Origin of the sequence: Novosphingobium sp. HII-3 (assembly GCF_002916655.1) — a bacterium.
GTDB classification, from domain to species: Bacteria; Pseudomonadota; Alphaproteobacteria; order Sphingomonadales; family Sphingomonadaceae; genus Novosphingobium; species Novosphingobium panipatense.
In genome coordinates this window covers 1-50967 of sequence record NZ_PPSM01000017.1, presented here as the reverse complement: position 1 = coordinate 50967, position 50967 = coordinate 1, and the positions used below count along the sequence as shown (strand labels likewise).

The following is a 50967-nucleotide window of genomic DNA, read 5'->3' as shown; positions in this document are numbered from 1 at the left end:
CCCCCGCCGCACTGGCGCCTGTGACCATCGACCTCACCGCAGCACCGCCCAGCCTCGCCCTCGCAACGGACACCGGCACCTCGCCAGACGACGGCGTGACCAGCGACGCGACCGTCGCGGTCGGCGGCCTCGAGCCGGGCGCCAGCTGGCAGTACAGCACCGACGGCGGAACGACATGGCAGGCAGGCACCGGCACCAGCTTCGAGCTGGCCCCGGGCACCTACCCCGCCGGCACCGTGCAGGTGCGCCAGACGGACATCGCCGGCAATATCAGCAGCACGGGTACCCTGCCGGCGGTGACCATCGACCTGCCGCTGGCGGTGGATGACAATGCGGCCCTGGACTTGGGTGCCGTGACGAGCGTGACCTACCCGACCGTCGCGGATACCGATGTGGAAGTCCTCGGGCTGCTGGAATCGGACGTGGGCGTGGACAACGCCCTTGCCATCACTGTGGCGGATGACAGGACAGCATCGGTCCGGATCGAAATCAGCCAGACCGCTCTGGTGGCCGTGGCGGACGCGTTCCGGGTGGACCTGATCGATGCGGCCGGGAATGTCGTGTATTCGGCGGTCACACCCAACTCCCCACTCGGTGACGTCGCCGGTCTGGAAGTGCTTGGCCTGACAGGGGACAACACGCTTGTCGCGATTGTAGAAGGGCTTCCGCCCGGCGATTACCGCGTGGTCGTGCGCAACGATGAGGGCGCGCTCGAGCAGTTGCTGGACCCGGACGGGAATGGGGTGTCTCTGGAAGAATTGGGCGCGGCCGGTGTCGTGCTCGGGCCAGAGAACGAGGAGCTCGTTCTCGACGCGGTGGCAGGTGCCCTGGGCCCGCTGGGCGGCGTGGCGCGCGGATTGCTGGAGCCGGTTCTCGACTCGACCACCGGCGCCGGTGTGGGCGGACTGGTGGGTGTGCTCACCACCCTGCTGAACAATCCGCTGATCAATTTGCCGGGCCTGCTCGACACCGTGCTTGGCGCGGTCGCGGATACCTTGTTGAGCAACACGCTCACGCTGCTGCAGGGAACCAGCGTCGCCGCGACCGTCACGGAGTACGAGTTCGCCAACGAGGCGGTCAGCGGCAACGTCCTGACCGGCAACGCGCAGGGCGGTGCGGACGATCTTGCAGGGGGCGCCGTGATCGTCAGCATCTCGGACGGTGATGGCACCACCATCGCTGTGCCGACGAGCGGAGTGGCGACGATCGTCGGCGATTTCGGTGTTCTGCAGATCGCTGCCGATGGCACCTACACCTACTCCACTATTGGCAACCCCGGCGCGGTAGGTGAGACCGATCGGTTCACGTATACGCTTTCGGACGGTGTCTCATCCAGCTCCGCAACCTTGGCAGTCGCGCTTGACGGTGCCCCCGTGCAGGTCGGAAACGATCTCGGCACAGCCACCGTGCAGTGGGCCAATGTGCAGGATCCGAACTTCTTCAATGCATCGGGCACGACGGTCTCGCTCCTCGGCACAGGAGGGTACACCAGCGGTTCCTTCGTGATCGGATCCAATACGGCGGTGAGCGGCACGGTCAGCCTTGACGTCACCGCCTCTGCGCTTGGAAACGGCACGCTCTTCGTGGAAAGGCAAAGCGGCACTGGATGGACACCGGTCGCGCAGCAGAGCTTTTCAACCCTGCTGACCGTTCTGGGCAACGACGCGACCATCGATCTTGGAACTCTGGGTCTCGGTGCCGGCACGTACCGCGTACGGGCGAGCCTGAATTCGGCGCTGGCAGTTGCCACGGTCACCAGTGATGTCGATGTGACGTACCTGAACCGCTTCGTTGCCGTGGGATCCACCCCCGCCACCGGGAACATCCTTGCCAATGACGAACCCGGGTCACTGCTGACCGAAGTGCAGGTTTATGATCCGGATCGCAGCGGGTTTGCCGATGTCGAGGACGGGCCACCTCTCCAGATCGACGGAATCTATGGAACTCTGAGCCTCTCTGCAAACGGCAGCTATACCTATACGCTGGATCCGGACCTGACCTATTCGAACGTGGCCCGGATCGAGACGTTCACCTATCGCCTCGTCCACCCCACCGAGGAGGTGGCGCAAGGAACGCTGCAGATCACGGTGCAGCCCTCGGGAGCCGGGGGCGCAGCGGCGGCCCCGACGTCAATGGCGGCGTTCAGCCTTGGCGCGGAGACCGTGCCACTCGACGATCTTCAGGCGTTCAGCGCTTCCGGAGAACCTGAGGGTGCCGCTCCCGCCCGGTACTTCGAATACGAGATCTTCGAAGGGCAGGGTTCCGTCGAAGAGGTGCTCGAGGGCTATCTCGCCCGTGCCGAGCCGGATGTCGCTGCTGCCGTTGATTCCGCCACAACGGCCGCAGCGGCGGCTGACGTCCGGACGGCGCCCGTGGATGATCCGCTTGGCTATCTGCAAATGTCCCCATCCACTAATCTGGATGAGCAATGGAGCAATCATAGCTTGATCTAGTCATCACATAGTATGAGAACCGGGTGGAGGTGAGGTGAACTCACCCGGTTCAAGAGGGAAGTGAAAATATCACTCCGTGAGGGTGCCAGGGGGATCATGAAAAGACGAAGCTCTACAAGTGGCAGAGCAATTCCTTTAGTTCGTTCATTAGTGATCATTGCCTTTGCCTGTGCCTGCAGTTCGGTGGGCGCGCAAACGGACGATAGCCGTTTGCTGACGCTTGAAGATGCAGTGAGGCAGGTTGTCGAATGGCATCCCGCCGTGACGGAAGCGGTCGGCCGGCTCAATGCACGGGAGCAGCAGATCGCAGTGGCTGAAGCCGGATACCTTCCGCAGATCGAAGGAGGGATCGGGACCGGCTACAACAACATCGGTGGAGCCCGCTGGCGGCCCCGAGCCAACCTTTCCGCATCGCAGATGATCTTTGATTTTGGCAAGGTATCCAGCACCGTTGCCCTGGCCGAGGCCGGGACGAAAGTCGGCAGGGCGCAACTTCTCTATGCAGTGGATAGCCTGGTTCGCGACACCAGCTACGCTATCATCGAGATACAGCGCAGCCGGGCGCTTCAATCCGTGGTCTTCGAACAGCTGGAGCGGATCCGCAGCATCAGCGGCCTGGTCGACCAGCGCTTCCAGAAAGGTGCGGCGACGCGGTCGGACGCGTTGCAGGCGCAGGCCCGCGTCCAGGCGGGCGAAGCAATCCTGCAGCAGATCGAAGCGGAGCAGCGCCGCTGGGTCAGCAATCTCGTTCACCTGCTCGGAGTTGAAGTGGCGCCCGCCGTCTCCTCCGAGGTGCCGCCTTGGCTCGAACGCTCATGCGAGCGAGGCGAGCCGGATTGGGCGCGCGTGCCTGCCCTCATGCAGGTGCAGGCGCAGCGGGACGAAGCGGAGGCGGAACTTGATCGGAATCGAGCGAACGCCCTGCCGACGGTTTCGCTGGGTGCGGGGACATCCACCGACATCAACGACCCGTTCTCCCGCCGCGCGGAGTACAACTTCGGCATAAATGTCTCCAGTTCGCTCTACAGTGGCGGGGCCAACAGTGCGCGGATCCGGGGCGCGAACTATGCGCTTGAAGCTGCGGATGCCGCCGAAGCGAACATCCGGAACGAAGTGAGCCGCCTGCTGTCGGAAGCGCAGCGGCAGATCGGAAGCTTCAACGATCTGGTGGTCACGCTGACCGGCCGCGAACGCAGCATGAGCCAGACGGGCGAACTGTACCGCCTCCAGTACTTCGAAATGGGTACGCGCACCCTGGTCGACCTGCTCAACGCCGAGCAGGAACTGCAGCAGGTCCGGCTGGATCTGGTGAACACGCGGCATGACCTGCGGCGGCTCAACGTGGACTGCCTGTTCAATGCCGGGGAGGAGCGGGAAGCGTTCAGGTTGACGGGGCTGGTCGTCGAGGGGGTAAGGCTGTGACCGATCAGGCAGAACAGGACACACGCCCATTCAGGGGCGAGGCATGGACAGAAGCGTTCCTTTACGTTGCCCGCCATTACAGGCTCTCGGTATCGGCGCAGAACGCCAGGATAGCGGGGCTCTGGGAAAGCGGAAAGGATCCTTCGGAGCGGATCAGGAGCATGGCCCGCGGGGCAGGGCTTCGTATCCGTTTCGCGGCTCAGGATGCGCTGACATCGACGGGTGACCGGTTCCCGCTGGTCGTGGAACTGCACAGTGGCGAGGTTGCTGTCGTCACCGCGGTCGACGAAGCGGGGGACGTTTCGCTCGTCATGGGTGGCGAGGGCGGTCTGCCGCATGTCCTTCCGCTGGAGGAGCTGAAACGCAGGTGCGCGCAGCTTGTCGTCGCCCGTCCCGCGCGATCGGCGCCCGATGCTCGCGTCGATACATACATCCGCCCCTACGAGGAGCACTGGCTGCGCCGTCTGCTGCTGAAGGACAGGCGATCCTACGGGCATGTCGTTGCGGCATCGCTCATCACCAACATCCTGGGGCTGGCGACAGTCCTGTTCTCGATGCAGGTGTATGACCGCGTCATTCCGGCTGCATCCTATCCCACGCTCTACATCCTGTTCCTCGGGGTCGTCATCGCAATAGGGTTCGACTTCCTGTTGCGCCGACTGCGCATGAGCATCATCGATACGCTTGGAAAGCGCGCGGACCTGCGCATTTCGGATCGCGTCTTCGGCCACGCGCTGCGGGTGCGTAACAGCGATCGCCCGCTGTCCACCGGGACGTTCATCGCGCAGCTGCGGGACCTGGAGCAAGTGCGCGAACTGCTCACCTCGACCACGATCGCAGCCATAGCGGATTTGCCTTTCTTCCTCCTGTTCCTGGTGCTTTTCTGGTTCATCGGCGGGGGGCTAGTGCTCGTTCCGATCGGAGCCCTGATCCTTCTCCTTCTTCCGGGGCTTCTCGCACAGCCGAAGCTGCGGGCCTACGCGAATGAAGCCATGCGCGAAGCGGCGCTGCGCAACGCGATGCTGGTGGAGTCCATCCAGCGCAACGCCGACATCAAGACGCTGCAGGCGGAGAGCCGTTTCCAGCAGCAATGGAACCACTTCAATTCCGTCACCGGAGAAGCGCAGCTGAAGTTGCGTGGACTCACGAACAGCCTGATGGCCTGGACGCAGAACGTACAGAACGCGGCCTATGCCACGATCATCTTCTTCGGCGCACCGCTGGTCATGGAGGGCGATCTCACCACCGGTGCGCTGGTCGCCGCATCGATACTGGGATCGCGCATGATGGCGCCCATGGCGCAGGTCACACAGGTCCTGAGCCGCTTGCAGCAGGCGCGCTTCGGGATGGAGAGCGTCGACAGGATCATGGAACTGCCGGTCGACAATCCGGACAATGAACACCGGATCGCCGTGCCCGCAATCGCCGGCAACTTCACCCTGCGCTCCGCCGTATTCCGCTACGGAGATCCGAATTCTCCGCCGGCTCTCACCGTGCGCGATCTTGCCATCAGGCCGGGTGAAAAGATCGCTTTGCTGGGTCGCAATGGGGCCGGGAAGTCAACGCTGCTGCAGGCCCTGTCGGGGCTGCTTCATCCGATATCGGGGGAAGTCCTGCTGGATGATCTGGCGCTCGCCCAGATCGATCCTGCCGACGTGCGGCGCGATGTGGGCCTTCTCACGCAGAACAGTCGCCTCTTTCATGGCACCATCCGCGACAATCTTGTTCTCGGCGCACCGCAGTCGACTTCGGAGGATATCCTCGAAGCTCTGCGGATGGTGGGCGCGGATGAGTTCATCCGGCGCATCCCGTCCGGCCTCGATTACGTCGTGCAGGAAGGAGGCGAGGGTCTGTCGGGCGGGCAGGTGCAGTCGCTGCTGCTGGCGCGGCTGCTGATCCGGCAACCGAGGGTCGTCCTTCTCGATGAGCCGACGGCGTCCATGGACGATGCCGCAGAGCGTCTCTTTCTCGCGCGTTTTCGCGAATACAGCCATGCGCGCACGGTCGTGGTGGCGACGCATCGTATGCGGGTCCTGGATCTCGTGGACCGGGTGATCGTGGTCCATAACGGCCTCATCACCCTGGACCAGAGCAAGGAAGATGCGCTGCTCACGATGCAGGGGAGGGCTGCGTGAACGCTTGGAGCAACACGGACGACTGGCTTTTCGAGGAAGAGAAGGATGATCGCTACAGGCTGGCCACCCGTCTCGTTTGGGTGGTTGCGGCGCTGTTTCTGGTTCTGCTGACCTGGGCGTGGTTCGCTGAACTCGACGAGGTGGCGACCGGCACCGGTCGGGTCGTGCCGACCAGCCGTGAACAGGTGATCCAGTCACTGGAAGGCGGCATCCTGGCGAAGTTGCTGGTGCGCCAGGACGATATCGTAAAGCCGGGGCAAGTCCTTGCCCAGCTCGATCCGACGCAGGCCGGCTCCACCGTGGAGGAGAGTGCGGCGAAATACCACGCCGCCCTCGCCGCGTCCGCCCGCCTTCAGGCGGAGGTCAATCAGACCCCGCTCACCTTTCCTGCGGAACTTGACGACTACGCAGACCTGAAGGCGGCGGAAACACGGTTGTATGAGACACGGCGGCGCAGTCTGGCCAGCTCCCTTTCGCTGATCGACGAGTCCCTTGGCCTCATCCGCAAGGAAGTGGCGATCGGTGAATCGCTCATCGAAGTGGGCGCCGCCAGCAGCGTGGAAGTCATTCGGCTCAAGCGCCAGCGTGCAGAACTGGAACTCAAGAAGGCGGATCTGCGATCGCAATACCTGGTTGAGGCGCGTCAGCAGCTGGCCAAGGCGAACGAGGAGGTGACGGCCTTGGCGCCCGTGGTGCGGGGGCGTGCCGACACGTTGAAGCGCCTCACGCTGCGATCGCCGGTGAGCGGTGTCGTGAAAAGCATCGAAGTATCGACCGTCGGCGGCGTCATACCCCCTAACGGCGAGATCATGCAGATCATACCGGTCGACGACCAGCTGCTGATCGAAGCGCGAATGTCCCCCCGCGACATCGCATTCATTCATCCCGGCCAGCGCGCTACCGTGAAGGTGACCGCCTACGATTACGCGATCTACGGCGGCCTTGAGGGCGAAGTCACCACCATCTCGCCCGACACGATCCAGGACGAAGTCAAGCCGGACATCTTCTACTACCGCGTCTTCATCCGGACCAGATCCGACGCGCTGGTGAACAAGGCGGGCAAGCGCTTTCCTATCGTGCCCGGCATGATGGCCACGGTGGATGTCCACACGGGGCAGAAAACGGTCCTGCAGTACCTTCTGAAGCCCTTCAACCGCGCGCGCGAAGCGCTGCGTGAGAGATGAGGGACCATTTTTCAGCGCTCCGCGCGGCGGCTGCACACATACGGCCGGTCGTCACGGACGCGGGCGCGCTGTTCGTGCTCTTCTTCTCGTGGACCGACGGTTCGCGGCAGGCAACGGTCATCACTTCGACCGCCGTTTCGCTTGACGACGCGTGGCAGCAGGGAATCGAATGTGTTGAGGCCAGCGGCGTCGAACCACGCTGGCTGCGGCTCGACTGGATCGACGCCTTCGAACCTTCTCACTGGGGGGCAGTTCGCCAGCAACTGAGCAGGATCAAGCGCAATTACTTTCGTCTGGGCCTCTCGCTGAGCCCGGACTTCAGGCACGCCTTCCTAGAAACCGAGCTTAACGCCAACGCCATGCTTTATGGCGGCGCGCAGAAAAGCAACGCGGTTCTCAACGAGAACAACTTCCGGATCTACGCCAGGAAACGGCATGGCCTGGAGCAAGTGGACTTCGGTGATCAGGCGCCGATCTGGCTCTTCACGACCAGCGGGCTCTTCGTCGATGAAGGCGGCGAACTGCATCGCATCCAGGGCGGCGGCGGGCTGGAGGCCGGGCGCCGTGTGGTCGAACGGCTGGATGCCCACCAGGTGCTGCGTCTCATCATTGCGGGCAGCACCTATCTTGCAATGCAGGTGCAGGAAGACGGCCGGTTCAACTATGGCTGGCACCCGTGCTTCGACAGGCCCATCCCGGCCTACAACAGCCTGCGTCACGCGAGTACGCTCTACGCGATGCTGGAGGCATGGAGCGTCACACGCGACGCGGTTCTCAAGGCTGCCATAGATCGCGCCCTGCGATGCCTGACTGAGACGCTGATCGCCCGCTTGCCCCTTCCGGACGGGTGTGAGGCCGCATTCCTCGTCGACACCGGAGCCGAGATCAAGCTGGGGGGCAATGCCGTTGCCGTCCTTGCGCTCTGCAAGCATGCCGAACTGACTGGGGACAGGCAGCATGTCCTCCTGATGGATGCGCTGGCAGAGGGCATCCTCTACATGCAGGACAAGGAGAGCGGCCGGTTCACGCATGTTCTCGCTTATCCCGGCCTCCAGGTGAAGCAGGACTTTCGGATAATCTACTATGATGGAGAAGCTGCTTTCAGCCTCATGCGGTTGTACGCCTTTTCCGGTAACGCGCGCTGGCTTGCGGCGGTCGAACGCGCCTTCGAGCACTTCCTTCGCGCGGAGCACTGGAAGGCGCACGATCACTGGCTGGGTTACTGTGTCGATGAGCTGACCCGCTATCGCCCGGAGGAACGCTACTACCGCGTCGGTCTCGACAACGTTCGGGATTATCTCGACTTCGTTGCCAATCGCGTCACGACCTTTCCAACCCTTCTGGAGCTGATGACGGCGGCGGAGAAGATGCTGTGCCGTCTGCAAGGGGACGCTCGCTGCAGGCAATTGCTCGATGATTTCGACGTGGCCTTGTTTTACAAGGCACTGCATCGGCGGGCGCGCCATCTGCTCAACGGTCATTTCTGGCCCGAACTGGCGATGTTCTATCGGAATCCCGCCCGGATCGTTGGCAGCTTCTTCATTCGCCATCATGCCTTTCGCGTGCGTATCGACGACGTGGAGCATTACCTCTCGGGCCTCGTGGCCTACCGCCAGCACTTGCTTGACGCCGCCGTTCGCGAGGGGGCTGCCCTGCTGGAGCAGAGCGGCCGTCACTGGCGAGCCGCCGATGTGGCACGGGCGACCGGCGGGATCTGGACGGTGCCGCCCGAAGCGGGATGGACGGCGCAGGGTCTCTGCATCTTTGGCCCAACGATGCGGCCCGGCGAAATGGTCGTGGCCGCCCCCGACACTACGGGCAAGGGCGTGAAGCCGCGGCAAATACGGGAACTCGCGTCTTCTCCCGCCGCCGTCATCACCCAGGACGCGGGCGACGCGAATAGCCTTGGCGCTCCGGTCCTGCAGGTCAAGGATACGGGCGATGCCATTCTCTCGCTCGGCCGCTACGCACGGGAGAGGATGAGCGGCAAGGTGGTGGCGGTGACCGGGACTGCCGGGAAGACGACGACGGTCGCCATGCTCGCACAGGCGCTGTCCGCCTTCGGAACGGTGGGGCAAACGCGGTTCAATGCCAACCTTCCTCATGGTGTCGCATGGAATCTCGCGTCAGTGCCCTGGGACGCGCCACATACGGTTCTCGAACTCGCCATCGGGCGCATGGAGCAGAACGCCCGCCTCGCATCTCCCGATATCGCGATCTTTACGAACATCCTTCCCGCGCATCTGGAGTATCACCGCGATCTCGCCACGATCGCTGCCCGCAAGAGCCGCATCTTCAGCGGCATGAAGCCCGGCGGCATAGCGATCCTGAACAGGGACATGGCCGAATGGCACCATGTTCAGCTGCAGGCGCGGTCGAGGGGGCTGGATGTCTTCAACTATGGGCGCTGTGCAGACGCTGACTTCCGCCTGATCGATTACGATCCGGCGGCACGCCGCGTCGTCGCCGACATTCGCGGATGCCCGGTGGAGTACACCCTCGGCGCCGGAGGGGAGCACATGGCGCTCAACAGTCTGGCAACCCTTTCGGCCGTCAGCCTCCTCGGGCGGGATATCAGCGCTGCCATCGCTGCGCTGCAAACATTCAAACCCGTCGCAGGGCGCGGCAGCGAAATGCGGCTGCAGCTGAATGGACGCAATATCCACCTGATCGACGAAACGTACAACGCCAGTCCGGGCTCCATGGAAGCCGCTTTCGCGCTGCTGGGCACCACGCCAACGAAGGGAAGACGGATTGCCGTGCTAGGAGAGATGCTGGAACTGGGGCCGGATGCTCCCGAGTACCACACGCAGCTTGCAGCCTCTTGCGTGAAGAACCGCATCGACGAAATCTACACCCTGGGTGACCTCTTCGATGGCTTCTGGAAGAATCTTCCCCCAGGCGCGCGAGGTGGTAGACCGAAATCTCTGGATGTTCTGAAGGCTATGTTGAACACGCAAATAGAAGAGGGTGATGTGATCTTGTTGAAAGGGTCGCATGCAACCCGGTTGTATGATGTCGCTAACTGGTTTGTAGAACGCGGTCAGCCTCGCACGGGATCATGCTGATTTGCCGTTATCTCTTTGTTAAGAATTGGAGCTGATTGTTTTTCTTTAAAAATATAGCGGGGAGTTGAACAGTCGGAACGCTAGATCACACGTGGCTGAACGCTTCGGGCCGGCGCATCGACGCGCCGGCAAGCGTTGCCCAAAGTCGGAGCGTCGCGGAAAGGGCGCTGGTGGAAGGTGCAAGGCAGCTCCTGCGCGCGCGACGAAAAATCGCGGCTCTCGAGCCCCGCAGCCTGTTTCGGGATACTGCCTGGGACATGATGCTAGAGCTGTTCATCAGCGGGGAGGAGGGCGGCATCCTCTTTGTCAAACAACTCATGATTGCCTCGGGCGAGTCCGCCGCCTCTGCGATGCGACGCATTGACAGGCTGGAGAGCGCAGGCTTTCTTGAGCGCATCCCCGACATGCTGGACCAGCGGCGCGTCATTGTTCAGCTTACCTCCAAGGGGCGGACGGCGATGCTTGCCATGCTCGATGAGGTCTTTGGTGCGCCACCCGCGGCGCCTGCGACACCGCGGCCATTCGTGCCCAGAGCAGCGGCTGCGGATGAGCCATTGGCCCCGCAGCGGTAAAACGCCGATGGCGCACCGGGAGCCTTGACGCACTGATACCCTTCGCGGCAACTCTGCCGTATGCGAAACGCCCGTAGAACACCCTCCCGCTCGCGCCTGCTGCCCGTGATGGCGGTCGTGGGTCTGCTTGCACTCGTCTGGTACTATTTCTCAGTTGCGCCCGGCAGGGATGCGAGCACCACCGGCGAAAGACTGGTGACGGCGCGGGGTGATCTCGCGGCGGATGAGAAGGCTACGATCGAGCTCTTCGAGAAGTCACGGGGATCGGTCGTCTTCATCTCCACCTCCCAACTTGTTCAGGATGCCTGGACCCGCAATATTTTTTCCACGCCTCAGGGTTCCGGTTCCGGCTTTATCTGGGATGACGCGGGACACGTGGTAACTAACTTCCATGTGATACAGGGCGCTTCGGGCGCGACGGTGCAACTGGCGGATGGGCGCAAGTACCAGGCGGCGCTGGTAGGCGTGAGCCCGCAGCATGATCTGGCACTGCTGCGCATCGGCGTCGGGCTGCGCCGCCCGCGTCCCGTACCGCTGGGCACGAGCGCAGACCTCAAGGTCGGCCAGAAGGTGTTCGCCATCGGCAATCCCTTCGGCCTCGACTGGACCTTCACCACGGGTATCATTTCAGCCCTGAACCGCACGCTTCCAAGCGAGAGCGGACCCGACATCCAGCAGCTCATACAGACCGATGCAGCTATCAACCCCGGAAACTCCGGGGGGCCGCTGCTGGACTCAAGCGGGCGTCTCATCGGGATCAACACGGCGATCTACAGTCCCTCGGGAGCGTCGGCCGGGATCGGTTTCGCTGTTCCGGTCGACACTGTCCGGCGCGTGATACCGCAGCTTGCCCGCAGCGGACGGTATGTGCGACCCTCGCTTGGCATTGAGGTGGATGAGCAGGTCAACGCACGGTTGAACGAGCGGACGGGTGCCAAGGGCGTCTTTGTGCTGGCGGTGCAATCCGGCTCCCCGGCAGCGGCGGCAGGCCTGTCCGGCATGGCGACCGGCCCGCAGGGCGTAACGCCGGGCGACATTATCACAGCCGTGGAAGGGCGGGAGGTTCCTACGGTGGGCGCGTTGCTGTCACGGCTCGATGACTTCAAGGTCGGCGATGTGGTCACGCTGACCGTCATGAAGCAGGAGCAGGAGCGGCAGGTGCGGGTCGAGTTGGGAGCGGACGGCAGCGCAAGCTGACGCGCTCCTATCGGCCGTCTTGTCTTGGCGGGAGGCCGCGAGTTACAGGGCGCCGGACGCCATCAGTCCGGGGAGGAATGGCAGAAGCTCTCGAGCCAGGAATCCCAATGGCCCGACGGTTTCGGCGCAGCGCCTGCCCGCTTCCCCATGGAGCCAGACGGACCAGGCGGCAGCACACAGGGGATCGCACCCACGCGCCAGTATGCCGCCGACCACACCGGCAAGCACATCGCCCGATCCGCCCGTGGCAAGACCCACGCCCCCGCCTCCGTAGAAGAGGAGCCTTCCGTCAGGATGCGCAATCCATGTGCTGGCGCCCTTCAATACGACGACACTGCCGAACTGCCGGGCAGCAGCAAGAGCCGCGCGGGCGCGATCATCCTCGATCTCCTCGGCGGTGAGGCCGAGCATGCCTGCCATCTCTCCGATGTGCGGTGTCAGCACTGCGGGAACATCGCGCGTCCTGAGCTTGTGTGCATGTTCGCCCAGCCTCAGCAGCGCAGCCGCGTCGATGACGACCCCGCCCTTGAAATCCGAGACGGACAGAAGGCCTTCCACCAGCCGGCAGGCCTGGTCTGCGCCGGACATGGCCGGACCGACGATGAGCGTGTCGCATCGCCCAAGCTGAGCCTCGAGGGAAGGGTCGGTGCCCTGCACCTCGCCCGCCTCATCCATCGGGAGAGCGACGACCGCTGCTTCGGGTATCAGCACGCCCAGCGGCAGAGCTGCGCCTTCGACCGTGGCGATGCGGACTTTGCCGGCACCCGCGCGCAAGGCGCCCTCTGCGGTCAGGCGTATTCCGCCCGGCACCGTAATGCTCCCGCCCACGACAAGGACGCGACCGCGCGCATTCTTATCCGTGTTGTTCTCCGGTTGCGGCAGTGGGTGTTCGCGAAGCCACCGGGCATCGATCACAGTCGGGCTTGGCGCCGTGTGCTCAGCCACGGGCAGCGACCATGTGATCGGGCTCCGCAGTGGCAGGCGTGCCTTCCTGCTCCATCGGAGCGACGATGTTGTAGTGAGTCAACGCCAGACGTCCGGCTTCCGGATCGAACCGGTACTGCGTGACAGAGCAGTTTGCGACATCGCCCTGCGCATCTACGGAGAGGATCTCCGCCTCGCTCATCTGCTCGATGATGTACCGCATGCACAGGACGACGACCTGGTGCGCCACGATCATCACGCGCTTGCCGGAATAATGAAGCGATACCGTGTCCAGCAGCGCTCGCAAACGGAAGATGACGTCCACCCAGCTCTCGCCGCCGGGCGGACGGTGATAGAACTTGCCCAACACCTGTCTGAAATGTGCCTGCTCAGGCTGCAATTCGCGGACGCCGGGAGTCGTCAGCCCGTCGAGAATGCCGAATTCCTTTTCGCGCAGGCGCTCGTCGATGCAGATCCGCAGGTCCGGGCTGCACCCACCGGCCGCGCGGAATGCCTCGGCTGTCTGTACCGCGCGGACATAGGGGCTGCACAGGATGACCTCGGGTCGCTCCCCCTCCTCGCCGGACGCGAACCAGCGACCGAGCGCTCCTGCCTGCTCATGGCCTAGATCGGAGAGCGGCACGTCGACGTCGCGATGGTCGAGTTCGATGCGGTGTAGGCCGCCCTCATGAGCCAGATCGCGTGCAACATTGCCTGCGCTCTGGCCATGACGGATCAGCCACAGCACGCTGGGCCAACGCGAGGCCCCTGATCGAGAGTCTGTCATGCCATGACAATGCGGCAGGAGGCAGGCTTGTTCCTGCCGCTATGCTCGCTTTGTCCTCGGCACGAAGCCGGCAGAGGGCGTCATTCGCCGCTCCCCGGCTCCGCCATCCGGCGGTGCATTTCGGCGAGCACCGGGGTTGGCGTGACGTGGCTCGCGGCGGCCTGTATCTTGTTCTTCCATCCCGACACGATGTGAGACTTGCCGGAGAACAGGGCGTCCCAGCCATCCTTTGCGACCTTCGCGGGATCATCCTTTTTGCTGGTGCCCACGTTCGTATCCAGCAGGTCGCCGCGTTCAAAAAACTCGGTTTCCGTGGGGCCAGGCATCAGGGTGGTCAGAGTGACACCTTCCACGCCCTTCAACTCGCCGCGCAGGCCATCGGTGAAGTTGTCGATGAAGGCCTTCGTGGCGTTGTAGACCGCCTGGTATGTGCCGGGCATCAGCCCCGCAATCGAGCCGGTGACAAGCACCTTGCCCGCGTTGCGCGCCACCATGTCCTTGAGCACGCGCTGGAGCAGGTACACCGTGCCTGTGACGTTCGTGTCGATCACGCGGCGCCAGTCGGCGACATCCTGCTCCAGAAAAGCATGACCAAGCCCGCGACCGGCATTGGCACACAGTACGTCTATGGTGGACCCCTGCGCGGCTTCCAGGAGACGGTCCACCCCCTCCATGGTGGACAGGTCACATTCCACGGAGCGGACCTGGGTGCCATGCGCCTCCAGATCGCGGGCGGCGGCCTCGATCAGCGGCTCGTCGGCCGCCACGAGCAGGTCATACCCATTCTGGGCGGCTATATGGGCTAGTTCGAAGCCGATTCCGGTGGAGGCTCCCGTAACGATAGCAAGTTGGCGCATGGCATTCTCCTCAGGTGGCGACGCGGTCCATGTCGGGCTTCAGAACGATTTTGGTGACCTCGTTCTGCTTGTCATGGAACATGCGGTACCCGTCGGGCCCCTGGCTCAGCGGCAGGCGGTGGCTGATGAGGAAGGTCGTGTCGATCTTGCCTTCCATGATGGCGTTCAGCAGGCCGGGCAGATAACGCTGCACGTGAGTCTGACCCGTCTTGAGTGTCAGGCCCTTTTCCATGAAGGCACCCAGCGGGAACTTGTCCACGAAGCCGCCATAAACGGCCGGCATGGAGACGCGCCCGCCCTTCCGACAGGCGATGATCGCCTGGCGGATGGAATGAGGGCGGTCCGTGCCGAGGAACAGAGACGCTTTGATCTGGTCGATGACGTTGTCGACGAAGAAGCCGTGTGCTTCGAGCCCGACAGCGTCGATGACCGCGTCCGGACCGATGCCGCCGGTCATCTCCATCAGCGCTTCGTAGGTTTTGGTTTCCTCGAAGTTGATCGTCTCGGCGCCGAACTTCTTCGCAAGTTCAAGGCGATGCGGGAAATGGTCGATGGCGATCACCCGCTCCGCGCCCATCAGGAAGGCGGATTGAACCGAGAAGAGGCCGACCGGCCCGCAGCCCCAGACGGCGACGGTGTCGCCGGGCTCGATCTCCGCATATTCGGCTGCCTGCCACCCGGTCGGAAGGATATCGGAGAGGAACAGCACCTTGTCGTCCTCCACGCCGTCCGGAACCACGATGGGCCCAACGTCGGAGAACGGTACGCGGACATACTCAGCCTGGCCGCCAGCATAGCCGCCGGTCATGTGGCTGTACCCGAACAGGCCGGACATCGGCTGTCCGTACAGTTCCTGAGCGATGTCCTGGTTATCGGCCGGGTTGCCGTTGTCGCAGGCGGAGTACTGCTGCTTTCCGCAATGATAGCAACTGCCGCAGGAGATTGTGAAGGGAACGACGACCCGCTGCCCCTTCTTCAAGGTCGATTCCGGTCCCGTCTCGACGACTTCGCCCATGAACTCGTGGCCAAGGATGTCTCCCGCCTTCATGGTCGGTATGTAGCCGTCATAAAGATGCAGGTCCGAGCCGCAAATGGCGGTGGACGTGACCTTGATGATGGCGTCACGGGGATTTACGATTTCGGGATCGTCAACTGTATCGACGCGTACGTCGTGCTTGCCGTGCCAGGCGAGAGCGCGCATCAGGCCATCTCCTCTTCGTGCTGCTTGCGGGTACGCGCGTTGGTGGCGATTTCGCCTGTTTCCATCAGCTGCTTGAAGCGCCGTAGGTCACGCCGGGCCTGGATGCCGGGCTCACGCTGCGAAAGTTTGGCGATAGCCTTGCCGACCAGCCCGGCGGGGGCATCGTACAGGATCGTCGCGGTCACGACCGTGCCGCGCAGGCCCGCGTCGCGAAATTCGATACGGCCGCTGTTCGAAATGTCGGACGCGTCCTTGGAGGCCCAGGCGATCGCTTCGTCGGGCAGGTCCTGCGTGATCGTCGCGTCCCATTCGACTTCCTTGCCGCCGGGGCCTTTGACCACCCAGTGGCTGGTCTGCTGATCGATCACATCGATCCGGACTATGTTGTCCATGATCTTCGGCAGGTTGGAGAAGTCTCGCCAGAAGCGGTAGAGTTCGGCTTTTGGCCTGTTGATCGTCACGGAGCGGGCAAGGAGGTCCCCGCCTCGCGCTTCCAGGCCCAGAGAGGCCGCATCCTGCGAGGAATGGCCGTCCTTCTTCGTAGAGAGCGGCGCGTCGTCGCCAGCATCAGTCATGATAGCTCCTGCTTTTGCGGGTGGTCGGTGGTTGCGGATGGATCAACGGGTAAGATCACCATCGCGCCGTTCTTCTTCCGGGTAATCCTCGGGGTGGACCTTGCTCACCAAAGGACGATCCTCCACCTTTTCGGGCGGCTGACTGCCCTCGGCTCGAGAATCGTGAAACTCGTCAGGGCGTGCATCGCCAAACGTGCCTCTGGGTGTCTTGGACGGCTTGGTCGGATCGGGTCCGCGATCGTCCTTGTCGAAACTGGTCATGATGAGCCTTCCATGTCTGCACGTCTGTCAAGCGCAGGAGTGAACCTGCGTTCCGCCCATCCCGGCAAAGACAACCTGCATCAAGCAAGCCTTGTTCCCGGGAAAGACGTGGTCCGAGCCGGTCGTACGGCGGCCGGTTGCCTGGCTCCGGTGCGCCGCAGCACCATGTTTACGGCGCTTTCGACGGGATGCCGTATCGGCAGGTTAAGGAACGGTAAGCGTTGGCAACCGAGCGGCGCCTTGCCCGTTTGAGAGGCGGTTTATGACCGCCCCATGGCCCACGGTTCCGCGCTTTGCTGACGCCCAGGAACCCCGTTCACGCGAGTATGCCGATGCCCCTGACAATAAACGGAACGGATCATGACTTCACCGGCGATCCGCGCACCACGCTTCTCGATTTTCTGCGCGACGGATGCGGTCTGACCGGCACCAAGAAGGGCTGTGACCACGGGCAATGCGGCGCCTGCACCGTGCTGGTGAACGGTCAGCGGATCAACAGCTGCCTCACCCTTGCCGTCATGCACGAGGGCGATGCGGTCACCACCATCGAGGGGTTCGGAACGCCCGAAGAGCTGCACCCGCTTCAGGAGGCGTTCGTAAGGCATGACGGATTCCAATGCGGCTACTGCACGCCGGGACAGATCTGTTCAGCGAAAGCCATGCTGGACGAGGCGGCGAACGGGTGGGCCAGTTTCGTCAGTGACGATATCACCGCCCCTGTTTCGCTGACACGCGACGAAATCCGCGAGCGCATGAGCGGCAATCTGTGCCGTTGCGGAGCCTATTCGAACATTGTCGACGCCATCGCTGAAGTTGTGGAGGCCGGACGATGAAAGGCTTCGACTACAGCCGGGCAGAGGCCGTCACGCACGCGGCGGAACAGGCCCGCGAAGGTGCCCGGTTGATCGCCGGCGGCACGAACCTGCTGGATCTGATGAAGCTGGAGATCGAGCGGCCGGACGCCCTGGTCGACATCAACCGCCTGGAACTTGGCGGGATCGAGCGGACGGAGGGCGGGCTGCGCATCGGCGCGCTCGTCTCCAACAGCGCATGCGCCGCCGATGAGCGGATCAGGCGTGACTATCCCATATTGGCCCGGGCGATCCTTGCCGGAGCAACCTTCCAGTTGCGCAACAAGGCCACCACTGGCGGCAACCTGTGCCAGCGGACCCGGTGCTACTACTTCTACAACAGGGACCAGCCCTGCAACAAGCGGGAGCCGGGAACCGGCTGCGGCGCCATCGGCGGGGTGAACCGGATACATGCGATACTGGGTGCCAGTGAGGCCTGCATCGCAACTTATCCCGGCGACATGGCAGTGGCCCTGGCGGCCCTCGATGCTTCGGTAGAAGTCTCCGGCAGGGATGGCAGCGCGCGGATGATACCGGTCCGCGCGTTTCACCGCTTGCCCGGCGACCATCCGGAACGCGATAACGTGCTGGAAGCGGGGGAGGTCATCACCGCCGTCGTTCTTCCCGAGCCTGTGGGTGGTACGCAGATCTACCGTAAGGTGCGCGACCGTTCGTCCTATGCTTTCGCACTGGTCTCCGTCGCCTGCGTGATTGCCATGGAGGAGGGCCGGATCGGCAGGGCCTCCCTTGCCTTCGGGGGCCTGGCGCACAAGCCCTGGCACGACCCGGGGGTGGAGGAGCTGCTCGTCGGCAACGAACCTTCGGATGCCTTGTTCGACAAAGCCGCCGATGTTCTGCTCGCCGAAGCGAAGGGGCAGGGCGCCAACGATTTCAAGATACCCATGACGCGCCGTGTCCTGAAGGGCGTGCTGCGTGAAGCGACAGGGAGAGCCGTGTGACCAGCGTCTACACGATGGATGAGCCTGACGAACGCAACCGCCTTGATGCCATGGCGCAAGGTGTGATTGGAAAGCCGCTGGACCGCCTCGAAGGCCCGCTGAAGGTGTCCGGAAAGGCGACCTACGCTGCCGAGTACCGGATACCGAACTGCGTTGAAGGCGTGCTGGTGACCGCCACCATCGCTCGGGGGCAAGTTACCGCGATCGACGACGAGGCCGTGCTCCAGATGCCCGGCGTGATTGCGGTGCTTTCCGATGATCGCATGACGGCGCGGGCGGCGCAGGGCGGTGCGGGCAAGTCCCCCGTGCGCAAGGTCCGCGACGTGCAGTACTACGGGCAGCCGGTGGCCCTCGTCGTCGCGAAGACGTTCGAACAGGCGCGCCATGCCGCGAAGCACCTGCGCATTCGCTATCGGGAGGAGCCGGACCCTCTTGTGGACCCGGAGGACGAGCGCGCCACCTTCGAGCCCTTCGAGGATCCGACGGTCCAGGGCGACCTCGACCAGGCGATGGACGCGGCGGCGCATGCCGTGGATGTCGTCTACACGACCGAAGGCCACAACAGTGCCGCGATGGAGCCGCATGCCAGCATCGCCGAGTGGGACGGCAAGACGCTGACGCTTCACTCAAGCCTGCAGATGCTGCGCTTCAATCGCAAGGAACTTGCGGATGCGCTTGGGCTGGATGCCGACAACGTCCGTCTTGCTTCCCCCTATGTGGGCGGCGGTTTCGGATCCAAGCTCGGCATCAGCCCGGAAGGCGCGGCCGCATCGGTTGCTGCCATCACCCTGAAACGCCCGGTTCGCGTCGTCCTGCTGCGCCAGCAGGTCTTCCAGTGCATCATGCGCCGTTCCGAAACGCGTCAGCGTCTTCGGCTGGCGGCGGACGCGGAGGGGCGCCTGATAGGCTTCGGCCATGAAGCATGGGTATCCAACCTGCCGGAGGAGGAGTTTGCCGAACCCGTGCTTCAGGCGAGCGAGTTCCTCTATCCGGGTGACGACCGGAAGCTTGATCTGGAGGTCACCCGCATCCACCGCGTAACGGCGGGTTCCGTCCGGGCCCCCGGTGAAGCTGTGGGCATGCAGGCGCTCGAAGGGGCCATGGACGAACTGGCCCTCGCGATGGAGATCGATCCTGTCGAACTGCGCCTGCGCAACATACCGGAACGGCATCCGACGCTCGATATCCCTTATAGCTCCCGCAAGCTGGAGGAGTGCCTGCGCAAAGGCGCGGAGCGTTTCGACTGGGATGGGGCGGACCGCACACCCTGCAAGAAGCGCGAAGGCGACTGGTGGATCGGCACGGGAATGGCGACCGCGACGCGCGTACACAACCTTAACAAGGCGGAAGCCCGGGTGACATTCCGCGCGGACGGCAGTGTCGAGGTCGCCAGTGACATGACGGATATCGGCACCGGGACGTACACGGTTCTCCAGCAGATCGCGGCGGAAATGCTGGGCGTCGATCCAGGAAGGGTGGAGGTGCACCTTGGCGACACCGATTTTCCGCCGGGCTCGGGCTCGGGGGGCAGCTGGGGCGCTGCGTCCACCGGCTCTGCCGTGTTCCAGGCGTGCGAAGGTATCCGCAGCAAGCTGGCAGCGAAGCTGGGCTGCGCCGAGGACGAACTGACGCTCAAGGATGGCCATGCCGTCACCGGCAACCGTCGCATCGCGATCGCGGACCTGCTGGGAGACGAGGCTCTCACCGAACATGCCCGTTTCAAGCCGGGCAAGATAACCGAGGCGTTCGCTGCGGCGATGTACGGCGCGTTCTTCGCGGAAGTCGCGGTCAACGTCTATTCGGGGGAGGTGCGCGTGCGCCGTTTTACCGGCGCCTTCTCGATGGGACGTGTGCTCAACGCAAAGACTGCCACCTCGCAGTGCATGGGCGGCATGGTCTGGGGGATAGGCAGTGCCTTGACGGAGGAACTGGCGTTCGACCAACGCGACGGCCATATCGTGAACCCCGACCTTGCCGAATACCACGTGCCGGTGAACCTCGACGTTCCGCACCTCGATGTCCTGCTGGTGGAGGAACGCGATCCGGCGGGAAGCCCACTGCAGGCCAAGGGCGTGGGGGAACTGGGGATATGCGGTGCGGCGGGCGCCATCGCGAACGCGATCCACCACGCCTGCGGTGTTCGTGTGCGAAGTTTCCCGATCACTCCTGACAAGGTGCTGGCGGGTCTTCCGGAAGTCTGACGTGAAGGAGCTATAGCATGCGCCGGGATGGAATGACGCGCGCCGCGGCGGTATTGCTGGTTACAGGTGCCGCTGCCCTTGGCCTCTACCGATCGTGGCTGAAGCGCTCGGGCGCGGCGCGACCGGAAAGGGTCGGTTATCCGCCGCTCGGAACGCCGAAATACATCGACGACGGCCTGTGGATCGTGGACGATACGATGGTCGCCAGCGGCCTGTCCTTGCCCATTCGGATGACGGTGCTGCGTCTCGAGGATGGAAGTCTCCTGCTTCACTCCCCCACCACGCATACGCCCGCGCTGGAGGCATCCCTGAACGCGCTGGGCACGGTGCGCCATCTGGTGGCGCCGGGCACCGCCCATTGGACTCACCTGACGGAGTGGCAGAAGGTCTTTCCGCAAGCGACGACCTGGGCGGTTCCGGGGCTGCGAAACCGCCTGCAGGTGCGGCTATCGGGGGTGCGGATAGACCGCGACCTTGGCGACAGGGAACCTGCGGAGTGGCAGCCCTCCCTCTCCCAGGGGCTGATCCGGGGCGCTGGCTTCTGCGAAAGTTTCCTGTTTCACGTCCCGAGCCGGACGCTGATCCTGTGCGACACTATCCAGAACCTCGTGCCCTCCAAGCTGCCGCCCGTCACACGCTTCGCGGCGCAGGCGGCATGCGGTACAGAGGGAAAAACGGCGCACCACGTTCGCATGGCCCTTCGCCTCGGCGGCCATGACGCGCGCGCGAACATCGACGCGATGCTCCGGCTGCAGCCCGAGCGCGTGCTCTTCGCACACGGTGACCCTTTCGAACATGACGCGGCTGCCCGGCTTTGGAGGGCATTCGCCTGGATGGACGAAAAGGAGAGCGACCCGGCGCGATCGTTCTCCCGCCTCACAAGGAGAAGACCATGATCCGCAGCCTGGCAGGAAGACGAGTTGTCATAACAGGTGCCTCCAGCGGCATCGGCGCCGCCACGGCCATAGCTTTCGCGCGCGAAGGTGCCCGGCTGATCCTCGCCGCCCGCGGAGAAGCAGGGCTCAGGGACATAGCGGCACGCTGCCAGGAGTTCGGCGCGAGCGTGGAGACGCGCATCGTCGATGTGACCGACGCGGAGGCGATCGGCGAACTGACCCGCTTCGCGCGTGAGCATATGGGCGGGGTGGACCTGTGGTTCAGTTGCGTCGGGGTTGGCGTAATGGGCAAGTACCAGGATGTGCCCCTTGCCGATCATGTGCAGGTTCTCCAGGCGAACCTTCTCAGTCACATGACCGAAGCCCATGCGGTTCTGCCGATCTTTCTGGAGCAGGGCCGGGGAACCTGGGTAAACATGATTTCCATAGGCGGCTTCGTGGCCACGCCTTATGCAGCGGCCTACGCGGCCAGCAAATTCGGGCTCCGGGGTTTCAGCGAGGCTCTGCGGGGAGAACTGTCGAAGAACCCGCACATTCACATCTGCGACGTCTATCCGACGTTTGTCGATACCCCGGCCATCGGCCACGCCGGTAATTACACAGGCGCGAAACTGTCCTATCCGCCCGGCGCTCTGCCTCCCGAGAAGGTCGCGCAGGCGGTCGTGAAGCTTGCCCACCGGCCGCGCAATTCCACGTTTGTCGGCGGGCCGGGCATCGGCATGAAACTGCTGCAGTTCGCCACCCCCAATGCCAGCGCGGCGATGTTGAACGGCTTCCTCGACATCTGGTCGCGGCGAGCGGAGCGGGGTGAGGATACGAAGGGCACCTTGTTCGATCCGCCTTCGAATGCCAGCGGACCAGACGCGCACACCCGGCGCACCGATTTGCGGCGAAAGGCTGCCGCTGGGGCGGGCGCGCTGGCAGCGGCAGGCGGGCTGACGGCGGCCGCCCTGCTGCTGAGGAAACGGCGCGGGCGCTGACCAGTCGGTTCGGCGCCGTCCTGCGCAGTCGTCCGGTCAAGACGCGAAGCTTCAGACCGTGACGGCTGATCTCCGCTGCCCTTCCGATCCGAAGACGCGCCGGTAGCGTTCGATGTTGTCCGGATGGCCGGTGGCCTTCTCGGGGTTGTCCGACAGCTTCACGGCGGGACGGCCATTGGCGCTCGTCACCTTGCATACGAGAGAGATGGGCTCCAGCCCGGTGCGGCCATCCGGATCGCAGCCTCGGAAGTCGTTTGTAAGATTCGTTCCCCAACCGAAGCTCAGGCGCACGCGCCCATGAAAGTGGCGATACGTGTCTTCTATGGTGTCGATGTCCATCCCGTCCGAGAAGATGAGGAGCCTGGTGCGCGGGTCGACACCATGCTGTTCCCACCATCGGATGATCTGTTCCCCGCCTTCGATCGGCGGGGCGCTGTCAGGACGGAAACCGGTCCAGTCGGCGAGCCAGGAAGGCGCATTCTTGAGGAAGGATGCGGTTCCGAAGGCATCCGGCAAGGCGACGAGAAGGTTGCCGTTGTAGTGCGCGCGCCACTCCTCAAGCACCCGATAGGGCGCGTGCAGCAGCGCCTCGTCCGTATCGGCAAGGGCGGCGGCCACCATCGGAAGTTCATGCGCGTTCGTGCCGATCGCCTCGAGGTCAGCGTCCATGGCGAGCAGCACGTTAGAGGTGCCGATGAATCTCTCCCTCAGCCCTTCCTTCAAGGCCTCGACGCACCAGCGCTGCCACAGGAAGCCATGGCGCCTGCGCGTGCCGAAGTCGGATAGGATCAGATCGTCAAGCTGGCGCAGGCGTTCCACCTTCTCCCAGAGCCGCGCCTTCGCACGGGCGTAAAGAATGTCGAGCGCCAGTTCGCCCTTGTCGCGCATGGCGGCCCGGGCGCGCAGCTCATTGATGATGGTGAGCGCGGGGATCTCCCACATCGACGTATGCGTCCACGGACCTTCGAAGCGCAAGTCAAACTGTCCGTCCACGATCCGCAGGTCGTATTCGGGCAGGCGGAACGCCGACAGCCAATTGATAAAGTCGGGGGCGAACATCTGCTGCTTGCCGTAGAACGTGTTGCCGGCGAGCCAGATCAGCTCCTTCTTCGCGAAACGGATGGTGCGGGCATGATCCAGCTGTGCGCGTAGTTCCGCCTCATCGATCACTTCCGCGAGGCGCACGGTGCGGCTGCGATTGATGACCGAGAACGTGGCCTGCACGTCCCCGTGCAGATGGCGGATCAGCTGCAGCATCAGCAGCTTGTAGAAGTCGGTGTCCAGCAGACTGCGGACGATCGGATCCAGCCTGAAGTTGTGATCGTAAGTCCGTTTAGCGATATTCGTGACAGGCATGGTCGGGTCCTTCCGCAGAAGGTAACGGTTGGGAGCTGCGCTGTTCCATCGCTTTTCTGATTGCGCAGCAGGTTCTTTCCGGTTTTCGCCTTAGATGGGCCAAGTCGCGCGATGGTAGGCCGAATCCCAGAACATCCATTCGAAGCGGGTCGCGATGCGGAAAGCGTCAGCCATCGCGCGACGCGTACCTGTTCCGGCGTTCGAGGCCGCCTCGTCGACGAGGGCGCGGACGCGGGCGGTCGCCTCGCCGAAGGATGGAGCGGCGTAGGTGTCGATCCATGCCGAATAGGGGTTTGGCGCGGCGGCACGGGGTTTAATCGCGCAGCCGACTTCCCAGTACACCCAAAAGCACGGCAATATGGCCGCGATCAGCTCCTCGTAGCTACGCGTTGCGGCGAGCGCCGAAAGATAGCTGGTGTAGCCGAGGCATGCCGGCGTGGCCTCGCTGTTGGCGGCCATCTGCGCCGTCACGCCGAAGCTTGCGAAGAAGGCTTGGTGCAGGGCCTCTTCCACCTGTACGGCGACTTTGGCGCCATCCGAAAACTCCAGCCGCCCGGCGGCGGTCGGCGCGCGCGCGGCGGCAAGCGCGAGCGCCCGGGAGTACTCGGCCAAATAGAGGCTGTCCTGCACGATGTAGTGCCGGAAGCTTTCCGGGGGCAGCGTTCCCGCGGCCAGTTCGGCCAGGAACGGGTGAGCGAGAATGGACCGGCGCAGCGGTTCGACATCTTGCCAGATTTCGTCGCAGAAGCTCATCGTGAAACCTTCTTCAGAAGCGGCGGCTGGCGCCAAGGCCGAACTGACGGCCGGTGTTGATGGTGAAGCTGTCGAACGGGCCGTCCGGTCCGAGACCGAGCAGGAGTGGCAGTTGCTGCTGGCCGAAGGCGGAGATGGCCCAGCGTTTGTCGAACAGGTTCTTCGCCCACAGATCCAAGGTCCAGCTGCCGAGGGCCACACCCACGCGCCCGTCGACCGACGTGTACCCGGGCGAATGCAGGATGTTGTCGATCTCGAAGTCCACCCGCGACACGTAGGCGACGGAGAGCCGCGCATCGATGATCGCGACTCCGGCCGCTCCGCTCCAGTCAAGGCCGCCGTTCAGCGTCCAGTCCGGCGCGTTCGGCGTCCGCTTGCCCCTGAGGTCGAGGATTGCGGGCTCGCCCGGCTCCGGTGTCGGGTTGGGAGTCGTGTAGCGACCCACGCGGCTGCGGGTCCAGGCCATGCCGCCATCGACGCGGAAGCCCTGCCCCACGTCGGCCTGAGCGGCCGCTTCGATGCCATGGACATCGACGCGCGGCACCGAAAGCACGACCGAGTTGCCGAGGAAGACAGTGTTCTGGAAATTGCGATAGTCGGTGACGAAGCCGGCAAGCGACAACCGCACCCGATCGTCCGCCACCTGCGCCTTGATGCCCGCTTCCAATGCCTTTGTCGTTTCCGCCGCGAAGTCTGCCGTCCAGATGTCGCTCGGCCCTGGCAGGGGGTTGAAGCCGCCGGCCTTGAAGCCAACCGCCCCGGTGACATAGGCCGTCAGGTCGTTAGTAGGGCGCCAAGCCAGCGAAATCTTTGGCTGCCACTTGTCGAAGGTCTGTGCCCGGCGGGCATAAGTCTGACCGCTTTGGGTGCCGAGCGTGTCTTCCTTGCGCCGATCGCGGTCGTAGCGAAGGGCCAGCGTTGCCTCCAAAGCCGGCAGGACATCATACGAACCCTGTGCGAAGATCCCGATCTGGTTGGAGCGGGTTTTCGCCCTCTGCGGTTCGGCTCCGAACAGCAGAGGACCGAGATCATCGGTGCGCCCCCGCTCAGTGCGCTGGAAGAAAAAGCCCATGTGCCAACGGAACGGCCCGGCCCCCCGGGATGCGAGCCGCAGTTCGCTTGTCCAGGCCTGAAGGTCCACCGGCTGTGAAATGGGCTGGATACCGTTGGGAAAGGTCGGTTCGCCGTAGAAGGTCAGCGGCGTGTTCCGGAAATCCAGCTCCTCCACGAAATCCTTGTGGTAATCATCGTAGCCGCCGGTCCATGTGAGGTTCAGATCGTCTCCGAGGGTCTGTTCGAATGTGGCTTGCAGCCCCCACCAGTCGCGGGCAGCGCGTCCTTCGAAATCGCCGAAGGGGTCGGTCAGCGCCTTGCCGGACAGGCGGCCGCCATAAAGCTGCGTGACATTGCCGGACGAGATGTAGGCGGCGCCGCCCTCTTCATCCGCCCAGCCGGCCCGCAGCTTGAGCGTGCTCGTCTCGGTCAGGGCGATCCTTGCCTTCAGGCGCAGGTTGCGGCTGATCTGCCCATCGACTTTCCGGTCAAGGTAGGTGTTGCGGATGAACCCTTCGGTGTTGCGATAAGACCCGGCGAGCCGCAGCGAAACGGTTTCGGAAACGGGCGCATTGGCTACTGCATCCGCCGTCCAGGTGAAGCCGTTGCCGATCCCGAGCGATGCCATGCCGCCGGCCACATCCGTGGGATCCGCCGTTGTGATGTTGACCGCGCCACCCGATGCCGAGCGGCCGAACAGTGCTCCTTGCGGGCCCTTCAGGATTTCGACCCGCTCGAGATCGTAGGTGCGCAGCGTGAAAAGCTCCGCATCGGCGAGTGCCAGCCCGTCCACGACATAGGCGATGGACGGAGACTGGTTGCGGTTGGTGGAGACGCCGCGAACGGAGATGAGGTTCGTCCCCGGATCCTGATCGTTGATCATGAAGATACCGGGCGTCTCGGCGATGAAATCGTCAACCGTGGTCAGGCGCCGGCGCGTGATGTCGTCGCGGCTGAAGACGGCGACCGTGTCCGGCACGGCGATTTCCGCCTCGGGGCGGCCGCGCGCGGTCACGATGATCGGCGCGCCGTCCGCCGCCTCTTCCGCGTGAGCGAGGGGCGTGACGCCACACGCCACGAAAAGGCTGCTGCCAAGCAGCCGGGCGACGGCCACGGTCTTCCAGAGATCTTTACGCACGTCCCTATTCCTCCGCCGGCATGAACCGGATCAGGTTCGCGGGTTTGCAGACTTTGGCACGATTGCCCGGTCCGCCTCTCAGCCCTGGCAGCGCCAGGACACCCCGTGGGTTGAAGGGGGCCGCTTAGGAAACGGCGGATCGGCCGTCAATCGCGCAGGCTGCCGGATTGCAGGTGTCTGCCGGGGGCGGGATCAACATCGCACACACGCGTCGGCAACAGCGGCACCTTCCCCCATGTTGCGAATTGTAGGGCGATGGCCATACCGTTCCCTCGCAGCGAACCCATCTCCGGCGGGGAGCCGGAAAGCCCGCGCGCCATGCGGAACCGTGTCAACGGCGCCCTTGAGCATGCCTGGCGCAAAGGGTGGTTGCAGCGGCCGGTCCTGGAGCCCGGTGCCCTGCTGGATGCGGCGAGCGGAACAAGCGGCTTGTCCGACTTCGGGGAGGACAACGGCTGGCGTGTGCGGCTGCACCTTCTGTGCGGAGCGCTCCAAGACGAGGCGGATCTCACAGGACTGGGTACGACGGTGGCCTTCGGACAGCTCGTATCCGCGCTCGCCACGCGGCAGCGGGCTGTGGCCCTATGGCAGCGGCATCCGGAGATTGCGGAGCTGCCGATCACCAGCCCCATCATCATCGTGGGGCAGATGCGATCGGGCAGCACGCGCATGCAGCGGCTGCTCGCCTGCGATGAGCGGCTGACATTCACACGCTTCTACGAAAGTTGGAATCCCTTGCCGCGCTGGACGCACCGGGTGCTGGACGACAGGGTGCTGCGTGGCTGGTTCGCGCTCAAGGTAGCGGGCTTCCTCAACCCCAGGTTCAGCGTCATACATCCCACAGGCGCACGGTGCGCGGACGAGGAGATCGGCTTCCACAACATCGCGCTTTTCGGGTCCGCGCTGGAAGCGCAGTGGCGCATTCCCTCCTTCGCGCGGGCCGGCGAACAGGCCGACGCGGAGCCAGTTTACGAGGAGTTCCGCCGCTTCCTGCAGACGGTGCGATGGCTTCGCCGGGAGCGGGGCGACCGGCCGTGGGTCCTGAAGGTGCCTCAGTTCGGGCAGGATCTCGAAGCGGTCCTGAAGGTGTTTCCGGATGCCCGCCTGATCGTTCTACACCGCGATCCGGTCAGCGTCGTCGGTTCGTCCGCGTCGCTGGTGTACAACCAGATGTGCGTCCAGAGCCACGCCGTCGATCGTGCCTGGATCGGGCGGGAGTGGTTGCGCAAGTCGCTCCTGCGGCGCGACCGCACCGCAACTGCGAGGCAACGGTTCGACGGTATCCAGGCGGACGTGCGCTTCGACGCCATGCATGCGGATTGGAGGGGTGAGATGCGGCGCGTCTACGCGGCTCTCGGAATGAATTTCACGCCCGCTGTCGAGAAGGCAATGACGCGTTTCATGAACCGCCGGCAGCACCGCCGGCTCGGTCAGCACCGTTATGACATCACTGATTTCGGCCTCTCGCGAAAGGAGATCGAAGCCGCTTTCGCCATGAGGCCGGGGCCGGCCTCGCGGCTGGTCGGCGCATAGATAAGTTGACTGGGTTGTGTCGTTGGAACCGGATCCACGACCGACCGGTTCCAACGTCGCTGCCACGATCCTGAGGCACCAGCATCGGGACGACGAGCTTTAACCATTATTGGAGACTACAGGCATGGCCGGAAAGATCGGTAAGGACACGGGCGCGCAATCGCATGCGGCCGAATTCGAGACGGCGGTCGGAGAAGGCGGTGAGCTGCATCAGCTCGCCTCAGGTGCCGATGACGTGCTGACGACACAGCAGGGCGTCCCGGTCGCCGACGATCAGAACAGCCTTAAGGTCGGGCCGCTTGGTCCCACGCTGCTGGAAGACTTCCACTTCCGCGAAAAGATCTTTCATTTCGATCACGAGCGCATTCCCGAGCGCGTCGTCCATGCCCGCGGCTTCGGCGTGCATGGCACGTTCACCCTGGACGAGAGCCTCGCCGAGTACACGACGGCCAAGGTACTGACTGAAGTGGGTGAACAGACGCCCATGTTCGTGCGCTTCTCGACCGTTGCCGGAAACAAGGGTTCGTTCGACCTGGCGCGCGACGTCCGCGGGTTCGCGGCCAAGTTCTACACGAAGGAGGGAAACTGGGATATCGTCGCGAACAACATCCCGGTCTTCTTCATCCAGGATGCGATTAAGTTCCCTGACCTCATCCACGCGGCCAAGCAGGAGCCCGATCGCGGCTTCCCACAGGCGCAGACTGCGCACGACAACTTCTGGGACTACATCGGCCTGACCCCGGAATCGATGCACATGGTCATGTGGATCATGTCGGACCGCGCCATCCCGCGCTCGTTCCGCTTCATGGAAGGATTCGGCGTCCACACCTTCCGTCTCATCGATGCGGACGGGAAGGGCACTTACGTCAAGTTCCACTTCAAGCCGAAGCTGGGCCTGCAATCGGTCATGTGGAACGAGGCGCTCAAGATCAACGGTGCGGATCCGGACTTCCACCGCCGCGATCTCTGGGACGCGATTACGATGGGCACACCGCCGGTCTGGGATCTGGGCGTCCAGCTGTTCGACGACGATTTCGCCGACCAGTTCGAGTTCGACATCCTCGATGCGACCAAGATCATCCCGGAAGAACAGATCCCGGTGCGCAAGATCGGCAGCTTCGTGCTGGACCGCGTCGTCGACAACTTCTTCCATGAGACGGAACAGGTCGCCTTCTGCACGCAGAACGTGGTGCCGGGCATCGGCTTCACCAACGACCCGCTGCTTCAGGGCCGGAACTTCTCCTACTTGGACACGCAGCTGAAGCGGCTCGGCAGCCCGAACTTCACGCATCTTCCCATCAACGCCCCGCGCGTACCGGTGCAGAATTTCCAGCAGGACGGGCACATGAACATGCGCAACCCGAAGGGGCGCGTGAACTACGAACCCAACAGCTGGGGCGGACCTCGCGAGTCCCCAACGACCGGCTATCGGCATTTCTCCGCCGAAACCAGCGGTCGCAAGGCGCAGGTACGTTCGGCCAGCTTTGCCGATCATTACAGCCAGGCGCGGCAGTTCTTCATCAGCCAGACTCCGATCGAGCAGAAGCACATCGGCGACGCGCTGGTGTTCGAACTGTCGAAGTGCGAGCGCGTCGACATCCGCCAGCGCATCGTCTCGCATCTGCGCAACATCGATGAGACGCTGGCGACCGTTGTGGCGGACGGCCTCGGCTTGCCGGAGCTGCCACCGTCGTTCCCGGCCGCCGTGCCCCCGCGCACCGACCTGCCGCCCTCGGAAGCCCTGAGCATTGTTAAGCGAGGGCCTGACAGCTTCGCTGGCCGCAAGCTGGGCATTCTCGTCAGCGACGGCGCTTCGGCGGCTATGGTGAAGGCGCTGACCAAGGCGGTCGAAGGGCTTCCGGCGATCTACGAGATCGTCACGCCGAAAATCGGCGGGGCGACGCTGGACGACGGCACCATGGTCGAAGGCAAGCAGAAGATCGATGGCGGGCCTTCCGTGCTGTATGACGCGGTCGCTATCGTCGTGTCAGAGGAAGGCGCGGCAATGCTGGCTGAGGACAAGCCCGCGAAGGATTTTGTGAACGATGCCTTCGCTCACGGCAAGTTCATGGCGTACACGGCGGAGGCCCTGCCATTGCTGGAGCGTGCAGGCATTGCCGCCTCCGATCACGATGCGGGGCTGATCGCCCTGAAGGATGAGGGCGAGGTGAAGGCGTTCCTAGGCACCTGTGCGCAGGTTCGCGTCTGGGATCGCGAACTGCGCGTCGATCTCGACGCTGCCGGCTTCCTCAAGGCGACCGGCGGATGATCGCGGGGCATGCGACGAAGGTGGAAGGTGACGGCCTTCCACCGCTGCCGCCGGCCGAGAGATTGCAGGCCTTGCTGTTCGACGCCGCGCGGCTGGGGCGGGACGACGTGATCCCGGCCTTGCTGGGCGCGGGCGCCGATGTGGAAGGAATGGACGAGCGGGGGCACACCCCGCTCGTTCTCGCCAGCTATCATGGTCACGAGACGACCACCTCGCTGCTGCTGGAATTCGGCGCGGCGGTTGATGGTACCGTTCGCGGCGCAGGCAGCGGAAGTCCGCTGATGGGAGTGGCCTTCAAAGGCTACACCGCCATCGCACGGCTGCTGCTGAAGGCTGGGGCAGATCCGAATTTCCGCAATGGTGCGGGGCAGACGCCGCTGATGATGGCGGCCCTGTTTTCGCGCCGCGACATCATCGACATGTTGGTCGAAGCGGGCGCTGATCCCTTGGCTGTAGACGCCGCCGGCAACGATGCGCCGGCCCTGGCGCTATCCCAGGGCAACAACGAGCTGGCGGAGGAACTGACCGCTCTTCAGCGGGTCAGGGCCGCTGCATGACTACCGGCTGCCCCCACGCTGACCCGGCCGATGCGGGGGGCGAGTTTGCCGAAATTGATCGAGGCAAGGAAACGGGAGCCGGAGGGCGGCTTCGTGCGTTCCTCCGTCATGGAGAGATGCTCAAACAAAAGACCCCTGGCGCTGGTTGTGGCGAGTGCGCGCAATGAGGTTGCCTGGCAACTTGTCGCGCTGAGACAGCGCGGGTACGAAGTCCGGTTTGTCGACAATCCCTGGGATGCCCTGGCCCTCTTCGGCGAGGACATCCCCGAGATTGCCGTCCTTGGTCCGCTACGGCGTACCCCCTGCCTCGACCTGCTGATCGACGATCTGGAGCGGTACGGCGTGCCGGTCACGCGAACCCAGGGGCGCCACGGTCGTCAACGGCGTGAGCATCTTCACATTCAGAGCGGAAGCCGAACCACGGCACGGCACCGTGCCTGAGGACCGCCCCGCGCAACATGCAGCTTAGAGGGATTACAATGTTGGAATTCAAGCCTGTCCGTGGAGACGCGTCGGCCGAGTTCTATTTCTCGGACACATTCCAGCAGTCGTTGGCGCGGTGGAACCGGCAGCGGCTGGAGCCGGGCTTCCCCGGCGATGACTGGCGCGAGAAGCTGGCCGACGACACGAGGATGCAGCTGCTCGAGGGCGAGTTCCTGGAGGATCTGCGCGCGTCCGTGAAGGAGGAGGCCGGTAAGGCCCCGCAGGACGTTGACGGCTTCATCGCCTGGTTCGAAGGGCTGAAGGAGGTGGGGCCGGGGCAGAATGATCCGCTTTTCCCCTGGCTGGCCGAGCACGCATCGCGAGACGAACTTCGATGGTTCTTCGAGCAGGAAGCCGCTGGGGAGGCCGGTTTCGACGACCTTGTCGCAATGACGCAGATCAAGCTGCCCGACCAGGCCAAGCTTGAACTCGCCCGCAATTACTGGGATGAAATGGGCCGCGGCAACGCCAAGGGTATGCACGGCCCGATGCTCCACATTGTCGCGGAAGCGCTTGAGGTGAATCCCGCGATCGAAACAACGGTGGCGGAAAGCCTCGCCCTGGCAAATGCCATGACCGGCATGGCTACGTCGCGGCGTTATGCCTGGCACTCGGTCGGTGCGTTGGGCGTGATCGAATTGACGGCGCCGGGGCGTTCCGCACTCGTCGCCAAGGGGCTTCGCCGCATCGGCCTTTCGGGCCGGGAGCGCCGCTACTTCGATCTCCACGCCGTTCTGGACGTGAAGCACAGTGAGGACTGGAACCGCGAGGCCCTAATTCCGCTGGTGAAGGAAGATCCGCGCCGTGCCATAGCCATCGCCGAGGGCGCGCTGATGCGGCTCGCCTGCGGCCAGCGCTGCTTTGAGCGCTATCGCGCCCATCTCTGGGATGAATCGGCCGTCGCGGTTCCGCTCGCTCCGGCCGCATGAAACCGCCTTCTGCCGACTGGCACCCCGCCACGGCCGTGCGCGGGATGCTGGTCCGCAAGGTACGTGAGATATTCCACGACACCACGAGCGGCGAGGGGCCGGTCGCGCGATCGCCGGAAGCCCTTTTCCCCCCTGACTCCGTCATCTGGCGTGTGCATGGCGATGTGACGACCATGACCGTGGGCGGTGTGTCCGCCTTGCTCCTGCAGATGCTGCACCCGGCAGCGCTGACAGGCGTGTGGGAACACAGCCGCTTCCGGGATGACATGCAGGGTCGACTGCGCCGGACCGCGCGCTTCATCGCCGTGACGACCTATGCCGGCAGGACCGAAGCCGAAGCCGCGATAGCCCGCGTCCGGGATATTCATGAGCGTGTGCGCGGCACACTGGCGGACGGCTCGTCCTATGCGGCGTCCGATCCACGCCTTCTCGCCTGGATTCATGTCTGCGAGGCCACCAGCTTCCTTGATGCGTGGATCGCTTTTGCCGAACCGAGCATGACCATTGCCGATCAGGACCGGTACTTCGCACAGATAGGCACCGTGGCCCGCCGTCTCGGCGCAGAGCCCGTTCCGCAAACGCGGACCGAGGCGAAGCAGCTGCTGGCCTCCTTCCGGCCGGAACTGAGGGCGGATGCGCGCACGCGGGAAGTCGCTCGGCTCATCATGTCGCAACCGGCCCCCTCTCTCGCGATGGCGCCTGCGCAATCTGTGGTGATGCGCGCAGCAGTGACACTCCTGCCGCGATGGGCTCGCAGGATGCACGGCTATCGGAATGGGCTCCTGCCGGATATCGCCGCGCGTTCGGGAGCTTACGCGCTTGCCGAAACCCTGCGCTGGGCGTTCAGGGCCCCTGTTGCCAGCTGAAGTGGCAAGGGCTTGCTCGATCCTGTCAGGAAAATTGGGCCCGGCGTCTTTGGAGGGGGGTGGGGGAAGGGAAGCCGGGCCCTGTAGGTGCTTTTTTGTTGTTTGAGCATTCAACGCGGCGGCTACGAGATCTGTTCCATCGTTTGTAAAAAGTTACAAATCCGAGTTGAGGCGTGTTTCTGAGGACGATTTTCTTTCAGTATTTCAGTGGACCTTCATCGGGGTCTTGAGCGCTTCGCCCCGTCGGATCCGCGCTGCGGCCTGTGCCGCCGGCGTCTGGGGTGCAGGTAATGCCCCGGCAACTCGGCCGAGCGCCCGCACAAGGCTCTGCTCTCCGGCGCGCAAGCCCTTGCCACCCAGTTGTGGCAGGCTTCGCACCGGGTTCGGCGTCATCTCCACGGCGGCACGGATAAGAAGTCGCTGAAGCCACAAGGTGGGCCCGGGCAGCAGCGGTGTGTTGCTCATGATCGAGAGGAACTCGGACAGCACGTCGGAGCCTTCCAGTCGGGGGGCGGTGCTGGCGAGAAGGTCATCCCATTCCTGCCAGGAACGAGGAGCGCCAACCGCGCCGTAAAGGCGCGAAGCTGCCGCTCCCTCGGCAAGCGCAGCGTCTTTCTCAGCGGGCGTGAGCGTGCGAACGTAGCGGTGGTAGGCTTCGATGAACCCGAAGCTGGCGGTGGCCTGAACCCAGTCGAGCAGGCGCGGATCGTTGGCACGATACGGCTGCCCGTCCGGCGTGACGCCGTTCACGCGCTCGTGCATGGCGACTACGCGTCCAATCAGCGCTCGCGCCTGCTCCGCAGGCGCGTAGACGGTCACCATGGCGGCAAAGCCGGTGCGTCGCAGCCGCATGCCCGGGTCCCGTCGGAAGCTGCTGTGATCCCACACGCCAGAGCGAACGGCCGGCTCCGCAAGTTCCAGAAGAACGGCCGATACACCGCCGATGAACAGCGCCACCGGGTTGGAGAAGATTGTCCAGCTTATGCCATCAGAAGGGAAGAGCGCCGGTGCGCCCGCTGGTGCCTTGAAATCCACGTCCATTCCCGGCGGGGGCTGCAGAAGCCGCTGGATGGCAGCAAGCATGATCAGCTGTCCTCCGCATTCAAGGCAACCCGGCAGTCCCGCAGTTCGTAGCCGGTCACCAGCCGGTTCCACCCGACATCCGGTGCCCGCTCAAGCGTCAGCCCAGGAAGCCGCAGAAGGCGCTCCAGGAATATCTCGGCTTCGGCAAGCGCGACGTCGGCGCCGGGGCAGCGATGTTCACCGTCTCCGAATGCCATGCCGGCACCGCCGACCCGCCGCGCGCGGCTACGGTCTGGGTCTATGTGAAACGGGCAAGGCCCCACAGCCTCCGGGTCAGAGTTGGCGGAGCGGATGTCCAGTTCCAGCGCCTCTGCCGAGCCCTCCATCCGGCGGTAGAGAGAACCGACCACAGGTTCAAGGCGCAGGATCTCTTCCAGGATGGCGATGCGCGCCGCGCGTTCGCCTTTCAGGAACCGCGCGCGCAGGGGGGCGTCTTCCAGCAGGTGCCATCCCGCCATTGTGATGAATTCACGCGTGGTGACCATCCCTGCCGCGCCATAAGTAAAGCACTCTACAAGGATGTCGCGGTCCCGGTACCCTTCCGCGATGAGGTGAGAGATGACGTCCTCCTGCGGAGACTTCCTTCTCATGGCGATGGCCGGCTTTACGTCCGCGAGGTGGAAGTGCAGCATGCGGGCCTGGCCCTGCAGGAACGTCATGGCTCGTGCGAGGACGCCGCTGCGAAGGGCTGTGCCGACTGAGAAGAACGCGTCGAGACGCCGGATCATGCCGCTGCGGTCGCTGTTCGAAAGCCCGACGATCGTCGCCGCCACACTGACGGCAAGATCAAGCGCCAGATCGTCTAGCCGGGCGGATCCGCTGTTGCGCAGACCGGCGATGATGCGATCGGCATGGTGCTGGATGTCAGGGCGGTGACGCTCTTCCACCACCCGGGGTGAGAAGAATCGGGCCGTTGCCGCCCGCTGCTGGCGATGGGCATCGCCCGAAAGGAAAAGGATCGGCGGTCTTGTAAGGCCGCCGCGATTTATCAGCTCTGCCTTGAAGCCGGCCTGCTTAGCCTCGGGGTTGCGCAGGACATCGCGCACGCGAGCGTAGCCTTGCACCACCTTGGTATTTTTCAGAAGGCCGGGGGCGACCGTGGAACGCCGCTGATCGGGGGAAAAGGGGCAGGACTCCTGCGCCTGTTCGGTTGCGGTAGCCATGCGCCGCTCCTATTTCTGACAAGTGACTTGTCATATGTAGGGGCGGCGATGACCGATTCAACAATGCCGAAGCGACAGGATGCCCGCGCCGCACGATCACGGGACGCCATGCGCGGCGCTTTGCTGAAGCTCATGGCGGCAGGGCCGTTCGACGCCATCACTGGTTCGCAGATCGCGCAGGCGGCGGGCGTGGGCTATTCGACGTTCTTTCGCCACTATGCGGATGTGCCGGCCGTCCTGTCCGATGTCGTCGCCATGCTGACCGATGAGTTCACCCGCGAAATGATGCCTTTTTGGACAAGCGGCCGACCTGAAGAGGCGGCGCGTGTGCTGATCGCCGCCGTGGAGCAGCGGCGCGAAGCGATCCGGGCGCTGCTGAGTGCTGCGGGCAGTTCGCGTTATGAACTGTCGCGCCAGATCATTGACCGCCTTTCCAGCCAGCCGGACCTGTCTGCTCAAGACGTGCCACACCGGCTCGCCCTGCGCGTCTCCGTCGCGGCCACAATCGAGGTGCTCGACTGGTGGATCTGCGAGGAGCCGGATCGCACCGCGGCGGAAATCGCCGAGTGGCTGCGCAAGGTCGTGCTTGCGCCGCTTGCGGGAGGGGAGATGGGCGACAGCTGAACCGGCTGCGGAGGTCCGTCAGCCAGACGCCGTCGGCTGTCACCCGTTTCATCCGTTCGCCCCTGATTTCCCGGCCGTTGTGAACATTTCGGCGGTCCCGACCGTTAGCGTGGACATCGGCGGCACCCGTATGGATCGATGCCGGCCTTTTTTCCTTCAAGGAGACCGAACCCTGTGACAGAGAACCGACGCTTCCTGCTCGTCCGAAGGCCGAACGGAACACCCGTCCCGGCAGACTTCAGCCTGGTTACCGAACCCGTGCCTGCGCCGCCGCCCGGTGGTGTCGTGATCCGCAATCACTACGCCTCGCTTGATCCGGCGCAGAGGGGATGGATGGACGATGCGGAAAGCTACATGCCTCCCATTCCGCTGGGCGATGCTGTCCGCGCGTCTACGCTTGGAGTCGTGCATGCCTCGGACAACCCCCGCCTCGCGGTCGGCCAGTGGGTCATTGGGCTGGGCGGGCTCGAGGACTACTCCGTCATAGGGCCCGAGGGGTTCGCCGCGCCGGTGGACATTTCGGCCGTGGCTTCCCCCTCCAACTACCTGTCAGTGCTGGGATCGGTCGGAATGACGGCCTACTTCGGCCTGATCGCTGTTGCGAAGCCCGAGGCAGGAGAGACGCTGCTCGTGTCCGGTGCGGCCGGCGCCGTCGGATCGGCGGTCGGGCAGATCGGCAAGCTGCTCGGGTGCCGCGTTATCGGCATCGCGGGTGGTCCGCTGAAGTGCCGGCGGCTGATAGAGCACTACGGCTTCGATGCGGCCATCGATTACAAAGGCAAGGATCACGAGAGCCTTGTGAGCGAGATAACGGCGGCCGCGCCCGACGGCGTGAATATCGTGTTCGAAAACGTCGGCGGGCCGGTGATGGAAGCCGAGGTGTTCACCTTGGCCCATAATGCCCGCATCGTCCTGTGCGGGCTCATTTCCGAATACAATTCGCCTGAAAAGGTCGGCTTGCGCAACCTCTGGCAAATCCTTGCGCGGCGCGCGACCATCCACGGCTTTCTCGTCACCGACTACGCCAGTCAGTTCGGCGAAGGGCGCGCGCAAATGGCGCAATGGCTCGGTCAGGGAAAGCTGCGCGTCGAAGAAGACGTTCAGGAAGGACTCGAGAACGCCTACGAGGCCTTCATGCGTCTCTTCTCCGGCGCGAACACCGGAAAGCTGATCCTCAAGATCGACGGATCACAATAGAGTATCCGAAGCGGCGCCGGCGCCAGATGGTGCCGGCGTTCATGCTTCCTGGAGCGGTGGCTCAGGATGTGGCAAGCTCCGGCATGTGACAGATAGAAAAGAGCGCCTTCTGCCTCACTGCCCGATGCCGGGACTGGAAAGCATAGGGCGCTTCTTCGCCGCTCTGAACCCGAAAGCCTGTGGTGCTATCCAAGGCGCAGGCAGGTTCAGGAGCGAATCTTGGTCACGGTATCGAAGCGTTCGGCGCTCGGGCTGAAACCCATCTCCCAGAGAAGATCGGCGAGCCTCTGCCCGTCTGCCCTTACGCGGTTCACCCAGGCTTCGTGGTCGAGGTGACCGAGCACGGAGCGCTGAAAAAGCCCGGCTTCGCGTGCCGCGTCGCGCAGGAGGCGGGGCGGCAACCGGTCGGCGCGCGGTCTGCCGTCCTCGTCTCGTCGGACCAGTCGCGCACGTTCGATAGCGGGCGCTGACTGGCGCGCCGGTCGAATGTCACGATGGCTGCGCTTGACCGTTTCGATGCTCACTTTTCAGCTCCCGGAAGGCACTGGTGGAATGATTCCCCAATTGCCAAGTTCGTCCTGAGTTCAGAACACCTTGAACGGGAATTGGTTTCTATGCCGGATGCAGTTTCCTCCCTGCCCTGAGAAACGTCTTGCAGGCCGCTAACCGAGGTTAATTTTAGCCGCCTGCAGATGAAAGGGTGGGGAAGGCCCTGCCTATGCCTGTAACGGCAGCGGTATTGCAGAAGCATTTCTCGTTCGGCGGTCCAGGGCGCGCTCCGAAGCGACGAGGCGCGCCTGTCTACTGGCGCAAGCTGTCAGGCACGACGCCGCCGTTCTCCGCCAGCTTGTCCATGACAGCCCGGTGCAGCGCCATGTTCTGCTCGGCGGACCCATCGGCACCGGCGTGCACGCCAAGTTCTTCAGCGAGCTCTTTCCTGGCACCAAGGCTGGAATCGATGTCGAGCAGCTTCAGCAGATCAACGATGGAGGAGCGATAGTTGCCGCCGTGATCCGCCTTCATCGTCGCCATGGCCTCGAGCACGGCGCCTACGTCCACCAGGGGCTTCGCGGCCGGTGCGGAGGGCGCAGGACTGGCCTGCGGTTTCGCTGCCACCGGAGTGTCCCGCGCGGGGCTTGCCGCCGGTGGCGTGCGCGCCGGTTCCGCCGTGGTGGCCGCCTTGGCCCGGTCATGATGAAAGATCTTGCCCATGATGTTACCGAAAATGCTCATCGTGCAATCTCCTGCGTGCCTGCCGGTTCTGCCCACCGGCCACGACCGAAACGCATCAACACGCCGAAAGGGTCGAGGAACGTAACGGGAGTGTCAGCCGTTCAGCCGACGTCCCGAACCACTTGACGCGGAGCGACGAACATGAAGCACCGACTGCTAATCGCAGCCTCTGTTGCGGCTGTAACCCTTGCCGGCTGCAACAGGGAAGCTGATCCGGCAACCGAAACCACCACAAGCGTTGCGGTCGCCGACCCCGCGACCGAGGTTCCGGTCACCCCGACCGAGACACCCGGCCAGGTCTTCGCCAATGTCGCGGCGGCGAGCGACGCCTTCGAAATCGAGACCTCAAAGCTGGCCCAGACAAATGCCGCCTCCGACGAGATCAAGAAGTTCGCCGATCAGATGGTGAAGGCGCACACCGAATCCACGGCCAAGCTGAAGGCCGCCGCGGCTGCCGCCAATCCGCAAATCACGCCGATGCCTCAGATGACGGCCGCGCAGCAGGCGCAGCTCGACGACTTGAAAGGCAAGACCGGCGCAGAATTTGACCGCGCCTACGCCACGGCGCAGGTGACGGCGCATCAGGCGACGCTCGATGCGCTTCAGGGCTATTCGGCCGGAGGAGACGTTCCAGCTCTCAAGGACTTCGCAACCAGCCTCATACCCATTGTAACCGCGCATCTGAACATGGCGAAGGCCCTCTGACGCTGACAGGCGCCGTTTGCGCCAGAGCGGGACGGCGCCTGCACCCATTAAGAAAACGTCTGCAGGCGCGTAGCGGAGGCGCCGGCAGGTCCTTGCGCTTTCAGCGCGTCAGCAGGCAGCGTCAGTTCGGCGCGGTTGCACCGGCTTCCGGCTTCAGCGCCTCGTCAGCTCTGCGTTGCAGGACGTCGGCCCGCTGCCGGGCTTCGTCCCGCAGTTGATCGGCCTGCTGGTCGAGCTTGTCGGCTGCGACCTCGGCCTGCTTCTCGATGTTTCTCGCCTCTGCCTCGAACGCGTCGGAACGGGCTTGGCGGGCGTTGCGCGCAGCCTCGTCCGCCTTGTCCCGCACCTCTCCGGCTTCCTCCGCCGGGCCGGAGCCGTCGTATTCGACACCGGCAGCGCTTGCTCTGGCGCGATCCTTCTCTTCCCCGGCCTGCTCGCGGGGGCCGTCGCAGGCAGTAAGGGAGGCGATGCCTAAGAGCAATGCGATTTGCGCTTTCATGACCGTGCTCCTTCTGAAGCCTCATCAACGCCAGGACGGCAGCGATGTTTCACGGATCTTGCCGCCCCGCAACGAACCGGGCATGGAGAGCGAGCGCTATCCAGCAGGCACCTGTAAGGAGCGGTGTTCATCGCAGATCGCGCAACCGAAGCGCGACTGGTTCGTTCAGGGCGCAGTATCTTGAGTGGGGTGGCTGGCGAAATGCAGGCGGAGGGAAACAAGACGATAGAGGGTCGCTTCGAACTCCTCGTTCAGAGCGTCACTGACTACGCCATCTACATGCTGGACCCCACCGGCATCGTCACCAGCTGGAACGCCGGGGCGGAGCGCTTCAAGGGCTATGCGCCCGAAGAGATCATCGGACAGCACTTCTCCCGCTTTTACGGAGAGGATGACAGGGCGGCGGGTATCCCGGCACGGGCGCTTGCGACCGCCGCGTCTGAGGGGCGCTTCGAAGCCGAGGGCTGGCGCTACCGCAAGGATGGAGCACGGTTCTGGGCGAACGTCGTGATCGATCCCGTGCGCACGCCCGATGGCGAACTGGTCGGCTTTGCGAAGGTCACGCGCGATCTGAGCGCCAGGCGCGAGGCTGAAGAGCGCCTGCGTCGCAGCGAGGAGCGATTCCGGCTTCTTGTGCAGAGCGTCAAGGATTACGCCATCTACATGCTGGATCTGGATGGTCACGTGACCAGCTGGAATGCCGGCGCGGAGCGTTTCAAGGGCTATCGCGCCGAGGAGATCATTGGGCAGCATTTCTCCCGCTTCTACCTGGAAGAGGATCGGGAGGCGGGCACACCGGAGCGAGCCTTGCGCACGGCGCGCGAGAACTGCCGCTTCGAGGCAGAAGGCTGGCGGGTGCGCAAGGACGGCTCACGCTTCTGGGCCAGCGTCGTCATCGAAGCGGTTCGCGGCGATGCGGGGAACCTGATCGGCTTCGCCAAGATTACGCGCGACCTGAGTGAGCGCAAGCGTTCGGAAGAGGCTCTCGAACAGGCGCAGCGGGCGTTCTTTCAGTCCCAGAAGATGGAGGCTATCGGGCAGCTCACGGGTGGCGTGGCGCATGACTTCAACAATCTCCTTGCCGCGATCATGGGCAGCGCCGATCTGGCCAAGCGCAACCTTGCGCAGGGCAAGGACATCACCCGTTTCCTCGACAACGTCATCGAAGCGGCGCAACGCGGCGCAACCCTGACGCAGCGCATGCTCTCATTCGCGCGCAAGCAGGAGCTGAAGCTGGAAGCGGTGGATCTCACGCAGCTGGTGCGCGGCATGGCAGAGCTTCTGGAGCGCACGATCGGCACGGGAATCGCAATCGACACGCAGTTCCCGCTGATACTGAAGCGCGTTTATGCGGATCCCGCGCAGCTGGAACTGGCACTCCTGAACCTGGCGGTGAACGCCCGCGATGCCATGCCCGAGGGGGGCCGTATCCTGATTTCGGCGCAAGCCGCGACGGCAGGGCCGAACAGTGGCCTCGTTGCCGGCGAATATGTGTGCCTGTCCGTTGCGGACGAAGGCAGCGGCATGGATGAAGAAACTCTCGCGAAAGCCTCGGAGCCCTTCTTCACCACCAAGGGTATAGGCAAGGGAACAGGCCTTGGTCTTTCCATGGTCGTGGGCATGGCCGGCCAGTTCGGCGGGAAGACGGAGCTGAAGAGCAAGGCAGGGGAGGGCACCACCGTCACCCTGTGGCTTCCGGTGGCGGGTGACGAGGCACCGCGAGCGCCTGCATCCACGCCAAGCCATGTCCCCGCGGCGCGGCGTGAGCGGTCGCTGACCATCCTTGCCGTGGACGACGACGACATCGTGCTGGTCAATACGGCGGCGATGCTCTCGGATCTGGGGCACACGGTCCACAAAGCTTCATCGGGACGCGAAGCCCTGCGTCTCCTCGCCCGGGAACGCATCGATCTTCTGATCACTGACTACGCCATGCCCGATATGAACGGATCAGAGCTGGCGGAGGCGGTGCAGGCCGGGTGGCGTGACGTGCCGATACTCGTGATTTCCGGCTATGCGGAGCTGCCGGTCGGCCTGAAGTTGCGGTTCCGGCGCCTTTCGAAGCCCTTCGTTCAAGAGGAACTCGAAGGGGCCATCGCCGAGGTCGTGCCGGACCAGACCGCGACGGTACTGCCCTTTCGCAGTCTTTCCTGACAGCCAGGAGCGGCAATGGCGGGTCGAGCCTACGGCGTCATTTCCCACCCCAGGAGGAGAGCGTTGTTTGAGGGCACCCAGGTTTCCAGACGACCATCCACGATCTTGAAGTCGAGAGCTTCCCGGTTCGCCGTCCACAGCTTGGGGCGAAGCCGCTCCGGTTTTCCGTCGAGCGGCAGGAGCGCCAGGCGGGCTGGCGTCGTCTCATGCCCGTCGATGCGCAGGTTCAGCGTGGAACTGTCCAGCCGGTGTATTGCGCGCACGAAGCTGTCGCAGAACAACAGGAACGGTGCATCGTCGATCCGGTGGAAGGAGCGGGTGGCGTAAACAATCGCCGCGCCGGAGCCGTAGATCTCCTGGCCCACTTGGCCCGCCTTCTGACCGTCGGGGTAAAGATCTTCGACAGGGTAGTTCAGCGAGCGGTCTATATGCCCGTTCCGGTTCTCTGTCGCCAGCGCTTCCTCAGGCAACGCATCAGGATAGTAGTACCATCCCCTGTCGAGCGCATGGCGGCAGAACTCGTTCACGAGCAGCTTCACACCGGGAATGATATCGACTCCCATGTAATCCAGGTAACGCTCGAACGCCGCGTAGCTGTCGAAGCACTCGTACGCTGCCATGTACGGAGCATCCTGAAGGCACGTGACACCGAGGAAGTTGGTCCAGTGGCGCGACAGGCCGATCTCGCTCTTCCAGATCTGACTGTTGTGGAAGAAGCTGGCGAGGTAGACGTAACTTTGCTGGAGGTATTCGGCGCGATTGATGATCCGCCACAAGCGGATGCAGGCCGCGGCGCCCCAGGCCGTCAGGTTGGCCTGATAGTTCAGGTCGAAGCGCATCCCGCGTGCGGCATCGATCGCCTTCATGGCTTCTGTCAGGAAGCGTTCGTCATGAGACATCTCGAACGCCTGCAGCATGACCCACGCATAAATGCCGCCAACGTCCGTTTGGCCCCTGTCATCGGCTTCGGCAACGTCCGTGATGACTCTGAAATCCGTGACATCGTACATGATCGGCCACTTGTACCGGAAATGCTGCGCGGCCTTGATGCCGTAGTCGATGGAATCGAAGAAAAGCCGCCGCGCCGCCCTGTCTCCAGCAAGAGCAAGATTGCCGAGGTTCAGCAGGGGGTGGTAAAGGTACCAGCTGTCCACCGCATTGGCGTTCTTGTCGGCCCCGACGTTCGGCAGATAACGTCTGAGCGCCTTCAGCTCCGGATCATAGAACTTGCGCAGGCCCGAGACGATTTCACCCACCAGCGGATGTTCTTGGCCCGACCATCTTCCCCAGTCGCGCATCGCGGCAGCCAGAGAAAGCTGAACCATCGAGTCCGGGTATTCGCTCGCGGTGTAGGGATGGAAGTAGGTATGGCCGTAGTGCCGGATGCGGGTCTTTGGTCCCTTGGCAAGGTCCTGGATTGTATTCTCGGCACGCAGGATCCAGTCGTGGAAGGCGGGTTCCGGCGGGTTAAGGGAATGGTAGAGGCCGCCCAACATGTCGAGAAACTGCCAGGCTGAGTCCGTCTCCCCGTTTTGAGGGTAGCCGCGGATCGCGAGAAGAGTGTCGTAGAGCGTCAGCTCCTGCCCCGCTGCCAGCACCGCCTTGCCGGTTTCGGGATTGCGCGGCAGCTGATACCCAAGTTCGGGCCAGTCGCCGCCGACCGCACTTTCCGGCTTGCTGCCGGTGGCGTTGAAGTAGTCGTTCAGTGCGGTGAGGTTCTGCAGATAAAGAACCTTGCCAAGCGCCGGGCGCTCCAGAGAGAAATAAAGCAGGCCGGTGTTCATCTTGCGCTGGCGCGCCGCGACGAGGCCCTTAGTCCCGGTCGCGTCGCCCGAAGCGTCGAACGGCACGAGGTCACGGGGGACCCACTCGATCGCAAGATCGCGAGAGGGCGTGAACTGAAGTGTCGCGCGCAGCTGCTCCAGTCCGAAAGGCTCACCGGTCACGACAAGGCGCGCTTTGCCAAGGCTGCCGGTGCACTCCACCGCCGCCAGCGCATCGCCATTTTTCAGGAGCCGGCATTTCGCATCCTGGCTGAACACCGGCATGCGCAAGGCCAGGCCACCTTCCGTGCCCCTGCGGATGATAAGCCAGAGCGTGTCGCCCGCGAGCCGAACCTCCAGCTCCAGATTGCCTTGTCGTGCCTTCGCCAGCGGCTCGGATGTGTCCGTCAGTACCTTGCTCGCGAAAGCGGTTTCGGGAGCGATCGCCTGCACGGTTCGTGTGGCCATGCGATGTTTCTCCTGCGGATTTGTGCGCAGGAGAAACGCCGGTTTTTCAGATCAGTTGCTCATCGGCGCCACCGGCTTCGTGCATGTAAGCGACATAGGTTTCGGGCAGCGAAACTTTCTGCTCGCCAGCCTCGTTCAGCGGCCATGACACAGCAAAAGACGCCCCACGAGCCGATCGCAGGCAAGAGGATTCTCGTCACTGGCGGCACCACCGGTATTGGCCGCGCCATCGTTCTCAGCCTGGCGGAGCAAGGTGCGAAAGTGCTGACCTTCGGCCGCGACGAGGCGCCGCTGAAAGAGGTGCTTCGAGAAGCGAACCTTCCGGAAACCTGCGGCCTCACAGCGGACGCTGGCAAGGCAGAGGACATCGAGAAGGTGTTCGCGGCGGTGGACGCACAGCTTGGCGGCATCGATGTCCTCGTCGCTTGCGCGGCGCTCGGAGCCCAGGCCTTGCATGAAATGGCCGATGAGGACTGGCGCTATGTCGTGGACACCAACCTCAGCGGCTATCTCGGCTGCACCCGCGCGGCACTGAAGCGGATGCTGAGGCAGGAAAGCGGGCTGATCATCCTGATAAGCTCGATCAGCGTGGAAATCATGGCCGCGGGCGAGAGCGTGTACGCTGCGACCAAAGGCGGCATCAATCATTTTGCTCTGACCCTGCGCAAGGAAGTCGCCGACAAGGGCGTGCGGGTCACCGTGATCGAGCCGGGATCCGTTGGCAGCGACATGCAGATGTGCAGTGCGGAAGAGCAGAGGGAGGCGATCAGCCGGTCCGAGATGCTGTTCGCCGAGGAAATCGCGGAGGCTGTTTCATTCGTCATGACCCGCGCCAGTCGATGCGACATCCCGATGCTGCGCATCGAGCCGCTGCGTCAGAAAACCGCCTGATCCGCCCTTCCTCCGGTTGACGCCGGGCGGCCGCTCACTCGGCCTGCGAGTATGGCCTTGTCCCTGATGGAGAACTATTTGGCCGTGTAGATGTTTTCGCTCTCGTTCACTTGGCTACCCGAGGTGATCCCGTGAGCTTGGCCCCGCAGCCTCATCTTACTGACGACGAACGGGAACGTGGCCTGCGATTGCTGGTCTTCGAGGCGGCGTTCTCCAGTAGCACGGGCGCGCTGACGAGCGGCGTCGTGCTCACCGCCTTCGCCCTTCATTTGGGCGCAAGCAACCTGTGGGTCGGCGTGCTGGCCAGCGCACCATTCATCACTCAGCTGCTCCAAATTCCCGCAATCGCCGTGGTGGAACGACTTCGCGCCCGCAAGCGTATCGCGGTCCTGACCAGCGTCGTGGGGCGCGCAATGCTGCTGGTGATGGCCGCCACGGCCTTCTTCACGGGCACCTTGCCGCTTCTCATCTTTCTTGCCGCGCAGTACGTCCTGTGCGGCCTCAGTGCGTTCGGCGGCTGCGCATGGAACGCCTGGATGCGCGACCTGGCGCCTGAGAACCGGCTTGGAAGTGTGTTCGCCCGGCGGACCGCCTGGACGGCCGGCATCACCCTGATCGCCGGCCTGGCCGCTGCCTACATCCTGGAGCGCACGGCCGCCGGCTCATCGGGCCGAAGTCTCGCCTTCGCCGCGATGTTCATCGTAGGGTGCACGATGGGCATGGTGAGCGCCGCCATCGTCGCCCGCATGCCGGAGCCGCTGATGGCCCCTGCCGGTGGACGGATACCGTTGCTGCGCCTCCTTCGCGCGCCTCTTACCGACCTCAACTTCCGGAGGCTGCTGGCCTTCGTCGTCAGTTGGCAGGTCGCGGTGAACCTGGCGACGCCCTTCTTCACCGTCTTCATCGTTCAGCAGCTCGGCTTCGATGTAAGCATGGTGATGGTGCTGAGTGCGATAAGCCAGTTGGCGAACCTGTTGGCGTTGCGCTTCTGGGGCACGCTCACGGACAGGTTCTCGAACAAGACCGTGCTCATGGTGTCCGCACCGGCGTACATCCTGGGGATCGTTGCGATGATCGGTGCGTCGCAGTCCGGTAACGCAACCTTCGTGATTGGATGGCTCGGTTTCCTGCACGTGCTGATGGGCGCGTCAGTCGCGGGCGTCACGCTTGCCTCCACCGCGATCGCCCTCAAGCTTTCGCCCAAGGGCGAGGCCACGGCCTATGTCGCGACGAACGCCGTCGCGATCGCTCTGGCCGCCGGGCTGGCGCCCATCCTTGGCGGGTTGCTGGCCGATTTCTTTTCGGCTCGGAAGCTGGAACTGCTGCTGAGCTGGACAAGCCCTGCCGGAACGGTGTCCTTTCCGCTGCGGCTTAGCCATTGGGATTTCTACTTTCTTCTGGCAGGTGTCCTGGGGCTTTATGCGGTTCACCGTCTCTCGCTGGTGGCGGAAGAGGGCGAGATCGAGCGGCGGGAGATGGTCGAGCAGGTCGTGGGCCGCACCCTGCGCGCCATTCGCAACAGCTCCAGTGTGGCGGGCCTGAGGGTCATTACCGAACTTCCGCCCTCGCTCGTACGCGACGCACGCGTGCGGCTGCGGCTGACCCGGATGCGCAAGCGCAAGGCGCTGAGAGCGGCACTCCGATGAGTGGCGAGCCGCAAGCGCTGGAGAGGAGGCGCCCCCCGGAAAGATCCTGCCGGTGCATCCCGCAAGGCCGGTGGAGATATCGCTGACCGTTCCGTCATCCGCAGCGGCGAAACGGAGCACTGTTGACGCCGGGGCGTTCACCGGATCAGTAATGCCTGTCCGGCTGACGCCTAGGGAGAGATGAGATGACGGCACCGCGCGAAAGCAAGACGGCGATCGGGGCGCACCGTCTGCATCCCGATACGCTGATGCTGAACTACGGTTATGACCCCTTTCTCTCGGAAGGCGCGGTGAAGCCGCCCGTCTTCCTGACGTCGACCTTCGTATTCCCCACGGCGGAAGAGGGGCGCGACTTCTTCGACTATGTGGCCGGTCGCAAGGAACCGCCGCCGGGGCAGGGGCGGGGGCTGGTCTATTCACGGTTCAACCATCCCAACAGCGAAATCGTCGAAGATCGGCTGGCAGTGTTCGAAGGCGCGGAAGCCGGCGTGGTATTCTCCTCCGGCATGGCGGCGATCACGACGACGGTGCTCGCCTTCGCCCGCCCCGGAGATACGATCCTGCACTCCCAGCCGCTCTACGGCGGAACGGAAACGCTGCTGACCCGCACGCTGGCGAACCTCGGGATGAGCGCCGTCGGCTTCGCGGACGGTTTGGACGAAGCCGCCGTCGAAGACGCGGCAGAGCGGGCGATGGAGGCCGGGCGGCTTTCGATCGTACTGATCGAAACGCCGGCCAATCCCACCAACAGCCTTGTCGACATCGCGCTGATGAAGCGGATCTGTGACGCCATAGGCGTCCGGCAGGGCCACCGCCCGCTCCTCGTTTGCGACAACACCTTGCTAGGCCCCGTGTTTCAGCGCCCCCTGGAAAGAGGCGCGGATATATCGGTATACTCCTTGACCAAGTATGTCGGGGGCCATTCGGATCTGGTTGCAGGGGCTGCCTTGGGTTCGGCGAAGCTGATGAGGGAGGTGCGCCTCCTGCGCAGCGCCATCGGGACGCAGCTTGACGCGCACAGCTGCTGGATGTTGAGTCGTTCGCTCGAGACGCTTGGCCTGCGCATGGATAGGGCCAATGCCAATGCGCTGCGCGCCGCCACGTTCCTGCGGGACCACCCCAAGGTCCAACAGGTCGCCTTTCCCGCCTTCTACCCCGCAGGTTCAAGGTCCGCCGAGGTCGTCGCGGCGCAAACCAGCGGCGCAGGATCGACATTCGCTTTCGATATCGCAGGTGGTCAGCCGGCGGCGTTCCGCTTCCTCAACGCGCTGCAGATCTTCAAGCTGGCGGTGAGCCTCGGTGGCACGGAGTCACTGGCGAGCCATCCGGCCACGACTACTCACTCCGGAGTTCCGGCCGACATACGCGAGCGGATCGGCGTCCTTCAGTCGACCGTGCGGCTTTCCATCGGCATCGAACATCCCGAAGATATCATCGCCGACCTGGAGCAGGCCCTGGCAGCCGCCTGAGCGTTCATGGCCCCTGCGCAGGATGCAGGAGAGGGTCCCCTCTACGGGAAGAACAGAGGCGGTTGCTCTGGCGTCCAGGGCCGGGGTCGGATCATCACGGCTCTGAAAAGCTCGCTCGCGAGGAAGTCGGCCAGCCAGCCCTGCAGACGGGGCAACTTCTGTTCCTCGAACCAGAGCGGCGCCACGGCCGCGAACTGCCTGACGAAGGGCGCGACAGCCGCGTCCACCATACCGCGGCCTTTCCCGGCAAGGTGGGGCGACATGGTTAGGCGGTCCTCCACTTGGCGCAGGAAGTTCATGGCATGCTCCCGGTGGATCAGCGGGTCCGAGCCATGGCGTTCCGGATACTTGTAGCGATCGAGATGATGCTTGAACGGGCCGTCATTGCCGGCGATCAGATCGGGATCGTCATTCGCCAGCCACGCTTCCGGATCGTTTCGCGACAGAGCGTAGCGCATAATATCGAGGCTCTCGTCGATCACCTCTCCCCCGGGCAGGACAAGCACCGGTACCGTACCCTTCGGCGAAGCCTCCAGCATGGCAGACGGCTTCGCAGCGAGCTTCACCTCGCGCAGCTCGCACCGTGTTTCGCTGACGGCCAGGGCGAGTCTTGCGCGCATCGCGTAGGGGCAGCGACGAAAACTGTAGAGAATGGGCACAGACATCCGTTCAGGTTGATCGCGCTGCTATCAACTGATAGGCGGCGCCCATCAGTCGATCCACCTCAGGCGCGCTCAGCACCCGGTGAGGCTCATACGTGAGACCAAGCCGCGCGGTCCGGCGCCACTGATCGGCATAGACGGCCTTGTCTGGCCCGAAGACGGACAGAACATGGCGAGAAAGTTCGGCCGGGCCGTCGGCTGAATAGGCCAGCCGGAAAATGGCGGGGTCCACAATGTGCGCACCGATCATGATCCATGCGTGCCCCCGTCGGTCTTCTTCGAGAGCAGAGTACTCCGCTGTTCCGGCCGGAAAGTCCAGCACCGGAGTGCCGTCTACGCGGAGGGTTCCTGCAACCACGTGGACAGGCGCATCGAGGCTGCGATCGAGCTGCACGGCAAGAGCGGCGCACAGGGGAGCGAACGTACCCGGCCCTGTGGGGAAGACTTTCAGAAGATCGGCCGCGCAGCGGGCAATCCGGGCCTGATCCGCTTCGCTCCATACATAGGCCTTGAAGGCCTTGGCAGCAGGCCACCCATGGGCGGCGGCGACTTTTTGCCCCAGGCGGCTGAGGTCTTTGGCATTCGGCATCATGGTCTCGACAGCATCGGCACGGTGCGTGCCCGGAAGGAGGCTGGCCGATAGCAAAGGCGGGCGTTCGGCGCGAGCGATCGCTACCGGTCGAGGCCTGCATGCGCCAGCCTGTTGGGCAGGCGACAGCCGAATGTCCGCCTCGCACGTTGTAGCGTCATATGCGCAGAGAAGGAGACGCACCAATGGCTGACCTGAGCCGGATCAAGGAGCATATGGAAATCATAGGCGCGGATGGCGTGCACATCGGCACTGTGGACAAGGTCGATGGCGATCGCATCAAGATGACCAAGGCGGACAGCGGCTCGCATGGTGACCACCATCACTACGTTTCGGGCGGACTGGTCGCCGAAGTGGAGGGCAATCAGGTCCGGCTCTCTGCAAACGGGGATGTCGCCATCCTGTTCGAAGAAGAGGAGGGCGGTCGGCCCATCACGGACACGAACTAGGACGCATAAGGGAGCGAGTTGATGCTCGAGCACATTCCGGCCTGGCTTGGCTCGCTCCTGCGCAACGTGCGGGCTGGCCATTCCAAACTTGCGATCGTCGAGCGGAGCCAGGGCTTGGCGAACGCCATCGATCTGTCCAGCCCGGCGTTCGCCAATGGTGCCCGGCTTCCCGCCCGGTTCACGGCGGACGGGGAAGGGATATCGCCTCCTCTTACCTGGTCACAGGTCCCGGCAGGAGCAGTAAGCCTTGCCCTGATCGTCGAAGATCCAGACGCGCCGATGCCGCATCCGCTCGTACATGCACTGTCGTGGGATCTGCCGGCGAGCATGAACTCCCTTCCTGAGGGAGCCTTGCAGCCGTCGCTCGACCGGCCCGCTGCCTATCATATAGGCCGGAACAGCTATCTGACGTCAGGCTGGCTTCCGCCCGATCCGCCCAGCGGACATGGCACTCACGACTACGTGTTCCAGCTCTTCGCCTTGTCGGAACCGCTGGGTCTCGAAGAAGGAGCCGGACGCGCCGATTTCCTGGAAGCGCTCTCCGGCCGCGTGATGGCAGCTGGCATGCACGTCGGCACGTATTCGCGTGAGGAGCCGTCAACCACGTTCTCTGGAGCGGAGAGCGCGGCAATTCCTCAGACCTAGCCGAGTTCGACCGGATCTGAGCGTAGAGCTGGCTTGCACTCAGATCCGCTCTTGAAGGTCTGAAGGGTCTGCCCATATGGATGCCTGGAAGAGGCGCATCGTGGCCACCGGGTTCTGTTGAAAACATTTTTGAAATTAGTGTTTGACCGAATCGCGGGGTCACCTTAGAGGGCGCTTCACCGCAGCGGACCACACGGTTTTGCAGCGGTCGCCAAGAGAGACGGACAGCTGGTTTCCCCCGGTCGCAAGAAAGGGGGAGCGATGGTT

Annotated in this window: 45 protein-coding genes and 1 riboswitch; of the genes, 28 read left to right on the top strand and 17 right to left on the bottom strand. The window is 64.0% G+C overall.

The window, feature by feature from the left end:
• The 7 genes from C2R25_RS08270 to C2R25_RS08240 all read left to right on the top strand — a co-directional run.
• Positions 1–2453 (top strand): BapA/Bap/LapF family large adhesin (locus tag C2R25_RS08270; protein WP_233203838.1); only part of this gene is annotated, 2453 nt, incomplete at its 5' end.
• Between the two features lie 231 nt (positions 2454–2684).
• On the top strand, positions 2685–3875 hold the full coding sequence (locus C2R25_RS08265) for a TolC family protein (RefSeq protein ID WP_233203836.1): 1191 nt from the start codon (positions 2685–2687) through the stop codon (positions 3873–3875).
• On the top strand, positions 3872–6010 hold the full coding sequence (locus C2R25_RS08260) for a type I secretion system permease/ATPase (protein ID WP_103728773.1): 2139 nt from the start codon (positions 3872–3874) through the stop codon (positions 6008–6010). The genes C2R25_RS08265 and C2R25_RS08260 overlap by 4 nt, the downstream gene beginning before the upstream one ends.
• Entirely contained in the window at positions 6007–7194 is a 1188-nt protein-coding gene (locus tag C2R25_RS08255) for an HlyD family type I secretion periplasmic adaptor subunit (protein ID WP_103728772.1), read from the top strand. The genes C2R25_RS08260 and C2R25_RS08255 overlap by 4 nt, the downstream gene beginning before the upstream one ends.
• On the top strand, positions 7191–10262 hold the full coding sequence (gene murF, locus C2R25_RS08250; protein WP_103728771.1) for a UDP-N-acetylmuramoyl-tripeptide--D-alanyl-D-alanine ligase: 3072 nt from the start codon (positions 7191–7193) through the stop codon (positions 10260–10262). Before C2R25_RS08255 ends, murF begins: the two co-directional genes overlap by 4 nt.
• A gap of 257 nt (positions 10263–10519) precedes the next feature.
• Entirely contained in the window at positions 10520–10834 is a 315-nt protein-coding gene (locus C2R25_RS08245; protein WP_146049630.1) for a hypothetical protein, read from the top strand.
• A gap of 60 nt (positions 10835–10894) precedes the next feature.
• Positions 10895–12031, top strand: a complete 1137-nt coding sequence (locus tag C2R25_RS08240) for a S1C family serine protease (protein WP_103728769.1) — start codon at positions 10895–10897, stop codon at positions 12029–12031.
• A gap of 42 nt (positions 12032–12073) precedes the next feature.
• Here the strand turns inward: C2R25_RS08240 and C2R25_RS08235 are convergent, their stop codons facing one another.
• The 6 genes from C2R25_RS08235 to C2R25_RS08210 all read right to left on the bottom strand — a co-directional run bounded on the left by C2R25_RS08235 (position 12074) and on the right by C2R25_RS08210 (position 16636).
• Entirely contained in the window at positions 12074–12976 is a 903-nt protein-coding gene (locus C2R25_RS08235; protein ID WP_103728768.1) for an NAD(P)H-hydrate dehydratase, read from the bottom strand.
• On the bottom strand, positions 12969–13742 hold the full coding sequence (locus tag C2R25_RS08230) for a histidine phosphatase family protein (protein ID WP_103728767.1): 774 nt from the start codon (positions 13740–13742) through the stop codon (positions 12969–12971). The genes C2R25_RS08235 and C2R25_RS08230 overlap by 8 nt, the downstream gene beginning before the upstream one ends.
• Positions 13743–13822: 80 nt before the next feature.
• Complete coding sequence (locus tag C2R25_RS08225; protein ID WP_103728766.1) at positions 13823–14599, bottom strand: SDR family oxidoreductase; 777 nt, start codon at positions 14597–14599, stop codon at positions 13823–13825.
• Between the two features lie 10 nt (positions 14600–14609).
• Positions 14610–15800 (bottom strand): zinc-dependent alcohol dehydrogenase, encoded by a 1191-nt coding sequence (locus C2R25_RS08220; protein WP_103728765.1) that lies wholly within the window; start codon positions 15798–15800, stop codon positions 14610–14612.
• Positions 15800–16375 carry an SRPBCC family protein gene (locus tag C2R25_RS08215; protein WP_103728764.1) on the bottom strand — a complete coding sequence of 192 codons (576 nt, stop codon included), beginning with the start codon at positions 16373–16375 and terminating at the stop codon, positions 15800–15802. The genes C2R25_RS08220 and C2R25_RS08215 overlap by 1 nt, the downstream gene beginning before the upstream one ends.
• A 42-nt stretch (positions 16376–16417) precedes the next feature.
• Positions 16418–16636, bottom strand: a complete 219-nt coding sequence (locus C2R25_RS08210; RefSeq protein WP_103728763.1) for a hypothetical protein — start codon at positions 16634–16636, stop codon at positions 16418–16420.
• Positions 16637–16968: 332 nt separating this feature from the next.
• On the opposite strand from C2R25_RS08210, the gene C2R25_RS08205 reads away from it, so the two are divergent.
• From C2R25_RS08205 to C2R25_RS08185, 5 genes are read left to right on the top strand one after another with little or no spacing between them, the layout of a single operon-like run.
• Positions 16969–17469 (top strand): 2Fe-2S iron-sulfur cluster-binding protein, encoded by a 501-nt coding sequence (locus C2R25_RS08205; RefSeq protein ID WP_103728782.1) that lies wholly within the window; start codon positions 16969–16971, stop codon positions 17467–17469.
• On the top strand, positions 17466–18446 hold the full coding sequence (locus C2R25_RS08200; protein ID WP_103728762.1) for a xanthine dehydrogenase family protein subunit M: 981 nt from the start codon (positions 17466–17468) through the stop codon (positions 18444–18446). Before C2R25_RS08205 ends, C2R25_RS08200 begins: the two co-directional genes overlap by 4 nt.
• A gap of 14 nt (positions 18447–18460) precedes the next feature.
• Positions 18461–20647, top strand: coding sequence for a xanthine dehydrogenase family protein molybdopterin-binding subunit (locus tag C2R25_RS08195; RefSeq protein ID WP_103728781.1), 2187 nt, complete (start codon positions 18461–18463; stop codon positions 20645–20647).
• A 17-nt stretch (positions 20648–20664) separates the two neighbouring features.
• On the top strand, positions 20665–21543 hold the full coding sequence (locus tag C2R25_RS08190; RefSeq protein WP_199183798.1) for a DUF4336 domain-containing protein: 879 nt from the start codon (positions 20665–20667) through the stop codon (positions 21541–21543).
• Positions 21540–22523 (top strand): SDR family oxidoreductase, encoded by a 984-nt coding sequence (locus C2R25_RS08185; RefSeq protein ID WP_103728761.1) that lies wholly within the window; start codon positions 21540–21542, stop codon positions 22521–22523. Before C2R25_RS08190 ends, C2R25_RS08185 begins: the two co-directional genes overlap by 4 nt.
• Positions 22524–22574: 51 nt before the next feature.
• Here the strand turns inward: C2R25_RS08185 and pncB are convergent, their stop codons facing one another.
• The 3 genes from pncB to C2R25_RS08170 form a co-directional block, all read right to left on the bottom strand.
• On the bottom strand, positions 22575–23879 hold the full coding sequence (gene pncB / locus C2R25_RS08180; RefSeq protein ID WP_103728760.1) for a nicotinate phosphoribosyltransferase: 1305 nt from the start codon (positions 23877–23879) through the stop codon (positions 22575–22577).
• A gap of 90 nt (positions 23880–23969) precedes the next feature.
• Positions 23970–24632, bottom strand: coding sequence for a thiaminase II (tenA, locus tag C2R25_RS08175; protein ID WP_103728759.1), 663 nt, complete (start codon positions 24630–24632; stop codon positions 23970–23972).
• Positions 24633–24645: 13 nt separating this feature from the next.
• Complete coding sequence (locus tag C2R25_RS08170; protein ID WP_233203835.1) at positions 24646–26823, bottom strand: TonB-dependent receptor; 2178 nt, start codon at positions 26821–26823, stop codon at positions 24646–24648.
• A riboswitch (TPP riboswitch) is annotated at positions 26813–26939 on the bottom strand. (Overlaps the previous gene by 11 nt.)
• Positions 26940–27078: 139 nt before the next feature.
• On the opposite strand from C2R25_RS08170, the gene C2R25_RS08165 reads away from it, so the two are divergent.
• From C2R25_RS08165 to C2R25_RS08140, 6 genes are all read left to right on the top strand, one after another.
• Positions 27079–28356: a sulfotransferase gene (locus tag C2R25_RS08165; protein WP_103728758.1), complete on the top strand. Its 1278-nt coding sequence runs from the start codon at positions 27079–27081 to the stop codon at positions 28354–28356.
• A 124-nt stretch (positions 28357–28480) separates the two neighbouring features.
• Complete coding sequence (locus C2R25_RS08160) at positions 28481–30625, top strand: catalase (RefSeq protein ID WP_103728757.1); 2145 nt, start codon at positions 28481–28483, stop codon at positions 30623–30625.
• Entirely contained in the window at positions 30622–31182 is a 561-nt protein-coding gene (locus C2R25_RS08155; protein WP_199183797.1) for an ankyrin repeat domain-containing protein, read from the top strand. The genes C2R25_RS08160 and C2R25_RS08155 overlap by 4 nt, the downstream gene beginning before the upstream one ends.
• A 147-nt stretch (positions 31183–31329) precedes the next feature.
• Entirely contained in the window at positions 31330–31623 is a 294-nt protein-coding gene (locus C2R25_RS08150; protein ID WP_103728756.1) for a hypothetical protein, read from the top strand.
• 38 nt (positions 31624–31661) lie between these two features.
• Entirely contained in the window at positions 31662–32594 is a 933-nt protein-coding gene (locus C2R25_RS08145) for an iron-containing redox enzyme family protein (protein ID WP_103728755.1), read from the top strand.
• Positions 32591–33460, top strand: coding sequence for an oxygenase MpaB family protein (locus C2R25_RS08140; RefSeq protein WP_103728754.1), 870 nt, complete (start codon positions 32591–32593; stop codon positions 33458–33460). Before C2R25_RS08145 ends, C2R25_RS08140 begins: the two co-directional genes overlap by 4 nt.
• Before the next feature lie 204 nt (positions 33461–33664).
• Here C2R25_RS08140 and C2R25_RS08135 read toward each other — a convergent pair whose 3' ends face one another.
• Complete coding sequence (locus C2R25_RS08135; RefSeq protein WP_103728753.1) at positions 33665–34543, bottom strand: oxygenase MpaB family protein; 879 nt, start codon at positions 34541–34543, stop codon at positions 33665–33667.
• A 2-nt stretch (positions 34544–34545) separates the two neighbouring features.
• Positions 34546–35706, bottom strand: a complete 1161-nt coding sequence (locus C2R25_RS08130) for a cytochrome P450 (RefSeq protein ID WP_199183796.1) — start codon at positions 35704–35706, stop codon at positions 34546–34548.
• A gap of 48 nt (positions 35707–35754) precedes the next feature.
• On the opposite strand from C2R25_RS08130, the gene C2R25_RS08125 reads away from it, so the two are divergent.
• Together C2R25_RS08125 and C2R25_RS08120 are read left to right on the top strand one after the other, a co-directional pair.
• Entirely contained in the window at positions 35755–36330 is a 576-nt protein-coding gene (locus tag C2R25_RS08125; protein ID WP_146049629.1) for a TetR/AcrR family transcriptional regulator, read from the top strand.
• 174 nt (positions 36331–36504) lie between these two features.
• Positions 36505–37527 carry an NADP-dependent oxidoreductase gene (locus tag C2R25_RS08120; RefSeq protein ID WP_103728751.1) on the top strand — a complete coding sequence of 341 codons (1023 nt, stop codon included), beginning with the start codon at positions 36505–36507 and terminating at the stop codon, positions 37525–37527.
• A 206-nt stretch (positions 37528–37733) separates the two neighbouring features.
• Here the strand turns inward: C2R25_RS08120 and C2R25_RS08115 are convergent, their stop codons facing one another.
• A complete protein-coding gene (locus C2R25_RS08115; RefSeq protein WP_103728750.1) occupies positions 37734–38051 on the bottom strand; it encodes a hypothetical protein in 318 nt (105 codons plus the stop codon).
• Positions 38052–38328: 277 nt separating this feature from the next.
• A complete protein-coding gene (locus C2R25_RS08110) occupies positions 38329–38760 on the bottom strand; it encodes a DUF3597 domain-containing protein (RefSeq protein ID WP_103728749.1) in 432 nt (143 codons plus the stop codon).
• A gap of 141 nt (positions 38761–38901) precedes the next feature.
• Here C2R25_RS08110 and C2R25_RS08105 point away from each other — a divergent pair, with 141 nt between their 5' ends.
• Positions 38902–39465 carry a DUF4142 domain-containing protein gene (locus C2R25_RS08105; RefSeq protein ID WP_103728748.1) on the top strand — a complete coding sequence of 188 codons (564 nt, stop codon included), beginning with the start codon at positions 38902–38904 and terminating at the stop codon, positions 39463–39465.
• A 121-nt stretch (positions 39466–39586) separates the two neighbouring features.
• Here C2R25_RS08105 and C2R25_RS08100 read toward each other — a convergent pair whose 3' ends face one another.
• A complete protein-coding gene (locus C2R25_RS08100; protein WP_103728747.1) occupies positions 39587–39964 on the bottom strand; it encodes a hypothetical protein in 378 nt (125 codons plus the stop codon).
• On the opposite strand from C2R25_RS08100, the gene C2R25_RS20375 reads away from it, so the two are divergent.
• Both C2R25_RS20375 and C2R25_RS08090 read left to right on the top strand, forming a co-directional pair.
• Positions 39963–40148: a hypothetical protein gene (locus C2R25_RS20375; protein ID WP_103728746.1), complete on the top strand. Its 186-nt coding sequence runs from the start codon at positions 39963–39965 to the stop codon at positions 40146–40148. The genes C2R25_RS08100 and C2R25_RS20375 overlap by 2 nt on opposite strands.
• A 17-nt stretch (positions 40149–40165) precedes the next feature.
• Positions 40166–42118, top strand: coding sequence for a PAS domain-containing sensor histidine kinase (locus tag C2R25_RS08090; RefSeq protein WP_103728745.1), 1953 nt, complete (start codon positions 40166–40168; stop codon positions 42116–42118).
• 29 nt (positions 42119–42147) lie between these two features.
• Here C2R25_RS08090 and C2R25_RS08085 read toward each other — a convergent pair whose 3' ends face one another.
• Positions 42148–44349 (bottom strand): hypothetical protein, encoded by a 2202-nt coding sequence (locus C2R25_RS08085; RefSeq protein WP_103728744.1) that lies wholly within the window; start codon positions 44347–44349, stop codon positions 42148–42150.
• Positions 44350–44352: 3 nt separating this feature from the next.
• On the opposite strand from C2R25_RS08085, the gene C2R25_RS08080 reads away from it, so the two are divergent.
• The 3 genes from C2R25_RS08080 (at position 44353) to C2R25_RS08070 (ending at position 48355) form a co-directional block, all read left to right on the top strand.
• Positions 44353–45240, top strand: a complete 888-nt coding sequence (locus C2R25_RS08080; RefSeq protein ID WP_233203834.1) for an SDR family oxidoreductase — start codon at positions 44353–44355, stop codon at positions 45238–45240.
• A gap of 131 nt (positions 45241–45371) precedes the next feature.
• Entirely contained in the window at positions 45372–46886 is a 1515-nt protein-coding gene (locus C2R25_RS08075) for an MFS transporter (protein WP_158250628.1), read from the top strand.
• Positions 46887–47071: 185 nt separating this feature from the next.
• The gene (locus tag C2R25_RS08070) at positions 47072–48355 is read left to right on the top strand and encodes a cystathionine gamma-synthase family protein (protein WP_103728741.1); all 1284 of its coding nucleotides are present in this window, start codon (positions 47072–47074) and stop codon (positions 48353–48355) included.
• A 41-nt stretch (positions 48356–48396) separates the two neighbouring features.
• Here the strand turns inward: C2R25_RS08070 and C2R25_RS08065 are convergent, their stop codons facing one another.
• Positions 48397–49020 carry a glutathione S-transferase gene (locus C2R25_RS08065; RefSeq protein WP_103728740.1) on the bottom strand — a complete coding sequence of 208 codons (624 nt, stop codon included), beginning with the start codon at positions 49018–49020 and terminating at the stop codon, positions 48397–48399.
• Between the two features lie 4 nt (positions 49021–49024).
• Complete coding sequence (locus tag C2R25_RS08060) at positions 49025–49606, bottom strand: hypothetical protein (protein WP_103728776.1); 582 nt, start codon at positions 49604–49606, stop codon at positions 49025–49027.
• Between the two features lie 185 nt (positions 49607–49791).
• On the opposite strand from C2R25_RS08060, the gene C2R25_RS08055 reads away from it, so the two are divergent.
• Both C2R25_RS08055 and C2R25_RS08050 read left to right on the top strand, forming a co-directional pair.
• Entirely contained in the window at positions 49792–50055 is a 264-nt protein-coding gene (locus tag C2R25_RS08055) for a DUF2171 domain-containing protein (protein ID WP_103728739.1), read from the top strand.
• Between the two features lie 21 nt (positions 50056–50076).
• Positions 50077–50700, top strand: coding sequence for a YbhB/YbcL family Raf kinase inhibitor-like protein (locus tag C2R25_RS08050; RefSeq protein WP_103728738.1), 624 nt, complete (start codon positions 50077–50079; stop codon positions 50698–50700).
• The last annotated feature ends 267 nt before the right edge of the window (positions 50701–50967 follow it).

Excerpts from the sequence above, each read along its gene's own strand:
- murF (WP_103728771.1), top strand. The coding sequence starts at position 7,191 with ATGAGGGACCATTTTTCAGCGCTCCGCGCGGCGGCTGCACACATACGG.
- C2R25_RS08245 (WP_146049630.1), top strand. The coding sequence starts at position 10,520 with ATGATGCTAGAGCTGTTCATCAGCGGGGAGGAGGGCGGCATCCTCTTT.
- C2R25_RS08240 (WP_103728769.1), top strand. The coding sequence starts at position 10,895 with ATGCGAAACGCCCGTAGAACACCCTCCCGCTCGCGCCTGCTGCCCGTG.
- C2R25_RS08230 (WP_103728767.1), bottom strand. The coding sequence starts at position 13,742 with ATGACAGACTCTCGATCAGGGGCCTCGCGTTGGCCCAGCGTGCTGTGG.
- C2R25_RS08225 (WP_103728766.1), bottom strand. The coding sequence starts at position 14,599 with ATGCGCCAACTTGCTATCGTTACGGGAGCCTCCACCGGAATCGGCTTC.
- C2R25_RS08220 (WP_103728765.1), bottom strand. The coding sequence starts at position 15,800 with ATGCGCGCTCTCGCCTGGCACGGCAAGCACGACGTACGCGTCGATACA.
- C2R25_RS08215 (WP_103728764.1), bottom strand. The coding sequence starts at position 16,375 with ATGACTGATGCTGGCGACGACGCGCCGCTCTCTACGAAGAAGGACGGC.
- C2R25_RS08210 (WP_103728763.1), bottom strand. The coding sequence starts at position 16,636 with ATGACCAGTTTCGACAAGGACGATCGCGGACCCGATCCGACCAAGCCG.
- C2R25_RS08205 (WP_103728782.1), top strand. The coding sequence starts at position 16,969 with ATGCCCCTGACAATAAACGGAACGGATCATGACTTCACCGGCGATCCG.
- C2R25_RS08200 (WP_103728762.1), top strand. The coding sequence starts at position 17,466 with ATGAAAGGCTTCGACTACAGCCGGGCAGAGGCCGTCACGCACGCGGCG.
- C2R25_RS08195 (WP_103728781.1), top strand. The coding sequence starts at position 18,461 with ATGGATGAGCCTGACGAACGCAACCGCCTTGATGCCATGGCGCAAGGT.
- C2R25_RS08190 (WP_199183798.1), top strand. The coding sequence starts at position 20,665 with ATGCGCCGGGATGGAATGACGCGCGCCGCGGCGGTATTGCTGGTTACA.
- C2R25_RS08185 (WP_103728761.1), top strand. The coding sequence starts at position 21,540 with ATGATCCGCAGCCTGGCAGGAAGACGAGTTGTCATAACAGGTGCCTCC.
- pncB (WP_103728760.1), bottom strand. The coding sequence starts at position 23,879 with ATGCCTGTCACGAATATCGCTAAACGGACTTACGATCACAACTTCAGG.
- tenA (WP_103728759.1), bottom strand. The coding sequence starts at position 24,632 with ATGAGCTTCTGCGACGAAATCTGGCAAGATGTCGAACCGCTGCGCCGG.
- C2R25_RS08165 (WP_103728758.1), top strand. The coding sequence starts at position 27,079 with ATGGCCATACCGTTCCCTCGCAGCGAACCCATCTCCGGCGGGGAGCCG.
- C2R25_RS08160 (WP_103728757.1), top strand. The coding sequence starts at position 28,481 with ATGGCCGGAAAGATCGGTAAGGACACGGGCGCGCAATCGCATGCGGCC.
- C2R25_RS08155 (WP_199183797.1), top strand. The coding sequence starts at position 30,622 with ATGATCGCGGGGCATGCGACGAAGGTGGAAGGTGACGGCCTTCCACCG.
- C2R25_RS08145 (WP_103728755.1), top strand. The coding sequence starts at position 31,662 with ATGTTGGAATTCAAGCCTGTCCGTGGAGACGCGTCGGCCGAGTTCTAT.
- C2R25_RS08140 (WP_103728754.1), top strand. The coding sequence starts at position 32,591 with ATGAAACCGCCTTCTGCCGACTGGCACCCCGCCACGGCCGTGCGCGGG.
- C2R25_RS08135 (WP_103728753.1), bottom strand. The coding sequence starts at position 34,543 with ATGCTTGCTGCCATCCAGCGGCTTCTGCAGCCCCCGCCGGGAATGGAC.
- C2R25_RS08130 (WP_199183796.1), bottom strand. The coding sequence starts at position 35,706 with ATGGCTACCGCAACCGAACAGGCGCAGGAGTCCTGCCCCTTTTCCCCC.
- C2R25_RS08125 (WP_146049629.1), top strand. The coding sequence starts at position 35,755 with ATGACCGATTCAACAATGCCGAAGCGACAGGATGCCCGCGCCGCACGA.
- C2R25_RS08110 (WP_103728749.1), bottom strand. The coding sequence starts at position 38,760 with ATGAGCATTTTCGGTAACATCATGGGCAAGATCTTTCATCATGACCGG.
- C2R25_RS08105 (WP_103728748.1), top strand. The coding sequence starts at position 38,902 with ATGAAGCACCGACTGCTAATCGCAGCCTCTGTTGCGGCTGTAACCCTT.
- C2R25_RS20375 (WP_103728746.1), top strand. The coding sequence starts at position 39,963 with ATGACCGTGCTCCTTCTGAAGCCTCATCAACGCCAGGACGGCAGCGAT.
- C2R25_RS08100 (WP_103728747.1), bottom strand. The coding sequence starts at position 39,964 with ATGAAAGCGCAAATCGCATTGCTCTTAGGCATCGCCTCCCTTACTGCC.
- C2R25_RS08090 (WP_103728745.1), top strand. The coding sequence starts at position 40,166 with ATGCAGGCGGAGGGAAACAAGACGATAGAGGGTCGCTTCGAACTCCTC.
- C2R25_RS08085 (WP_103728744.1), bottom strand. The coding sequence starts at position 44,349 with ATGGCCACACGAACCGTGCAGGCGATCGCTCCCGAAACCGCTTTCGCG.
- C2R25_RS08080 (WP_233203834.1), top strand. The coding sequence starts at position 44,353 with ATGTTTCTCCTGCGGATTTGTGCGCAGGAGAAACGCCGGTTTTTCAGA.
- C2R25_RS08070 (WP_103728741.1), top strand. The coding sequence starts at position 47,072 with ATGACGGCACCGCGCGAAAGCAAGACGGCGATCGGGGCGCACCGTCTG.
- C2R25_RS08065 (WP_103728740.1), bottom strand. The coding sequence starts at position 49,020 with ATGTCTGTGCCCATTCTCTACAGTTTTCGTCGCTGCCCCTACGCGATG.
- C2R25_RS08060 (WP_103728776.1), bottom strand. The coding sequence starts at position 49,606 with ATGCCGAATGCCAAAGACCTCAGCCGCCTGGGGCAAAAAGTCGCCGCC.
- C2R25_RS08055 (WP_103728739.1), top strand. The coding sequence starts at position 49,792 with ATGGCTGACCTGAGCCGGATCAAGGAGCATATGGAAATCATAGGCGCG.
- C2R25_RS08050 (WP_103728738.1), top strand. The coding sequence starts at position 50,077 with ATGCTCGAGCACATTCCGGCCTGGCTTGGCTCGCTCCTGCGCAACGTG.